Source organism: Streptomyces sp. AK02-01A (genome assembly GCF_033795305.1).
GTDB lineage: Bacteria > Actinomycetota > Actinomycetes > Streptomycetales > Streptomycetaceae > Streptomyces.
In genome coordinates this window covers 1-47,943 of the sequence record NZ_JARBAE010000051.1, presented here as the reverse complement: position 1 = coordinate 47,943, position 47,943 = coordinate 1, and the positions used below count along the sequence as shown (strand labels likewise).

Sequence of the window (47,943 nt, the reverse complement as noted above, 5' to 3'; positions counted from 1 at the left end):
GGCAAGGGTCAGATCTTCGTCAAGGGTGAGGTCATCAAGACCGTGCCGGAGTCGAAGATCGTGGAGACCCTGATCGAAGAGGCGTTGAAGATCGCCGAGGAGATGGAGGACGCAGGGGTGCCCTCGGGGGCTCCCGCCGTCACCGTGAGCTGAACTGGTCTGAGAGGGGGCCCGAGCGTGTCTGTCTTGGAGAACATCCGGGGACCGCGCGATCTCAAGGCGCTGAGCGAAAGCGAACTCGACGAACTGGCCCGGGACATCAGGGAATTCCTGGTCCGGGCGGTGGCCAGAACCGGCGGTCACCTCGGGCCCAATCTGGGGGTGGTGGAGCTGACCGTCGCTCTGCACCGGGTCTTCGACTCGCCCGTCGACCGCATTCTGTGGGACACCGGCCACCAGAGCTACGTCCATAAACTCCTCACCGGCAGGCAGGACTTCTCCAAGCTGCGCGGCAAGGGCGGCCTCTCCGGCTATCCGTCGCGGGAGGAGTCCGAGCACGATGTCATCGAGAACTCGCACGCCTCCACCGTGCTCGGCTGGGCCGACGGACTGGCCAAGGCCCGTGACGTACGGGGAGGCGACAGCCATGTGGTCGCGGTCATCGGCGACGGGGCCCTCACCGGCGGCATGGCCTGGGAGGCGCTCAACAACATCGCGGCGGCGAGGGACCGCCCGCTGATCATCGTCGTCAATGACAACGAACGGTCCTACGGACCGACGATAGGCGGCCTGGCGAACCATCTCGCCACACTCCGTACCACCGACGGTTATGAGAGGTTCCTGGCCTGGGGCAGGGAAGTGCTCCAGCAGACGCCTGTCGTGGGCCGGCCGCTGTACGGGTCGCTGCACGGCGCCAAGAAGGGCTTCAAGGACGCCTTCGCGCCACAGGGCATGTTCGAGGATCTCGGCCTCAAATACGTCGGACCGGTCGACGGGCACGACATCGCCGCCGTGGAATCGGCGCTGGCGAAGGCGAAACGCTTCGGCGGTCCCGTACTGGTGCACTGTCTGACGGAGAAGGGCCGCGGTTACCGGCCGGCGCTGGAACACGAGGCGGACCGCTTCCATACGGTCGGCGTGATGGATCCGCTGACCTGCGAGCCGCTCGTACCGGCCGGCGGCCCGTCCTGGACCACGGTGTTCGGTGACGAGATCGCCGCGATCGGCCAGGAGCGGCCGGATGTCGTGGCGATCACGGCGGCCATGCTGCGTCCTGTCGGGCTGGCCACCTTCGCCGAGCGCTTTCCGGACCGGATCTGGGACGTGGGTATCGCCGAGCAGCACGCGGTGGTCTCCGCGGCCGGGCTCGCCACCGCCGGCCTGCATCCCGTCGTCGCCGTCTACGCCACCTTTCTCAACCGTGCCTTCGACCAGCTTCTGATGGATGTCGCGCTGCACCGGTGCGGAGTCACCTTCGTCCTGGACAGGGCCGGGATCACCGGCGCCGACGGCCCCTCGCACAACGGCATGTGGGACATGTCGGTCCTGCAGTGTGTACCGGGCCTGCGGATCGCGGCGCCGCGCGACGCGGAACAGCTACGGGCCCAGCTCCGCGAGGCCGTCGCCGTGGACGACGCGCCGACCGTGGTGCGCTTTCCCAAGGCGTCCGTCGGCGAGACGCTGCCGGCCGTGGGACGCGCGGGTGGCATGGACATCCTGCGCCGCGCGGAGGACGCCGAGGTGCTGCTGGTGTCGGTCGGTGTGCTCGCCGCTGTCTGCCTCCGGGCGGCCGAGCTGCTCGACGAGCGCGGGATCCGCTGCACCGTGGTCGACCCGCGCTGGGTCAAGCCCGTCGACGAACAGCTCGCGCCGCTCGCGGCCCGGCACCGTCTGGTCGCGGTAGTGGAGGACAACAGCCGTAGCGGCGGCGTGGGTTCGGCCGTCGGACAGGCGCTGCGCGACGCCGGGGTGGACGTACCGCTGCGGACCTACGGCGTCCCCGAGCGGTTTCTGGCCCATGCCAAACGGAGTGAGGTGCTGGCCGACATCGGCCTGACACCGGTGGAGATCGCAGGACGGATCAGTGCCGCCCTGGCACACAAGGAGAGCACGGAATGACCCATCCCAAGAAGCCCTCGGAGCCCAACGAGGTCCTCAACGAGGTCAAGGAGCTCAAGGCGCCGAAGGGTTTCGACCTCGCCCGGCTTCTCTCGGAGCGCGGTGCCGAGCGCTACGAGCTGCACACCAAGTACCTCAACCACCAGCTTCCGCGCATGCTGCACACCATCGGCTTCGACCGGGTCTACGAGCGGGCCGAGGGCGCCTACTTCTGGGACGAGGACGGCAACGACTATCTGGACATGCTCGCGGGCTTCGGTGTGATGGGCCTCGGCCGGCACCACGCCGTCGTACGCAAGGCGCTGCACGATGTGCTCGACGCGTCGCTCGCCGACCTCACCCGCTTCGACTGCCAGCCGCTGCCCGGACTGCTCGCCGAGAAGCTGCTGGCGCACAGCCCGCATCTCGACCGGGTGTTCTTCGGCAACAGCGGTACGGAAGCGGTCGAGACGGCCCTGAAGTTCGCCCGCTACGCGACCGGCAGGCCCAGGATCCTGTACTGCTCGCACGCCTTCCACGGGCTGACCACCGGCTCGCTGTCGGTCAACGGCGAGGACGGGTTCCGGGACGGCTTCGCTCCGCTGCTGCCCGACACGGCGATCGAGCTCGGTGATCTGGACGCGCTGGAGAGGGAGCTGAAACGCGGCGATGTGGCCGCGTTCGTCGTCGAGCCGATCCAGGGCAAGGGGGTGCACGCGGCGCCGCCGGGCTTTCTGCTCGCGGCCCAGGAACTGCTCCACCGGCACAAGGCGCTGCTCATCGCCGACGAGGTGCAGACCGGTCTCGGCCGGACCGGCGACTTCTACGCCTACCAGCACGAGGAAGGAGTGGAGCCGGATCTCGTCTGTGTGGCGAAGGCGCTCTCCGGCGGCTATGTCCCCGTCGGCGCGACCCTCGGCAAGGACTGGATCTTCAAGAAGGTCTACTCGTCGATGGACCGGGTGCTGGTGCATTCGGCGAGCTTCGGCTCCAACGCGCAGGCCATGGCCGCGGGCCTCGCCGTACTGTCGGTGATGGAGGACGAGAAGATCGTCGCCAATGCGCGGACGACCGGAGATCTGCTCAGGTCACGGCTGGCCGCGCTCGTCGACCGCTATGAACTGCTGCACGAGGTGCGAGGCCGGGGCCTGATGATCGGCATCGAGTTCGGCCGGCCGAACTCGATCAAGCTGCGTGGCCGGTGGACGATGCTCCAGGCCGCCCGCAAGGGGCTCTTCGCGCAGATGGTGGTCGTACCGCTGCTCCAGAAGCACCGCATCCTCACTCAGGTCTCCGGCGACCATCTCGAAGTGATCAAGCTGATTCCGCCGCTGACCATCGGAGAGCGAGAGGTCGAGCGCTTTGTCGACGCCTTCACGGCCGTCATGGACGACGCCCATGGCGGCGGCGGACTGATGTGGGACTTCGGGCGGACACTGGTGAAGCAGGCCGTCGCCAACCGGTGATCGGTACGGCGCTCCCGGGTCGGCGCCGAGCCGGTGGAGTTTGCCTCTGAGGTAAGAAATTTGCCCCAGAGGAAATATCCTGGCGCAATAGAGGCATGCGTACACCTCCCGCCGGAGAGCCGGCCGACGAAGCGCCCGGCCGGCTCTCCGACGAGCTGCCCGATGTCGCGCCGCGACTGCGCGAGCTGCGCCGCGACCAACGGCTCACCCTGGAGTCCGCCGCCCGGCGGGCCGGGCTCTCTCCCGCTCATCTCTCCCGGCTGGAGACGGGCCGCCGCCAGCCCTCGCTGCCCATGCTGCTGGCCCTCGCCCGTATCTACGGTACGACCGTCTCCGAGCTGCTCGGCGAAGTGCCGCCGGAGCGCGACCCCATTGTCCGGGCCGGCCGGGCGGAGCCCGTCGAGGCCGACGGCTGGACGTACCACCAGGCGGGCGGCTCGGGCCGGGCCATGCAGCCGCTCCGGGTCCAGGTGCCGTACGGAGCCCAGGGCGATCTCGTGCGTGTGCACCCGGGAGAGGAGTGGCTCTATGTCCTCGAAGGGCGGCTGCGGCTGAGTCTCGGAGACGCCGTGCATGTGCTCGACCCGGGAGACAGCGCGCACTTCGACTCGCTCACTCCGCACCGGATCGCGGCGGCCGGACCCGCCGGGACCGAGCTGCTCTTCGTCCACACCCTGCTGCAGAGCCCCGCCGCCGAGCTGTGCCTCGGCGGCGGGGCGCATCGCGGCTGATCCGTCAGAGAGGTCTGTCACCATGTCAGAGAATCCCGTTCCGGACCCCGCCGGTACGCCGGCCGGCCGGGAAGACCTGCCGGCACGCGCGATGAATCAGGAGAAGAAGTTTCCCAGAGGGCTCGTCATCCGGCTTTTCGCCTATCTGGTGGCCGGTCATCTCTTCGCGGGCTTCCTCTATCTGCTCTTCGAGCTGGGCGCGCGCGGTCAGTAGCGGTCGGCGCCGGCCTGACGGCGGCGCGCCTCAGGAAAGCAGGCGGGCGCGCAGCCGCTCGCGGGTCTCGGGAGTGAGTCCGAGGCCCGCCGACAGATAACGATCGGTGCTGCCCCAGGTCTTCTCGATGGTCTCGAAGGCCGCGGCGAGGTATTCGGACCTGGCGTCGAAGAGCGGGCTGAGCAGCTCCATCACCTCGGCGGACATCGCGGCGGGCGAATTGTCGCTGCGGCGGATCGGATAGCGCCGCCGCGGTTCGTTCGACTTCAGGTAGTCCGCCTCTATCGCCTCGCGCTCGACGCCGACGGCCAGCAGCGACACCGCTATGGAGAGGCCGGCCCGGTCCTTGCCCGCCGCGCAGTGCATGAGGGCCGGGACGCTGTCCTCGGCCAGAGCGTGCAGCACCCGGCTGTGCTCGGCGGTGCGGTCCGTGATGATCGCGCGGTACGAGTCGGTCATCCGAGCCGCGGCCTTGCCGTCCGCGAGGAGCGAGCGGAGCTGGTCGAGATCGCCGTCCCGAACCATCAGCCAGAACTCCGCGCCGTCCGCCGGATCGGTGAGCGGGATGTTCACATTGCGTACACCTGCCAGTTCCACGTCCGCACCGTCGAGCTTGAGGTCGGCGGCATTGCGGAAGTCGAAGACGGTGTGCAGTCCCAGCGACGAGAGGAAGGCGGAGTCGGCCGAGGTGGCGTTGGCGAGATGGCCGCTGCGGAAGAGCCGCCCGTGCCGCACCTGCCGGCCGTCCGTGGTCGGCAGTCCGCCCACGTCGCGGAAGTTGCGTACTCCGGTCAGCTCGGGCTCGGTCGACGGGACCTGCTGCGTCACGGCCTGCTCCTCCGTGTCTGACGTCGGCGCCGCTCGCCGACGATTTCGTCTTCTGACACTACGACATCAGTTCTCAGGACATTCGAGTTCGCCATCTCGGGAGCGAATGCGAACTATTCGGACATCGCACGAAGATACAAATCGCCCAAATGTGCATCTGTCCGGATTGGTATGTTTCGCATAACGTGCCCCGGTCCAGGGGGAGATGGGTTTCGGCTGGTGAGCAGGATCATATCCGTGACGGTCCGTGGCGGCGGCGCGAATCGGAATTGCCGCGACGCACGGAATTCGAAGATCGTAATCCACGCAGGGTGACCGGAAATCCAGGGTGATATCGGAGCGTGTGCCACCGTAGGGAATAAGCGGCTTGTTAATGCCCTCCCGGCTCGCCTACGTTCAGCCTCAATCCAGGCGGACCGCCGAATCCTGCCGCCGCTTGGAATTCGCACTCACCCATCCACGTGTGGCAGGAGCGGGGGACCCAGGTAGTACGCCGTTCCGGATTATCGGACGGCTCGGGGTGAAGTCGCGCAGTACGCGCGGCAGGGCATCTCCAGCCCTAACCCGACAGCTCACCTCGCAGGCGCCGGAGAGGAATTGACCATGCCCGCGAAGGGTAAGCACCGCCGCACCAGGACCAGCCCGTTCAGCCGTGGCCTTCTCGCCGCCGGTACGGGCGGCGCCGCCATCGCTCTTCCGCTCATCGGCGCCACCGGCGCGCACGCCGCCGAGAAGGCCGCGCCCGCCACCGAACCGCACGCCGTCTCCGCTGCCGCGCAGACCATTCAGCAGGCGTCCGCCAAGAAGACCGCCGCCAAGGCTCCGAAGATCTACTCCGTGGTCGCCGGTGACTACCTCTCCAAGATCGCCGCCGAACAGCACGTCCGGGGCGGCTGGCACAAGCTGTACGCCGACAACCGTGAGGCCGTCGGGTCCGACCCGTCGCTCATCCACCCGGGCCTGAAGCTCACCATCGGCGCCACGTCGAAGGGCAACCACTCCAAGCCCGGCGGCAGCCACTCGAAGCCCGGCGGCAATCACTCGAAGCCCGGCGGCAACGCTCCGGCCAAGCCCTCGGAGGATCCCGCTCCCGTCAAGACCGAGACTCCCGCCGCCGACCCGGTGGACGACAACAGCGGCTCCGGCTTCACACTGCCGGTCGACGGCATAGCCATCGGCACGCCGTACCAGGCCAGTGGCAGCAACTGGTCCAGCGGCTACCACACCGGTGTGGACTTCCTGGCTCCCTCGGGCACCGTCGTGAAGGCGGTCGGCGCGGGCACCGTCGTCTCGGCCGGCTGGGGCGGCTCGTACGGCAACCAGGTCGTCATCCAGCACGAGGACGGCCACTACTCCCAGTACGGCCACCTGTCCTCCATCTCCGTCTCCGAGGGCGACAGCGTCAGCGAGGGTCAGCAGATAGGACTCTCCGGCGCCACCGGCAATGTCACAGGACCGCACCTGCACTTCGAGATCCGTACGGGCCCCGACTACGGCTCGGACATCGACCCGCTGGCCTTCCTCCGCGAGCACGGCGTCTCCGTCTGATCCCGAACGCCCCGTACCGAACCGGTATTCCGTCCGAAGGACCGGTGGGTCAACACCTCCGCCCGGCACCGAAAGTGCCGGGCGGAGGCCATTGCGCCTATTCCCGCTTGGACGAAACTTGACCGATGGCATATCTCACCGCCGTCAACGGCTTCTTACGGTCGCGTAGGTCACATCTGCGAGTGAAAGATGACCGGTTGTGGCAGACGATTCGAGATCCAGAAGAAGCGGCGTATTCACGTCGTACGCAGCGATCGGTGACAGCTTCACCGAGGGCGTGGGAGATCTGGGACCCGACGGGCTGTATGTCGGCTGGGCCGACCGGCTCGCGGTCCTGCTGGCCGACCAACTGCCGGTCTCCGGCGAAATAGTGGATACCGTGCACGGCGATTTCCGGTACGCCAATCTCGCGGTACGCGGCCGGCTCCTCGACCAGATCGTCGACGAACAGATCCCACGGGCGAAGGAACTCGCCCCGGACCTGGTGACCTTCTGCGCCGGCGGCAACGACATCATCCGTCCCGGTACCGACCCGGACGATGTCGCCGAGCGCTTCGAGCGGGCCGTGGCCGACCTCACGGGCGCCGTCGGCACGGTCATGGTGACCACCGGATTCGACACCCGCGGGGTCCCTGTCCTGCGCCATCTGCGCGGCAAGATCGCCACGTACACCGCCCATGTGCGGTCCATCGCCGACCGCTACGACTGCCCCGTACTCGATCTCTGGTCCCTCAAGTCCGTCCAGGACCGACGGGCCTGGGACGGCGACCGGCTGCATCTGTCACCCGAGGGACACACCCGCGTCGCGCTGCGCGCCGCGCAGGTGCTGGGCCTCGATGTGCCGGCCGATCCGGACCAGGCATGGCCGCCGCAGCCGCCGCGCGGCACGTTCGAGGTCCGGCGCGACGACATCCACTGGGCGCGCGAATATCTGGTGCCCTGGATCGGACGCCGGCTGCGCGGCGAGTCCTCCGGCGACCATGTGGCGGCCAAGCGGCCCGATCTGCTGCCGCTGAAGCACTGACGGCGAGGCGGCCCTACATCGCCGCCGGGATCCGCTCCAGCACTCCGCCGGCGAACACGTCGTACAACGGCAGCGTCTCCAGGTGCACATAGCCGATATGGCAGTCGCACAGAGCCAGCGGGCAGGCCCGGGGACCGAGGGCCCGCCGGTACGACCCGTCGTAGAGATTGCCCAGCTCGGCACGGACGAAATGGCAGCGCCGCACGGTGCCGTCGCCGTCCACCGAGATCACCGACTCGCCCGTACGGCACGGCAGACCGGCCGAGCGGTGCGGATGGCGGCTGTACGGGAACAGCGGATCGAGGTCCGTCCACCGGGCGGCCTCCTCGTCCGTATAACTGTGGCCCTCGGCCGCGTTGATCCAGAGATAGACGTCCGCCGGCAGCTCGGCGCGCAGCCGGAGCGCGTGCTCAAGATGGCCGGGCAGACCGACGACGCCCACACTGAACCGGACGCTCCGGCGCGCGAGGTCGTGGCACTTTCCGAGGAAGCGGTCGTACGGTGTCTGTCCCGGGTGGTACGTGCACCACAGCGCCAGCGTCCCGGGATCGGCGTCCTCGACCCAGTCGGTGCGACCGCTGAGGTTCGTCTGGATGGCCACCCGGCGGATGTGCGGCAGCCGGGACAGCTCGGCGAGTGTCCCGCGGTACCAGGAGCGGACCAGCCCTTCGCCCCACGGCGTGAACAGGAGCGACAGCCGGTCGCCGGACTGCGCGGACGCCCACGCGGCGAAGCGCTCCAGCGCCGCCCGGTCGGCACGTAGCTGGTCAGTGGTGTCCCGCCGCTTGGCGAACGGGCAGTACGGACAGTCGTAGTCGCAGGACGCGAGCGGACCGCGGTAGAGGATCGTCAGGTCCACAATGGACTCATTTCTGCTCGTACGCGGCCATCGCGGCCCGTACGGCGGGGGAGAAGAGCGCCGGGCCCAGGGCGTCCGAGTGGGCGAGCCCCTCGGAGGAGAGACGCAGCAGGCCGGGCTCCGCGCTCTCGTCGAGCCAGCCGAGCGCCGCGAACAGGTCCAGCTCGGCGGGGAAGTCCTCGGCCGGTCCGCCACCGAACCGCTCGCGATAGCCGGCCACCTCCATGCCGCGCGCCTGGAGGACCGACTGGAGGAGATGGCGGCGCCGCGCCTCGTCCTCGTCGATCCGATGGCCCACCTCCGCCCGGGAGAAGTCCTCCGTCGCCGTGTACCGGTCGATGATGTGCCGTATCTCGTGGGTGCCGACGGCGTAGTCGAAGGAGTAGTGGAGGCGGGAGGTGTACGAGCGGGCTCCGCAGCCGAGACCGATCATGCCGTCGGTCTGGCACGCGTAGTCGTCGGCTCCCTCGGACGCGGAGCCCGGACGGCGGAACATCCGCATGGACACCTGCTCGTAGCCCCGGTCGAGGAGATGGTCGCGGCCCTGCCGGTACAGCCGCAGCCGCTGGGCGTCCCAGGCGGCGTCGCCTCCGGCTCCGAGCCGGCCGAGACCGGTCAGTGGCCGTATGTACAAAGGATAGAGATACAGCTCCTCGGGGCTCCAGGCGAGCGCGGCGTCCAGGGAGTGGCGCCAGCTCTCCTCGGTCTGGCCGTCGATGCCATAGATGAGGTCGATGTTGAGGACCGGGATCCGGGCGTCACGTATCCGGCCGAGCGCCGTCTCGACGTCGGCGCGGCGCTGCGGGCGTACGGCGGCCTTCGCCTCCGCGTCGACGAAGCTCTGCACACCGATGCTGAGGCGGGTGGCGCCGCGGTCGGCGAGGACGGCCAGCCGGTCGGCGGTGGCCGTGGCGGGCGATGTCTCCACGGAGAGCGGCACAGCCCGCAGATCGGCGCCCATCCGTTTCTCCGCGATGTCGCACAGCCGGTCCAGCTCACCGGCGTCGAGGAAGGTGGGCGTGCCGCCGCCGAACGCGGCGGCGGCGAACCGCACGGGACCGGCGCCGCCGTCGCCGGTTCCGGCGAGCGCGTCGCGTACGGCCGTCGCCTGCCGGTCGAGGGCATCGAGATAGCGCGATGTCAGCTCGTCGGGCGCGCCGATCCGGGTGAAGAGATTGCAGAAGCCGCAGCGGACCTCGCAGAACGGTAGGTGCAGATAGAGGGAGAGGGCGTCCGTCGGTTCGCCGGCCCAGGCATCGCGCAGCGCCGGCCGGTCCTTGAGCGGGCGGTAGGCCGTCTTGTGCGGATAGGCGTAGACATAGCTCTCGTACGGACGGAGCGCGTCGGCGCTGTGCGCGCCGGCGGTGTTGGTTGTGTTGGTGGTGTCGGTCATTTGGCGGCCCCGGGCTCCAGGAAGAAATGCGCGTACGGCACGGTCCAGACGGCCTCGTGGCCCAGACGGTGCCCCGTCCAGCCGTCGTCGCCGTAGGCCGTGCCATGGTCGGAACAGACGATCGCGAAGCAGCGGCGGCGGCTGCTCATGGCGGCGAAGAGCCGGTCGATGTGCCGGTCGACATATTCGAGGGCCGCGGCGTGTGTGGCGCGTGAGTCGCCCGCCTCCCGGGTGGCACCGGGCAGATGGAACCAGTTGGGCTGGTGCAGCGCGGACACATTGACGAAGAGGAAAAGCCGCTGCTCACGCGGGAGCTCCGCGACGATCCGCTCCGCCCGGTCGATCTGGGCCTCGAAGGAGGCCGGGGAGGTCACGCCGAACTCCTCCTCCCAGTGGCTTTCCTGGAACATGCCGGGCAGGACGGAGCCGAGCGCGGCCCGCTGGTTGAAGAAGCCGACGCCGCCGAGGCACACCGTGCGATAACCGGCGTCCGCCAGGCCCGAGACCAGATCGGGCGTGTCGAAGACAAAGGTCCGGTCGGCCGTGGTCTCGCTGCCCTCGAAGCGCGCGGCGAAGAGCCGGGGATGCGGGCCGCGCGAGGCCGGCGTGGGCAGGAACCCGGCGAAGATCGCCTGGTGCGAGGCGTAGGTGAAGCTGCCGGGCGCGTGCCGTTTCTCCCAGCGGCCGTCCGGGAGACGGCGGCTGAGCCGCGGCGTCCGGCCCGCGGCGGCGAGTTCCTCGGCGACATCGAAGCGGAGGGTGTCGAGGGTGACAAGGAGCAGATCGTCCCGGCCGACGATGTCGTTCATATCAGGTGACCGCACGATCGGTCCTCCCTCGGGGATGTCCCGCGCGACGCGGTACGGCGGCGAGCTGGGCCGCGTAGGTGTCGAGGCCCTCGGCGCCGCTGCCGGGCAGTCCGGTGAGACCGGGCAGCAGGTCGCCGAACGCGTTGACCTCTCCGACGGCGAATCCCCGCCAGCCGGTGACGGGCAGCAGATCGACGCCCACACAGTGGGTGCCGGGGAAGCGGTCCGCCGCCTGCTCGGCGACGGCCAGTGCGGCGGCCCAGCTTCCGCCGGCGGCCTCGATCGCGGCGCGGGCCTCACCGAGATCTCCTCGGGCCCCGCCGAGATGGAGATTGGTCATGGGCGAGTGGCTGGTCCTGACGACGGCGTGCGTGGCGCGGCCCGCGACGACCACGACTCGCAGATCGGCCGAGCGGCCCCGCTGCACGGCCTTGGGCAGCCAGCGTTCGATGTGCAGTCCGTCGGGAGCGAGGGTGTCGACGATCGCCGCCACCTCACGCTCGCCGGTGTAGCGGCGCACTCGCAGCGAGTTGAAGAGACGGCCCGCCGGGTCACGCTCCACGGAGGTGATGGCGCGCACCCGGCCGGGGCCCGCCGTCTCGACCGCGAGGACCCCGGAAGCCGACGAGCCGTGGGCGAGCTTGACGAACGCGCGGCGCAGCCCGGCTCCGGCCATCAGCGCGCGTACATCGTCCCAGCCGGTCACCGCCGGTGCGTCGGCGCCGGACGTCGGTGACACCGGGACGGGCACTCCGGCCCGGTGCAGGACGCCATGGCACAGCCGCTTGTCGAAGAGCACGGCCAGGTCGTCCGGATCGTCGAGAAGATCCGCTCCGCCGGCCGCCGCCGCGCGCCTGAGCTCCTGGACGGTGGCGGTGAACCGCTCGTACCAGCGGGCGGTGCCCTCGACTCTGGTGGAGTCGTCCGTGCCGCGCAGCAGACGGTCCACTTCGGCGTCCTCGCCCGGTGAGTCGATCCGTACCGTCTCCCCGGCCCTGAACTCGGCCCGGCCGCGCAGCGCGTCGCGCCAGGCCACCACCCGGGCCGCGGGCAGCCCGGCGGCGCGGACGGCGTCCTGGAACAGGGCGACGCGGCGGTTGGCCGGATTCCCGACCACGACGAGGTCCGGGGCGGCGCCGCGCGCGTCCGCCGCAGTGGCGGGAACTCGACTGCTCAGGGTCGGCGGCATCGCGTCACTCCGCCACCGCGGTGTAGCGGTGCTCCGTGCCGTCGCTCCCATGGTCCACGTCACCGCTCTCGGAGAGGTCCAACTCGACGCCGGCCGCGCCGAGCGTGCTGACGAGCCGCTCCCGCATCGCTTCGCCGAGGTAGTTGTGGTGCAGATCCAGCTTCTTGAGGTGGGTGAGCGGCTGGCCGCCGAGCAGGGCCTCGGCGCCCTCGTCGCCGAGGGTGCCCATCGAGAGGTCGAGGGTCTCCAGACCGGCGACGACCGGGGCGCCGGCCAGCGCGGTCGCGATCTCGTCCTGTATCTCGCTGTTGCGCAGCGCCAGATACCGCAGCTTGGGCAGCCGGGACCCGGACAGGATCGGCGCCAGATCGGCCACCTGGGCGTTCGCGCCGTACCACGAGGTGCCGAGCCAGAGGTCGAGGTGTTCGAGCGCCGGCAGGTCACTCGCGCCGACACCTCGCACCACCGCGACATCCAGACCGCCCGCCTCGATGGTGAGCGAGCGGAGCCGGTCATGGCGGACGGCGGGAAACTCCAGATCCTGACCGCCGCGGACGCCGAACGCACGCAGCGCGGGGAAGGCGTCGAGCAGCGGTGTCACCAGACCCTGGTTGATCCAGGAGATCTCGCACTCCATGAAGGTGATGTCACCGAGGAAGAGGGCACGCAGCCCAGGGAGTTCATCGCGCGCCGCGACGAGGGCCTCGATCAGATCCTCGGGGCCCGTCTCGTACGCGTCGCTCCACGAGCCGACGATCAGGGCCCGGACCCGGGAGGTGTCCACGCTCTCGGTGAAGCGGGCGAACTCCTTCTCCCACGCCTCGTAGGAGTCGACGGAGACGCGCCAGGCCACGGAAGCCGCGTCCGGGAGCTCCGTCTTCGCTCCGGCGACGGGGAAGTCGAACGCGGGCAGGCCGTACAGCTCCTGCAAGTGGTCCGAGATGGTCATGGCGAATGCTCCAGACACCGGGTGACATTGATCGGCTGACGGACAGAAGTTCTACCAAGGGCTACTGACAACGCCCGTCGTCGGGGCGGATTGTCAGACCCGGGCCCTAGCGTCTTTCACGGGTCGGCGCACTCGGCGCCGCCGGTGGAGGGGAGAGCCATGTACCGGCAGGGAGACGTGCTCATCGTGCCCGTCGCGGAGGAGACGGTGCCGTCGCATCTCGTGGACGCCGAGACGGCGTCCGGTGAGCCGAGAGACGCGCGGGGCCGGCTTGTCCTGGCGCTCGGCGAGGTCACGGGCCACGCCCACGCGGTGACCGGACCCGGCCGGCTGATCCGTGACCCGGCGGACCAGACCGGACCGATGCTCCTCCATCTCCCGGCCGGCGGACGGGTGGTGCATGAGGAACACGCGGCGATACCGCTGCCCGGCGGCTGGTTCCGGGTGGTGCGCCAGCGCGAATACCTGCCGGGCGCGGTGCGGATCGTCGCGGACTGAGCGGTCGCGCGGGACCGGTCGCGCAGGACCGGTTGTACGGAGAGCGCGGTTGTACGGAAAGCCAGGACAGGCGGGTCAGGGATGACAGGGAACGGGGCTTCAGACATGAGTGACGTGGACACATGGCGGGCCGTCGCGGCGGCGACGGGTGCGGCGGACCGGCCGGCCGCCGAGCGCGGCGTGCGGCTCGCCTACCGGAGCGCGGGCCTGGCGGAGCCGGAGCGGGTCATCTGGGCGGAGTCACCACTGGCCGGCGCGCGGGCCGCGCGGTCGCTCGCCGACGCGGGGCTTTCGGTGCGCGACGAGGTCCGTACATATCCCTGGGCCGAGGAACGGCGCAGGGTGCATGACGCGTTGGGTCCGGCGGGCTGGGCCGAGCACTGGAGCGCCACCGGCGCGCGGCTCTGGGACACCACCCGCACGCTCTCCGAGCGGATACGCACCGGCGTGGTCGAGACGCTCGCCGGGAAGCCGGCCGAGGCGGCCGAGATCCGTACGGTGCTGCTGGACGCCGTGCTCGGGCAGCATGACGCGGCCTGGCTCGCCGCGTTCGACGGCCGCAGCGAGCGGCTCGAAGGACTCGCGGAGGTCGCGCGGCACGCGGGCTGGTGGTGGCCGTACGAGCGCGCCGTCGTGATCTGTGAGCGTCCTGCCGCGCTGCACCGCGACGAAGCCGGCCGGCTCGACCGCGGGGACGGTCCCGCGGTCGCCTATCCGGACGGCTTCGCCCTCTACGCCTGGCGCGGGATGCCGGTTCCGGCGCGATTCCTGGCCGGGCTGGGAGATCTGACGCCCGGTCGGATCCGTGCCGAGGCCAACGCGGAGCTGCGCCGGGTGATGCTGGAGTACTACGGCTACGACCGCTATCTGAGCGAGTCGGGCGCACAGCCCGTGCACCGCGACGAGACCGGCGTTCTGTGGCGGATCGCACTGGAGGGTGACGAGGACGTCGTGATGGTCGAGGTGGTCAATTCGACACCGGAGCCGGACGGTACGCACCGTACCTACTGGCTGCGGGTGCCGCCCACGGCCACGACGGCGAAGGAAGGGGTCGCCTGGACCTTCGGGCTCGAAGCGGAGGTGTATGAGCCGATGCGGCAGACCTGAGCGGCCGGAGCCGTGGCGGTGCGGAGCCCTGGAGGTCCGGAGCCGGCCGCCGTCGATCAGGCCCGGTCCGCCAGCAGGTCGCCGGGGCCGATCAGCGCCGTACCACCCTCGCCCGTACAGGCATAGGCACCTGCCAGCGCGCCGAGCCTGGCGCACTCTTCGAGGTCCCGGCCGGCCAGCCGTCCATACAGAAAACCGCAGACATACGCGTCGCCCGCACCGTTGGAGTCCACCACCGGCGCGGGCGGGACGGTCGCCCGGATCGGGCGTGGCGCCCGGCTTCCCTCACGGGTCATCAGATAGGAGCCGCCGGCGCCCGCCGTCGCGATCACCGCCTCCGCGCGGCCCTCGCGCAGGATCTCCCGCATCACCGAGGCGATCCGCTCGCCGGCTCCGGCCGCGCTGAGAAACACCAGATCGGAGCGGAACGCGAACTCCCTGTGGTAATCGGTGAGTCCGTTCCAGTCATGCAGATCGGTCGAGACCGGGACACCGAGCTCCTCGATGTCGTCGTACAGGAACCGGGTGAAGTTGGTGATCGACAGATGGACATGGCGGGCGCGCTTGAGATGAGGCAGATAGAAGTCGCGCGGCATGCGCAGATCATCCGGATCCCGGGCGTCGTAGAAGGACATCCGGCGGCCCGTCTTCTCGACCAGATTGACCGCGCGCCGGGTGCCGGCCGGTGAGATCAGCGCCTCGAAGTCGACCCCGCCCTTCGCGAGCCGCTCGCGGACCTGTCCGCCGGTCCAGTCGTCGCCGATGTAGTCGAGGAACTTGACCGTGAGACCAAGGGTCCGGCAGCCGAGTGCCACATTGCCGCCGGTGTGCCCGGCCCATTCGCGGATCGGCCCCACGCCGACCGAGTCCGCGAGCGGCACCGGCAGCGAGTCGACCCGGACAACGGTATCCACCCCGCTGCCCCCGACGACCAGCACATCGTGATCGAGCCGGTCGGTCTGCTGCTGGGTCACGGTCTCCCTTTCATCGCTGTCCTGTGTGGCTGATGAGTTCGGTAGGGCCGAGGGCACCGCGCCCCGCCTACCTTCCAGGTCCGTCGAGCGCCGCGGGCCCTTCGGGTCCGTCGAGCTCCGCCGGGTCAAGTCCCAGTTCGCGGGCGAGCGCCTCGTCCGCCCACGTCACCATGGTGGCGCGCGGCAGCGACCCCGCGTACGACGTCATCTGGACGGCCAGCCCGTCCAGCAGCGCGGTGAGTCGCCAGGCCGCCGACTCCGGGTCCGTGCAACGGAATTCGCCCGCCGCCGAGCCCTCCGCGACAACCTCGGTGAGAGCGGCCTTCCACTCCTGGTCGAGCTCGCGGACCACATCCCGGAGCGCGGGTTCACGCAGGGCCGCGGCCCAGCCCTCGATCCACAGCTTCCAGCCCTTCGCCTCGCCGGTCGGCGCGTACCAGCGGACCGCGCCGCGCAGCCGCGTCAGCGCCGGCGCCCGCTGTCCGAGCAGAGTGCGCAGCTTCGCCAGATCGTCCTGCGCGGCATGGGCGAAGGCGGCCGCGACCAGCCTCTCCTTCGTGGAGAAGTGATAGAGCACCAGCGCGTTGCTGACACCGAGCACGGCGGCGACATCCGAGATCCGCAGCGCGGCGACGCCCCGTGCCTCGATCTGGCCGACGGCAGCCCGCAGGAGTTCCTCGCGCCGTTCCGCCACGCTCAGCCGCACTCTCGCCACGCCGTCACCCTATCGAGCGTCCCATCGGCTCCGGCGCCCGGTTCCTCGACGGAGCGCGCGAGGACACAGAGGGAGCGCGCTACGCGTGTGCCGGACTCCGGCCATACTCATGTCCGCGCCCCGCCATTCGAGTGATGCCGCGCAAAAGGCATTGTCTGCCGGCCGCCCGGATGTGTCACTGAGATGTCCGAGCCGGTGGGCCGCCCATCCCTCGCCGAGGACAACCGGCCCGACCGCCGACCGTCCCTGTCCACCAGGACCCGACGGCGTTCAACGACGCCCGACGGAACAGCCACCGGGGCCTCTGGACCGTCGGCCGACGCCGCCGTCCGGCACCGGCTGGTGCGGCGCCTCCATTGGTGCGCCGAGCCCGCCCGCTCCGCTACCTCCTCCGGCCGCGATCTCGCCGCTGTTTCCGGGACAGGCGGTGCGGACGTCCTGCCACAAGTGAATCAGCACCCGTGAGCGCCGCCGCCGCGACCTCATCGGAAGGGCCGCGGCTGCGCCCGGGCCGGCCCCGCCCGGACGATCACGTCCGATGTGACGGCGCCGGCCCGGACACAACCGACTACCGGAGCAGTGCCCGCTCCAGGCGGGCAGTACAGATCAGGAGGACGGCCATGCCCATCAGCCCGAACCAGGGATCCACCGGAGGCGGGACCGCCGTCGCCGTCACGGGCGCCAACTTGACCGGCACCACCGCGGTCCGCTTCGCCTCCAGGCCGGCCACCGGCGTCGTCAACGTGTCGCCCACGCAGGTCGACGCGGTCACTCCGTCCGGCGCCGGCGCCGCTCCGGTCACCGCGACCAATCCCGGAGGAACCGGCGCTGTCGGCACCTTCTACTATCTGCCTCCGGCGACTCTGAGTTCCGTCACGCCTCCCGTGGGTCCGACCGCCGGCGGCGACGCCGTCACACTCCTGGGCAGCGGCCTCTTCACCGCCACGGAGGTCCGCTTCGGCGCCGCGGCCGTCCAGCCGACGGTGGTGTCCGACAGCGAGCTCACCGTGACCGTCCCCGTGGCCGCCGCCGCCGGGACGGTGGCCGTCACCGTCCTCACGGCGGGCGGTGTCGGAGGCGGAGTCACCTATACGTACCTTGATTCGCCCACTGTCACCGATATCGCCCCGGACTCCGGGCCGTTGGACGGCGACCGGTATGTCGTCATCACCGGCACCGCCTTCCTCCACACCACGAGCGTCACCGTCGGTGGCACTCCTGTGATCGCCTACCGGATCGCGTCGGACACCGAGCTGCAGATCGGAGTGCCGCCGGGCGCACCGGGACCGGCCGATGTGGTCGTCACCACTCTCGGCGGTACCGCGACCGCTCCGGGCGCCTACACCTACCGTGCGAACTTCGCGGTCCTGGCGGGCCAGTCGATCACCAACACCGGCCCGTCGGTGATCACCGGCGACCTCGGCATCAGCCCGGGCACCACGATCAGCGGGTTCCCGCCCGGCGTGGTGAACGGCGACACCCATGTCGCGGACGCCGCCGCTCTTCAGGGCCAGACCGAACTGACCACGGAGTACGACAACGCGGCGGCCCTCACTCCGGACGCCGGCATCTCCGGGGACATCGGTGGCCAGACGCTGGCTCCGGGCGTCTACAACGCTCCCACTTCCATCGGTATCACCGGCACGCTCACCCTTGACGCGGCGGGAGACCCCGACGCCGTCTGGGTGTTCCAGATCGGCACGACTCTGTCGACGGCCTCCGCCAGCGAGGTCCTCCTCATCAACGGAGCGTCGTCGTGCAATGTCGTCTGGCAGGTCGCGGACGCCGCCACGCTGGGCACCGACTCCACCTTCGTGGGCAGCATCCTGGCTCTGACGACGATCACCGTGACGACCGGAGCGACTGTCCAGGGCCGGACGATGGCCCGGACCGGCTCCGTGACACTGGACACCAACAGCGTTACCTGGACCTGCTCCTGAAAGGCCCAGGCCAACGAGCCAACGAGCCCACGCTGGCGACGCTCCGACGAGCCGGACGACTGAGCCACCGCCGTCCCGGTGTCCGACGGCGGGTCACGAAGGACGGGCGGCGTACCAGCCGTACCGTCGCGCGATGACCGGCAGCCGGTCGGCGACCATGGCGTGCGCGGCGGCCCGCGGAGTCGTACCGTCGGCCTCGGCGCGCTCCAGCATCGTGTCCATCAGCCGGCGCATCGCGCGCCGGGTGTGGGCGAACGCCTCGTCGGCGTCCGGGCCGATGTCGCCGAAGAGCGTCCACCACCACCACGCGTTCGTACCGGAGTTGACCACGACATCCGGCAGCACCATGACACCGCGCCGCGTCAGCGGTTCCTCGGCCTCGGGCAGCACCGGCATGTTCGCCGCCTCGGCGATCCAACGAGCGGTTATCCGGGCCTGGTTGTCGGCGTCCACGGCATACGAGACAGCGGCGGGCACCAGCACCTCCGCGTCGACGGACAGCCAGGCGTCGCCCGGCAGTTCGCTGTCGCCGGGCCTCAGAGCGGCACGGTCGACGGTGCCGTGCGCGTCACGCGCCGCGAGCAGCGACTCGACATCGAGACCGTCCGGATGGGCGATGGTCCCCTTGATGTCGGCCACCGCGACGATCCTCAGCCCGGCCCGGGACAGAAAACGGGCGGTCGCGCCGCCCATGGTGCCGAGCCCCTGGACGGAGACCCGTGTGCCCTCGTACGCCACCCCGGCCCGGTCGAGCGCCGCGAGCACCGATTCCGCGACTCCGCAGCCGCCGACGAGTTCGTCCAGGCCGATGCCGTCGACCCGTACGGCGAAGGCGGCGGCGAGGCGTTCACGCGCCTCCTTCTCGTCGTCCAGCAGCGGATGGACGGCCTGGACGGTCGAGACAAGACCAGCCTCGGCGGCGGCTCTGTCCACCGTGTCCTGGGTCAGCCCCAGATCCTCGCCGGTGGTCCAGAACCGCTCGATGTACGGCCGCGTGGCGCGCAGGAAACGGACCAGCACACCGTACGCCTCGGGGTCCCGCGGATCGCAGTCGATGCCGCCCTTGGCCCCGCCGAGCGGGATATAACGGACCGTCGGGTCGTCGGCGTCGAAGTGCAGGGCCTCCTTCATGGTCATCCCGCGGGCCAGGCCGGTCACCTCGTCCAGCGTGCAGCCCGGCCGCATGCGCAGACCACCACTGGCGACTCCGCGGACAAGCCGGTCCACCACCAGAAAGCCCTGCCGGCCGGTGACATGGTCGGTCCAGGTGAGCGAGATCAGCGGAGCGCTCATGGTTTCCGGAGCCGGCGAGGCCGGAGCCGGTGGGGTCGGAGACGGTGGGGTCGGAGACGGTGGGGTCGGCGATGTCATCGGACGGTCTCCTCGGGGACGGTGATCACGGTGGGTACGGAGACGGCCAGCGCCCGGGTCAGCGCGTCGGCGAGCGCCGCCGGCGTTTCCGCCCGTTCGCCGCGGCCGCCGTAGGCGCGGGCGAGCGCCGACAGGTCGACGGGAGTGAGATCCACGGCGACCGGAGTGTCGCCCCGCGCCGCCATCTCGTCGCGGATCTCGCCGTAGCCGCCGTTGTCGAACACCACGACGGGCAACGGAAGCCGCAGCCGCACGGCGGTGGCCAGCTCCTGTACGGAGAACTGCAGACCGCCGTCGCCGCTCAGCGCGACCACCTGGCGGCCGGGCGCGGCGGTCTTCGCGCCGACGGCCGCGGGCAGGGCGTAGCCGAGCGTGCCGAAGCCGGTCGGGTGGAGATAGCGGCCCTCGGGACCGACGGGCAGATGAGGGAGGGCGCCGTAGTAGCAGCACTGCGCGCTGTCGGACGTGATGACCGCGTCCGCGTCCAGGACGGACCGTACGGCATGCAGGTACGGCACCCAGCGCGCGTCCCGGCCGGCCGTCTCCGCGCCACGCAGCCCCCGGAGCCGTACGGCGTCGACGCGCGCCGCGCCGGCGCGTTCCGAGGCGCCGTGCTCCGGGACATCGTGCTCCGGGACATCGTGCTCCGGGAGGGAGACAGTGTGGTCGTCTCGCTCGCGGCAGCCGGCGAGCAGGGCCTCCAGAGCGAGGCGGGCGTCTGCCACCAGCGGGATATCGGCCTGGAGGCCCGCGTACATCTGTGCCGGATCGAGGTCGACCCGGATCAGTGTGCCGTTCAGCACGGGCGGCCCGGTTGACCACAGGTCCGATTCGGCGAGCTCGGTACCGACGGCCAGGACCACGTCCCGGTCCGCCAGCCATCTCTGTACGGACGGGCTGTGCAGCGAGACGCCGATCGAGAGCGGATGGGTCTCGGCGACGATGCCCTTGCCGTTGGCCGTGGTGACGACCGGCGCGCTCAGTTCCTCGGCCAGCGCCAGACAGTACGCGGCCGCGCGCCGGGCGCCGCCGCCCAGGACGAGCACGGGACGCCGCGCGGCGCGCAGCGCCTGTACGGCCTGGTCGATCATGGCGGAGTGCGGCGCCCGGGGCACGGACGGCGGGCGGAGCTGTGTCTGGCCCACCGGTTCCGCCGCTTCCAGCAGATCGAGCGGGATCTCGATGTGCGCGGGCCGCGGTCGCTCCGTGTCGAAGAGGACGAAGGCCCGCGCCACCGCGGCGCCGATCTCCTCGACCGACGAGACCCGGTGGCTGAAGGCGGCGACGCCGCGCATCGCCTCGCTCTGGCCACGCATCTCATGCAGCAGCCCGGTCGGCAGGCGCGGATGGCGCAGCGGCATCCCGGGAGAGACGACCAGCAGCGGCACACTGTCCGAGTGTGCCTGGCCGACGGCGGCGGCGATGTTCAGCAGAGCCGGGCCGGTCGTGGTGATCGCGACCCCGGCGCGGCCGCTGACCCGCGCGTACGCGTCGGCCGCGTACCCGGCTCCCTGCTCGTGGCGTGGCGTCACATGCGCGATCCCATAGCGGTCGAGATGCCGGTAGATCTCCAGATTGTGGGTCCCGGGGATGCCGAAGGCCGTCCGTGTCCCATGGACGGCGAGCGCGCGCACCAGCGCCTTGCCGCCGGTCATCGCGGCCGCGGGCCCGTACGACGGCGCGGCCGTCGGGGCGGGCTCGCCGAGTGGCTCGGACATGGGACCTCCAGGGAAGGGACAACACCGGACCGATGCGTATATGTCCGCGCGACCGTCTTACTGAACCACGAGTCAGTATCGGAAGCGTGATCGCCGTTGTCAAAGAGTTCTCCGCGGACCGGGCGCGTATCCGGGAATCCGGTGGGAAGAGGCGATGTTGCCACCGGCGTACTCGGTGCGGGTCGCCCTTGTTCGGGCGCGGCCCGCACCGACGTGGGTCCTTGGTCATAATAAGGACGACATCGAACCTCCAGGAGGTGCTGTGACAGGCGCTGGTTCCCCCCTTTCCTTGCGCTCCCGGCTGCGCTCGCTGCGAACCGCGGCCTTCGGGGCCGACTCGGCCGGGGAGAGGCTGGAGCGGATCCATCGCTCGCCGAACTTCGTGGACGGGGTGTTCCAGAACCCCGTGAGCGCCAGGACAAGACCCTCCGGCTCCGGTCTGGAGTTCGCGAAGGTCTACTTCCAGAAGGAAGCGCGGGCGCGGCGGGTCCCGGCCGGTCCGATTCCCGTGCACGCCACCACCCTCGCGGAGCTGGCCACACCTCCCGCTTCGGGTCTGCGGCTCACCTGGATGGGGCATTCGAGCGTCCTCGCCGAGATCGACGGCCACCGTGTGCTCTTCGACCCGGTGTGGGGCGAGCGCTGTTCACCCTTCGCCTTCGTCGGCCCGAAGCGGCTGCATCCCGCGCCCGTACCGCTCGCGTCGCTCGGCCCCGTCGATGTCGTCGTGATCTCCCACGACCACTACGACCACCTCGATCTGCCCACGATCAGGGCCCTCGCAGCCACGGACACCGTCTTCGCCGTGCCGCTCGGTGTCGGCGCGCATCTGGAGCGCTGGGGCGTGCCCGAGTCCCGGCTCCGCGAACTCGACTGGAACGAGTCCACCGAGGTCGCGGGCCTGCGGCTGACCGCCACTCCCGCGCGGCACTTCTGCGGCCGGGGCCTGCGCAACCAGCAGCACACGCTCTGGGCGTCCTGGGCGGTCGCCGGCCCCGAACACCGGATCTACCACAGCGGCGACACCGGCTACTTTCCCGGCTTCCGGGACATCGGCGCCGAACACGGCCCGTTCGACGCCACCATGATCCAGATCGGTGCCTACAGCGACTACTGGCCCGACATCCATATGACACCGGCCGAAGGCATGCGCGCGCATCTTGATCTCCAGGGCGGCCGGCCGTCGGGCGTGATGCTGCCGATCCACTGGGGCACGTTCAACCTCGCCCCGCATCCGTGGGCCGAGCCCGGCGAGGGTACGGTCTCGGCCGCCGCCGAGGCGGGCGCCGGGATCGCGCTGCCGCGTCCCGGCCAGCCCTTCGAACCCACCGGAGACGATGTTCCCGTCGCTCCTTGGTGGCGCGCCGTGGCCGCCACGCCGCCCGGCGGCTGGCCGCAGGCCCCCGCGCCGGCGGTCCTGGAGACCACCGCCGGGACGGACGCCGGCCGGGGAAAGACGGAGGAGACGGCTGAGACCGCCTCTTCCGCGTAACGCCGCCTCGGCGGACGGGACGGGTCGCCCGTCCCGTCCGCGTGCTCCAGCGCCGCGACCGGCGATGTCCGTCCGTCTGCGGCGTGTTGCGAAAGGAGCGTCCTCCGGGCCGACGGCGCTCCTTTACGGGACAGCCCCAAGGGCTGTCCTGTGATCCCTGGTGGATCCGCGCGCGGCGTCGGATGCGGTGGATCGCAAGGCGGAGGTGCGCTCGCACACTGCGTGTATCCGGGCGTTCCGACAACGCGGCGAGGCGCCGTAGCTGTCGTCGCGCGCCCGCCTGGGATCACGGGACAGCCCTTAGCATGAGCGGGTAATCATGCTGCCTCAGGGGACTGGAGACGCGCGTGACGCATGTGGGGACGGAACTGGCCAGCCAGCCGGAATGCTGGCGCCGGGCGGCGGGACTGGCCAAGGAGGTACGGCACGAACTGCCCGAGCCCGGTGAGCGTACGGCCGTCATCGGCTGCGGCACCTCTTTCTTCATGGCCCGCGCCTACGCCCGGCTCCGGGAAGGCGCCGGCCTTGGTGAGACCGACGCCTTCGCCGCCTCCGAGTTCCCTGCCGGGCGTCAGTACGACCGGGTGGTGGCGCTGACCCGGTCCGGCACGACCACCGAGGTCCTGCGCCTGCTCGCGGACCTCCGGGACACGACCCGTACGACCGCGATCACCGCGGACCCGGCCACTCCGGTGAGTTCGGCCGCCGACGGTCTGATCGTCCTGGACTTCGCCGACGAACGCTCCGTCGTCCAGACGCGGTTCGCCACCACGGCCCTCACGCTGCTGCGCGCTCATCTCGGACTGCACTCCGATGCCGTGGTCACGGACGCGGAGACGGCCCTCGCGGATCCGCTGCCCGCCGGTGTCACCGAATGCGGCCAGTTCACCTTTCTCGGCCGGGGCTGGAGCGTCGGCCTCGCGGAGGAGGCCGCGCTCAAGATGCGGGAGGCGTCGCTGTCCTGGACAGAGGCGTATCCGGCGATGGAGTACCGCCACGGTCCGATCAGCATCACGACCGAGGGCAGGGCGACTTGGGCGCTCGGGCCCGCGCCGGAGGGACTTGGAGAGCAGGTCCGGGCGACCGGCGGGCTGTGGGTGGAAGGAGAGCTGGACCCACTGGCCGAACTGGTCCGGATCCAGCGGCTCGCGCTCGCTCTGGCGGACAAGCGAGGCCTCGACCCGGACCGCCCGCGCCATCTCAGCCGTTCCGTGATACTCACGCCGTAGGCGCGGTAATCCCGCCGCCCCGTGCTACAGCGCCGGGCCGGACTTTCGCTGTTCGGCGCCGGTCGCCTCGGTGTCCCCGGCGGCCGCCTCCTGGGCTTCCGGCGGCTCCACCCGGTCGCCGAAGGTCCGGACGGAGTCGATCTCGCCGACCTCGAACGGCGGATCCGGCAGGCCCGGTCCGCCGGGCGCCGGCCCCGGGCCTGCTATCCCGTACCGGACTTCGCCAACCCGTCCGGACTGCGCGTCCCGCTCACGGTGCGACGCGAACTGCTCGACCGCCGCACCACTTCTACGACGGCGGCACGCCGCTGCGCTGTCTGCGGCTGTCCCGCAGCGCGCTCACTCCGGACGAGATCGACGAGGGCCTCGATCGCTTCGCCGCGTTCGTCCTCGCCTGCGCGGACGGCGGGCCAGGCTCCGGCTGAGGCGCCGTCAGAAGGTACCGGGAGCAGTCGTCTCCGGTGGATACGGCCACGTGGAGGCCGTATCCACCGGTGCGGTTCCGGCCGTTGTCCGAAGCACCGGTCTCCCGGTGGCGAGGACCCGGCGCGAACGCGGTATTTCGCGCTGGCGTGCGACGCCTCATACCAGAGCGGGACGCTCGGCGGGCAAGTTCATCAACTGCCCACCACACCGGAACATCCGGCAACTACTGTGTGTGCTCAGTGAATAACGGAGGGCTCATGCGGCACGCCGCTCCCCGCCGTCGCACCACAGCTTGAACAGACCATGCCGATTCCTGGGGCCCACGTACCGAGGACAAAAATGTCTCAACTTCGCGTACCCGTCGCGCGGCCGGAGCGCCGTGAGGGCGGGCGGCACGGCCGGCCGGGCGCCCGCTCGCTGCCATCCACGGGCAGGGCGAACACACCGGTGCCGCCGGACGCCCGTATACGCCCTCGACTGCTGCGTACCGCCGTGCTGCCGACCACGGTCGCCGCACTGAGCGGCGCCGTCGCCGTCGTACTCCTGCTCCGCTCCGCGTCGGCGGAACCGACCAGCGAGGTCTGGGCCGCACTCGTCGGGACGGCGCTGCTCGCCTTCGCCGCCGTCGCCGCGGCGGCGCTGGGAGCGGAACGCACCGCGAAATCCGTCCTCGACCGCTGCGCCGAGCTGCGCCGCGCCAGCGCGCGCGGACAGGACGACCTGCGCGCCGCCGTCGAGCGGATCGGACGCGGCGAACGGGTGTCCGGGCGCGGTGGTCCGCCTCCGCCGACGGTCCCGGGAGGAGACGAATTCGATCTGCTGGCCGAGGAGTTGGGCCGCTCGCGCGCGGCCGCGATCGGCGCCGTGGTGCAGGCGTCCCGGCTGTCCACCAGCGTCGGCAACGAACAGAAGGTGGAGGTCTTCGTCAATCTGGCCCGCCGGCTCCAGTCCCTGGTCCACCGCGAGATCCAGCTCCTCGACGATCTGGAGAACGAGGTCGAGGACCCAGAACTGCTGAAAGGTCTCTTTCACGTCGACCATCTCGCGACCCGAATCCGCAGACACGCCGAGAATCTCGCGGTGCTCGGCGGAGCGGTCTCCCGTCGCCAGTGGAGCAAGCCGGTCACCACGACCGAGGTCCTGCGCGCCGCCATCGCCGAAGTGGAGCAGTACCCGCGGATCAAACTCGTACCGCCCATCGACGGCTCCGTGCGCGGCCACGCCGTCGCCGATGTCATCCATCTGCTGGCCGAACTGGTCGAGAACGCGACGCTGTTCTCCTCCCCGCACACCCAAGTGCTGCTACGGGCCCAGCGGGTGACGGCCGGTCTCGCCATCGAGGTGGAGGACCGCGGCCTCGGGATGCCGCTCGACGAGCAGCAGCGGATGAACGAACTGCTCATCGATCCGGACCAGGTCAATGTCGCGCGTCTGCTGCAGGACGGGCGGATCGGACTCTTCGTGGTGTCGGCGCTGGCCCGCAGGCACGGTATCGCGGTGCGTCTGCAGTCCAACATCTACGGCGGAGTCCAAGCCGTACTGATCCTGCCGCAGGCGCTGCTGGGCTCGGACCGGGCGGAACTCGACAGCTCGCAGTCGTCCGCCGCCGTGCCCGTACCGCGGCCGCACCAGCGGATCCCGTCTCAGCCTCAGCCGTACGAGACACCGCCGCGGCCGTACCCGGCGCACGGCGACTCCGTTCCACTGCCCGTCCGTGACGAGCACTCCGACCGCCGGGCGCCCGCGGGCGCGCTGCCGGGCGCCGGCCACGGCGAGCGGCGGCACTCCGCGGCCGGCCAGGGCCACACCACGCAAGCCTCGGCCGACCCGTCCGACGGCACGATCGGCGGCGCCGCGAACCGGCCCCAACTGCCCAGGCGCCGGGGCCAGGAGCATCTGGTCCCGCAGCTTCGGGACCTGCCGGGCGCGCCTTCAACGGGCGAGCCCGCGCTCCACGACCCCGGTCTGATGGCCGCCTTCCGCCGGGGCATCGGCCTCGCGGAGTCCCAGCCCGTCCCGCTGCCCGCTGCACAGCCCGATCCGAGGCCCGCCGAGACGGGTCTCTCATCGGCCGGCCCGTCGAAGGACCGGCCCGCGGACCCGTTGCCGGAGCCGCGGCGCGACGACATCCCCCTCAAGGAGTAGATGCACCATGGTGAGCGATGTGCCGACCGGCCATGTCCCGGACCTCGACTGGCTGTTGAGCGGTCTGGTCCAGCGTGTCCCGTACACCCGCAGCGCGGTGCTGCTCTCCTCCGACGGCCTGGTGAGGTCCATGCACGGCATGGACTGCGACAGCGCCGACCACATGGCGGCCCTCGCCTGCGGCCTGTACTCCCTGGGCCGCAGCGCCGGGCTGCGCTTCGGAGAGGGCGGCGAGGTCCGTCAGGTCGTGGTGGAACTCGACGCCACGCTGCTCTTTGTCTCCACCGCCGGCTCAGGAACCTGTCTCGCCGTGCTGGCGGGCCGGGAGGCGGACGCCGGCGTCCTCGGCTACGAGATGGCGATGCTGGTCAAGAGCGTACGGCCCTATCTGGTCACGCCGGTCAGACACGTGGCCGGCTCCGTGCCGAGTCCCACGGGCCGCTGACCGTGCCGGTCCCGACGGACGGGCCGTGGCTCGATGAGGCGGCCGGCCGGCTCATCCGCCCGTACACCGTGAGCGGAGGCAGGACCAGGCCGACAACGGACCTCGATCTGCTGACGCTGGTGATGTCCACGGGAGACGTGCCCCGGACGCATCTCGACCCGGAGCACAGCCAGGCCCTCGGCCTCTGCCAGGGGCCGACCTCGGTCGCGGAGATCGCGGCGCATCTCGGACTCCCGGCGACGGTCACCAAAGTCCTGCTGTCCGACCTGGTGGACTGCGGGGCGGTCACCGCAAGGCCGCCCGACAGCTTCGACCATCCCACCGACCGTTTCCTGCTGGAGGCAGTGCTCGATGGCCTACGACGACAGCTCTGAGTCCTTCCCCACCGCACTCAAGATCCTGGTCGCGGGCGGTTTCGGGGTCGGCAAGACGACCTTCGTGGGAGCGGTCAGCGAGATCGCGCCACTGAGTACCGAGGAGCTGCTCACACAGGTCAGTGCGGCGACCGACGATCTGACGGGCGTCGAGGCCAAGACGTCGACAACGGTCGCCATGGACTTCGGCCGGATAACACTCGACGAACAGCATGTGCTCTATCTCTTCGGCACGCCCGGTCAGGAGCGGTTCTGGTTCATGTGGGACGAGCTGTCCAGAGGAGCGCTCGGCGCGATCGTGCTCGCCGACACCCGTCGGCTGGACTACTCCTTCTCGGCGGTGGATTTCTTCGAGCGGCGCGGTATCGGATTCGTCGTCGCCGTCAATGAGTTCGAGGGCTCCTACCGCTATGAGCCGGAGGAGGTGCGGGCCGCGATAGACCTTGAGCCGGGAGTGCCGATCGTGCTCTGCGACGCGCGTATCGCCAGTTCCGGAATCCAGACCCTGGTCACACTTGTCCAGCATCTGCTCACCTCGGCGCCGCCTCCGGCCTCCGAGCACGCCGAATGAACCGGAAAACCCGGAGCGACGGAGCGCGCGCATGAAGTACGACCCCATCGGCCGTCTGCTGCTCACGCCCGTCGACGAGGAGGCACCGGCCCGGGTCCTGCGGCTGCGCCAACTCGGTCTCGGCGAGCGTGCCGAGCCCGCCTTCGACGCCTTTGCCCAGCAGCTCGCGCGGCTCACCGGCGCTCCGTACGCGATGGTCAACTTCATTGACGAGAACCGGCAGTTCTCCGCCGGGCTCCACACTCCGCCGGGCGCGGGCGACGAGCGGTCCATGGACCGAGACCACGGCTACTGCCCGCATGTGGTCGTACGGCGCAAGGCGCTGGTCCTGGAGGACGTCCGGGACTTCCCGCGGTTCGCCGGGAACGCCCTGGTCGACGAGATCGGTATCCGCTCGTATCTCGGCGCGCCGCTCATCGACCGCACCGGCATGGCACTCGGCACGGTGTGCGTGGCCGACACCGAGCCGCGTCGCTGGGGCCGGCCGGGACTCGACACCATCAAGTCGTTCGCCGCGGAGCTGATGTCGCAGATCTACCGGAGGGAGGACGGTCTGCTCTGAGCGGGAGCCGCTCGCCGGCCGGTGAGGGCGCGGGACGGCGGATGTCCGGCGTGAACTTCGGAACGACCTATTGACCGTACGGACGGCCAGTCATTAGCGTGGCGATCACCCTGCCAGAAAGCGCTTTCTGAAAGTGCCTGTCGGAGAGCAGCGCTCTTGAAACTGCCCGGATTCCCGAGGAGTTCACTGTGAGCCAGAGCGTCATGCCGGCCCCGGCCGGAGAAGCGGCGGGTGTCGCCGAGCGGAACAGGCCGGGAGCGGGGGAGTGGCTCGCGCGCGCCGTCCACGGCGGCTGGCGGCCCGTCGTCCTGCTGGTCGCCTGTTTCGGCGTCTGGTGGATCATCGCCGCCACCGAGCTGGTGGAGCCGTATCTCGTCCCTTCGCCCGGTGCGACACTCGATGTGCTCACGGGCAAGGCGGGCTATCTCTGGCAGCACACCTGGGTGACGACCTATGAGACGCTGCTCGGCCTGGTGATCGCCGTCGCGGTGGGTGTGCTGGCGGCGGTGGTGATGGTCTACTCGTCGACCGTCGAGAAGACGCTCTATCCCGTTCTGCTGTTCGCGCAGGTCGTTCCCAAAATCGCCGTCGCGCCGCTGTTCGTGGTCTGGCTGGGCTTCGGTATCGCGCCGAAGATCCTGATCGCCGTGCTCATCGCCTTCTTTCCGGTGGTGATTTCGATGGTCACCGGACTGAAGGCGGTCGACCCGGAGATGCTCCAGCTCTCCGCGACGATGGGCGCGAAACCCTGGGGGACCTTTGCCAAGATCCGCTTCCCGGCCTCGCTGCCTCATCTCTTCTCCGGTCTCAAGGTCGCCGTGACACTCGCGGTGACCGGCGCGGTCGTCGGCGAGTTCGTCGGCGCGGACGAAGGTCTCGGCTATGTGATCCTCCAGGCGAACGGCAATCTCGACACTCCGATGCTCTTCGCGGGACTGCTCGTCATGTCGCTGATCGGCGTTGTCCTCTTCGTCCTTGTCGAACTGGCCGAGAAGCTGCTGCTGCCCTGGCACGCCGGCCGCCGGGACACCGGCGTCATCACCTCGTACTGACCGACTCGATCCCGCTCAGGGAAGGGCCAGCCATGCATGCGCGCAGATTCCTCCCCGGCCTCGTACCGCTGCTCCTGGTCGCCACGGCCTGCGGTGAGGACGGCTCCGGGACGACCACCAGCGACTCCGGCAAGAAGCTCGACAGAGTGACGCTGACCCTCAACTGGTATCCGTACGGCGAACACGCGCCCTTCTACTACGGCAAGCAGCAGAAGATCTTCGAGAAGCACGGCATCGATCTGACGATCCGGGCGGGCCAGGGCTCGCAGAAGACCGTGCAGGCGACCGCCGCGGGCCGGACCGACTTCGGCTGGGCCGACACGCCCGCCGTGCTCAGCGGCGTGGACCAGGGTGTCCAGGTGAAGAGCCTCGGTGTCTTTCTGCAGACCACACCGTCCTCCGTGCAGTTCTTCACCGACCAGAAGGTCAGCACGCCCGCTGATCTCAAGGGCAAGACCATCGCCGGCACGGCCGGTGACGCACTCACCAAGACCTTTCCGATCTTCCTTCAGAAGAACAATCTCAAGGAGTCGGACGTCAGGATCCAGAACACCGATCCCGCCGGCAAGATCGCCGCGGTGATCTCCGGGAAGACGGACGCGCTGCTCGGCTACGCCAGTGACCAGGGTCCGACCATGCAGGACAAGGCCAAGAGGCAGGTGTCGTATCTGCGCTTCTCGGAGCACGGCCTCAACTTCTACTCCAACGGCCTGGTGACGGGACAGAAGATCCTCTCCAGCAGGGGCGAGCTCGCCCGGCGTATGGCGCGGGCCGTCAGTGAGTCCTGGACGGCGGCCGAGAAGGCACCGGAACCGGCGGTGGCCGCCATGGCGGGCGCATCGGAGCAACTCCCGCCCAGGAATGTCCTGTCGGAGCAGTTCAAGACGACACTCACACTGCTGCACACCGACGCGACGCGAGGCAGGCCGCCGGGTGTCAACACCGAGGGCGACTGGCAGCGGACCATCGATGTGTTCGCCGAGGCCGGGCTGGTGAAGAGCCCGAAGCCGGTCTCCGAGTACTGGGACAGCGGCACGGCACTGAAGGGATGACGATGGCCAGGGACGCGACGCTCCGGGAGCCCGCCATGACCGACAAAGGCACCGGCGCACCGAAGTCAGGGCCGGCCGGTGGACAGGGCGCGACGGCGGCGGTCGGGCTGACGGATGTGGCCGTCCGGTTCCGTACGAGGAAACGCGATGTCACGGCCCTGCGCGAGGTCTCGCTCGATGTGGCGCCGGGTGAGTTCGTCGCCATCGTCGGCCCCTCGGGCTGCGGCAAGTCGACCTTGCTGAAGCTGGTCGCCGGACTCCTCGAACCGTCCTCGGGGACCGTCCGGCTGCACGGTGAACAGATCGACGGGCCCCGGCCCGACATCGGATATGTCTTCCAGCGGGCGGCGCTGCTGGAATGGCGTACCGCCCGGCGCAATATCCTTCTCCAGGCGGAGATGCGCCGGATGCCGCCGGGAACGGCCCGCGCTCGGGCGGACGCGCTGATCGCGATGACCGGACTCACCGGCTTCGAGGACGCGTATCCGCATGAGCTGTCCGGCGGCATGCAGCAGCGTGTCGCGCTCTGCCGGGCGCTGCTGCACGAGCCGCCGGTCCTGCTGATGGACGAGCCGTTCGGCGCGCTCGACGCGCTCACCCGCGAACAGATGAACATGGAGCTGAACCGCATCTGGCGGGAGACCGGCACCACCGTGCTGCTGGTGACCCACTCCATCTCCGAGGCGGTGTATCTGGCCGACCGGGTGGTGGTGATGAGCCAACGGCCCGGCACCATCACCGAGATCATCGATGTCGGACTGCCGGCCGAGCGGGACTATACGGCGACGCTCGGCCGGTCCGAGTTCCGCGAGGCCGCCGCTCATGTCCGGGGACTGCTGGGCGCGGCCTCCGCGCAGGACTGACGGCCGCTCACGCGGCCGCACCGCCGGTCCCGGCCACCGTCGTACGGTGGCCGGGACCGGCCGTTCAGTACCGCAGCCGGGACAGATACCGGTAGCTGTTCAGCGCGGTGGCAAACGGATCGGCCGGTGTGTCGTGCTCCACCAGCCACTGCCGTACGCCGCCGGCGCGCGCCGTGTCGAACATCGCCGGAAAGTCGAGGACACCCGAGCCGACATCCTCGAAGCCTCCGTCCGGCGCCATGTCCTTCACATGCAGCACGGGGAATCTGCGGCGGTGCTCCACGAACAGCCGCCGGGGATCGTCACCGCCCTTCGCCGCCCAGTACACATCCAGCTCGAAGCCGACCAGCTCGGGATCGGTCTCCTTGAGCAGGATGCCGTACAGACTCTCGCCGCCGACCACATCGTGGTCGCCGTCATGATTGTGGAAGAGCACCTTGAGCCCGGACTTCCGGGCGAGCCGCCCCGCCTTGTTGAACTGCCGCGCCGCTTCCCGGTATCCGGCCGGTGAGTGCATCTCGGCCGGCAGACTCGGTACCACGACCCACTTCCCGCCCAGTGTGCGGACGTCCTCGATCGCCTGTGGCAGACCGCTGCCGGCGACCGTGGTGTACGCGACATGTTCGAGCACCGCTTTGAGCCGGGTCTCGTCCAGCATGCGCCGGATGCCGGCCGCGCTCTGGCCGTGCCTGCCACTGACACCGACCGTCGCGTAACCGATCTCCGCGAGGCGTTCCAGCGTTCCCTTGAAGTCGACCGCGAGCGGAGTGCGCATGGTGTAGAGGTGCATACCGATCCCGGACGGCGGGACGCGCCGCGGGCGGCGCCCGGCGTCCGCCACCGGGCCCGTCCGCGCCGACGCCGCCGTTGTACTCACGCCCAGCGCGGCCAGACCCACGGCCGTGCCGAGGAACGCTCGTCGAGTGCCGTTCATCTTCACTCTCCTCTCAGCGCGCATTGATCCGGACCGTGCCCGTCGTGGTGTCGCCGCGGTCGTCGGTGACGGTCAGCCTGGCCGTGTACACGCCCGGCCTGGCGTAGGTGTGAGCCGTGTCCGGGCCCGCCGTGTCCGCGGGCCCGCTGTTGTCACCGAAGTCCCAGTGGTACGAGACGGTCGCGCGCCCGGGCAGTGGTTTGACCGTGCCGCCGAACTCCACGGCCAGTGGCGCGTCACCCTTGGCGGGCGCGGCCTTGAGCGAGACCTTCGCCGCCGGTTTCTTCTCGACGCCGGGACCGTCGAAGTGCAGCCAGTCCACGGCGAAGAGATCCGGCTTCTCCGCCGACCAGGCCGGGTTGGTGAACACCGCGTACAGCTTCACCGAGCCACCGGGGCTCTTGAGCGAGACGCCCGGCGAGACGACATTGCCCCAGCCACCGGTGGTGGGGATGGTCACTCTGCCCAGCAGCGGTCCGGTCGGAGAGCCGTTCCGGAACTCGATGTCTCCGCCGATCCCGCCCGAGGCCGCGCCGACCGAGACGGACGAAATGCCCTTGAGATGCACGGGGTCGAACGAGATCCAGTCGCCGTTCTCGATCTCCGTGAGCCGCTTGCCGCCGGACGCGTCGGCGCGGTCGGCGATCACCACACCGCCCTGCGCACCGCCGGTGGCGCTGTGGTGCTCCGCCTCACGGAATGTGGTCCGCAGTGTCAGCGACGACGAACCGGTCAGGGCCGGCACGCCCTCGGCGCCCTTGTCCTCGTACCGCGCGGTGATGCCGTAGTAGAGATTCTGGCCGGGGCCATGGCTGTCTCCGGCGTCGGTGACGATCTCACCGGAGCAGCCGGTGTAGTTGTCCAGCGGATGCAGATGGCTGTCATGGCCGAGCTGGGACTGTACGACCACCCGGGAGCAGTCGATGGTCCCGCCGGCGCCGGTCTTCCCGTCCTCGCGGTCCTTCACCTTCACGGTGAACGGGATGGTGTCGCCGAAGCTGAACATCCCGCCGTCCGGCGGCTGCTGGACCGTGACCACCGGTCTGGTGTTGCCGACGGTGATCTCCTGGACGGAGAGCGCGGTCAGCCCGCCGGGACCGGTGACCGTCAGCCTGGCCGTGAACCGGCCCTTGTCCCGGTAGACATGGGACGGATCCGGCTGTGTGGAGTCGGTGGTGCCGTCGCCGTCGAAGTCCCAGGCGTAGGTCACCGGCCTGCCGTCGGGCAGCCCGGATCCTTCGCTGGAGAACTTCACGGTCAGCGGGGCGGCGCCGCTGTCCGGGCTCGCCGTCGCCTTGGCGTCGGGCAGCCGGCCGTCGGCGACATAGTCGATGCGGTAGATGCCCGCGCCCTCGTTGCTGCCGCCCCGGCCGGTGCCGCTGCCGAGGCCGAAGTCGATGACGTACAGCGCTCCGTCGGGACCGAAATCGGCGTCGAAGGGCTGGTTCCACTCCATGTCGCCGAACACACCGTTGATGGAGTGGAGATCACCCGCACGCACCGGGTCGAAGCGCGGGTCGGTGAATGTCTGGTCCTGCTGCTGGAACGCGAAGGTCTTGAAGTACGTCCTGGTCAGCTCGTAGGTGAGCCACTTCCCTTCGAAGTACTCGGGGAATTTGGACGGATAGGTGTTCTCCGGGTCGTAGTCGTAGACGGGACCGCTCATCGGTCCGGCGCCGCCGGTGCCCAGCTCCGGGAATTCGGCCGAGGCGGAGTACTGGTACCAGACGGTCGCGGGCTTGGCCGGGGGGAGTTCGCGCAGACCGGTGTTGTTCGGCGAGTCATTGACCAGCGCCGCGCAGTCGAACACCGCTCCCGAGGTCCCGGTGGCGAAGTCGTAGTCGTTGAAGGGAGTGTTGTTCCCGGTGCAGTACGGCCAGCCGAAGTTGCCCGCCTCGGTGATCCGGGTGTATTCGACCGTGCCCTCGGGACCTCGGCCCGGCACCGCCTCCCGGGCGTCGGGTCCGTAGTCGGCCACCATCAGCGCTCCGCTCAGCGGATCGGTGGTGATCCGGAACGGATTGCGCATCCCCATCGCGTAGACCTCGGGACGGGTCTTCTCCGTATCCGGTGCGAAGAGATTGCCCGCCGGGACCGTGTAGGTGCCGTCGTCCTGCGGGGTGATCCGCAGGATCTTTCCGCGCAGATCGTTGGTATTGCCCGCGGTGGTCTGGGCGTCCCAGGCGCGGCGGCCCTCGCGCTCGTCGATCGGGGCGAAGCCGTCGGAGGCGAAGGGATCGGTGTTGTCGCCGGTCGCGACGTACAGATCACCGTTCTTGTCGAAGGTGATCGAACCGGCCATGTGCGAATTGGCCCGGCCCTCTCCGCGCAGGGTCGGGACGGTCAGCAGCCGCTTCTCGGAGGCCGGGTCGACGGTGTCGCCGGTGACGGTGAAGCGGGACAGATTGAGGCGTTTCTCGGTCTTGTCGGAGTGCAGCAGATAGAGCCAGTTGTTCTCCGCGAAGTCCGGGTCGAGTGTCAGTCCGAGCAGGCCGTCGGACTGGCTTGTCATCTCCGGCGTGTAGGCGAAGTCCAGCGCGGTCGAGACGTCGAGCGTCTCCTGGTCGATCACCTTCAGCTTGCCGGTGCGCTCCGCGAAGAACACCCGGCGGTCCGGAGCGACGGCCAGCTCGAAGGGGTCGGCGAGATCGCTGGTGGCCAGCGGAGTGCGCTGGAAAGCGGTGGTCCTGGTGGCGCTGCAGTCGCCGGGTTTGTTGCCCGCCGCCCACTGGATGCCGCCGAGCAGATGACTGCGGAACGCCTCCTCCTGGAAGGCGGCCGCGTCGTGCCCGCCGGCGGTGAACCAGGAGCGTCCGCCGTCGTAGTTCTGGCACCAGGACCACGGATGGTCGACGCCCTCGTCCAGACCGTCGATGCCGTCGTTCACCTTGATCTGGGCGAGTGTGTGCACCTTGCCGGTCGGGTTGACGCGCCAGTTGTACCACTCCTCCGTGCGCTCCCAGAGCTGAGGAAGGCCCTGGGTGGAGGGATGCGTCTGGTCGAGCACCTTCACCCGGCCCGTCTGGACGGCCGGGTGCTTGTCGAAGATCGCGCCGACCAGTCCCTCGTACCAGTCCCAGTCGCGCTCGCTGGCGGAGGCCGAGTGCAGACCGACCCAGCCACCGCCGCCGCGGATGAAGGTCTGGAGCGCGGAGCGCTGTTCGGCGTCGAGCAGATCACCGCTCTCCGGAGTGGAGTTGGTGTTGTTGAAGACGACCGCCTGGAAGCGGGCGAGATTCTCCTCGGTGAAGGCCGTGGCGTCGGTGGTGGCCTCGACCTCGAAGCCGTTCTCGCTGCCGAGCCGTTCGACGGCCTCGACACCGGCCGGGATCGAGTCGTGCGCGAAGTTGGTGACCTTGGAGAAGACCAGGACACGGAAGGGCGCCGCGTCGGCGCGCGGCGGTGAGGCCATCCCGAGCCCCAGCACGAGAGCCAGTAATGAGGTGATGACGAGGAACGGCGAAAGGGTTCTTCGCGGCGGACGGCCGTACGGGCGGTTGTGCGGGCGGCGACTGTGCGCCGGGCGGCCGTATGTCGGCGGGCGGCCCGGCGGGCCGCCGTGTGCGGGGCGATGACTCATGGGCGCTCCCGGTGTCGGTTGAGCCGGCTGCGGGTTTAGAAAGCGCTTTCTGAAGTATGTCGCACAGCGTAGGTTCCCGTGTTCGGGGGGTCAATGGGCCGGAAGCGAGCTCTGCGACGGGAGAGCCGGCGCCGGGTGCTGTCCCGGCCCGCTCCTGCGACGCGCTCCTTCAACGCGAGCGACCCGCCCGGGAAGTGCGCCCCGGACGGGTCGGTCTCGGCAGGCGGCCCGGCGGCCGCGCGGCTGTCTGTCAGGCCGCGTCCAGCTCCGCCAGCTCGGCGGCGTCGAGCACGAGGTCCACCGCGCCGACCGAGTCGCGGATGGTCTCCGGGCGGCTGGAGCCCGGGATCGGCACCACCGAAGGCGACTTCGCCAGCAGCCAGGCCAGGCAGACGCGCTGCGGGGTCACTCCGTGCGCCTCGGCGATCCGGGCGTACGGAGCGAAGGAGGATCCCAGGTCACCGGCGGCCTTGATGCCGCCGAACGGGCTCCACGGCAGGAACGCGATACCCAGCTCCGTGCACAGCTCCAGCTCCGGCTCGCTGGACCGGAAGGCCGGCGAGAACTGGTTCTGTACGGAGACGAGCCGGCCGCCGAGGATCTCATTGGCCAGCCGGATCCGCTCCGGGGTCGCGTTGGAGATACCGGCCTGCTGGATCTTGCCCTCGTCGAGCAGATCGCGGATGGCGCCGATGGACTCCTCGTACGGCACCTTCGGGTCGGGCCGGTGGAACTGGTACAGCCCGATGGCCTCCACTCCGAGCCGGCTCAGCGACGCCTCGCAGGCGGCCTTGAGGTGCTCGGGAGAGCCGTCCAGCGTCCAGGAGCCGTCGCCCGGACGGAGATGGCCGCCCTTGGTGGCGACCAGGACATCCGAACCACGGTCGTGGGACGCCAGCGCCTTGGCGATCAGGGACTCGTTGTGGCCGACCTCGTCGGCGTGCCAGTGATAGGCGTCCGCCGTGTCGATCAGTGTCACCCCGGCATCCAGAGCCGCGTGGATGGTGGCGACGGAACGGGCTTCGTCGGGCCGTCCCTCGATCGACATCGGCATACCGCCCAGACCGATCGCGCTGACTTCGACGGTCCCGATGCGGCGAGTCTTCATGGTGTGGTGCGCCCTTCCTGCTGTGGTGCCCGGCCGGTGCCGACAGGGCACTGTCCAGCTTTGTCCCTGGTCCGCTGGGCGTCCAATAGAAGAAAGCGAACGCATTGAGCGACTACGCTTCTTAATCATGGAACTCCGGCATCTTGAGTACTTTGTCGCGGTCGCCGAGGAGCGTCACTTCACGCGGGCGGCGCAGCGACTGATGGTCTCGCAGTCGGGACTCTCGGCGTCCATCCGCGCTCTGGAGCACGAATTGGGCGCACCGCTCTTCGTCCGCAGCACCCGCAGGGTCGAGCTGACCAGCGCGGGCAGCGCACTGCTCACCGAGGCGTGCCGCGCGCTGGCGAGCGTACGGGCCGCCAAGGAGGCGGTCGCGGCGGTCCAGGGGCTGCTGCGCGGCACCTTGTCGGTCGGCACCGAGCAGTGCGTCACCGGCGTACATGTCCCCGGTCTGCTCGCACGGTTCAGGGCCGAGCATCCCGAGGTCGAGGTGCGGCTGCGGCAGGCCGGATCGGCGTCACTCGTCGACGATGTGGCGGCCGGGCGGCTCGATCTGGCGTTTGTCGCCGTGTCCGGCACCGTGCCCGAAGGCGTCCGGCTGATACCGCTCGCGCGGGAGCCGATGGTGCTGCTCTGCCATCCCGGGCACCCGCTGGCCGGGGCGGCCAAGGCCGAGTGGGCCGAGCTGGGCGGGGAGGTCTTTGTCGACTTTCACCAGGACTGGGGAGCCCGTGGCCTCACCGACCGGGCCTTCGAGGCCGCCCGGACGGAACGTCGGGTCGCCCTGGAGGTCAACGATGTGCACAGCCTCATCGAGCTGGTGGGCCACGGGCTCGGTATCGCGGTGGTGCCCCGTCCGATCGCCCGCAAGAAACAGGCCGCCGACCTGGTGACCGTGCCGCTCGCCGGTGCGGAAGACCATCTGTGGGAGGTCTCGGCCGCACTGCCGGAGGACCAGCGCACCGGTCCGGCCGCCCGCCGGCTGCTCTCGTATCTGCCGGACACCGGACGAGGGACCGCGCCGGCTACCGCCGCTCCAGCACACCCCTGACAAACGCCGCCTGCCCGGCGTGCTGGAGATCGTCGGAGATCACGCTGACCAGCCGGACGGCAAGGGTGACCGGAGGACTCCACGAGGCGTCGACGACCCGTTCGAGATCCGCGACCTTCAGCGTCCCGAGATACTCGGCCGTCCGGTCGTGGACGGCGTCGTGGTACCCGGTGAGAAGCCCGGCCGGGATCCCGGCGAGAGCGGACACGTCCTTGGCGGAGTGGCCGTAGCCGGTCGCGCGGCATGAGAACGGCAGCTCGAACCGCTTCGACCAGTCCTGCGAGAACCACACCTGCTCGGTCCCGGCCGCGTCGGCGATGTGGTCGTCCTGGATCCGGGTGAGATGCCAGACGAGCCAGGCGATCGAGTTCGCTCCGTCGTCCAGGCGGACGGCCAGCTCATCGGGGGTGAGGCCGTCGACCGCCTCGTGGACGACCTCACGGATACGGCCGAAGGCGTCGATGAGCAGGTCATCGCTCGCGCTCATGGCGGGCTCCCTTCCAGTTTCGGCACCACTGATGTCCGTACGGGCGGCTCCCGGGCGCGCCTCGGCGTACCACGGCGGGACACACCCGGGAGGCGACCGCACATCCAGTCCAGGTTCCCCCGTGCGGCCCGGCGATGCTCTCCGATCAGCGCGCCAGGAACACGGAGATCCGCTCGCGCAGCGACTCCGGGTCGAGCTTCTGCGCGGCCAGATGCTCCTCGATCCGCCCGTACCGGCGCAGCTCCCGCCGCGCCACACCGAGGCCCAGCACCCGGTGCGGGATCTCGGCCAGGGCGTCGTTCGCGGCGGCCGTGGACGTACCGGCGAGATACGGCTCGACGATCACGACATCCGCCGTGGCTCCGTCCGCGACGGCCCGGCGTACCGACGCGGCGTCGAAGGGCCGCACGGTCGTCGCGTAGAGCACCGTCGTGTCCAGGTCTTCCGTCGCCGACAGCACGCTGTCCAGCATCGGCCCGACGGCGATCACCACTCCGGCCCGTCCCTGGCGTACGGAGAGAAAGCCGGACCCGGTCACCGGACGTGGCCGCTCGTTGCTCTGCAGCGACAGCCGCAGATAGTCCCGGCCGTCTCCGGCGGCGGAGTGCCGCAGCAGCGCCTCGGCCTCGTCGGGATGTCCCGGGACATGCACGGACCAGCCGTCGAGCGTGTCCATCAGCGCTACATCGCCCGGCGACATATGGGTGAGCCCGGCCGCGGGCCAGTCGTACGACGCCCCGGCACTCACCAGCACTCCGCCGACGCCCTGGTGGCCGAAGTCCAGCTTCACCTGCTCGAACGGCCGCTCCACCAGAAAGCTCGCGAAGGTGTGCACGATCGGGCGCAGACCGGTGAGCGCGATGCCGCCGCCGACGCCGACCAGAAGCTGCTCGCGAATCCCGACATTGACGACCCGGTCCGGATGACGCTGTCCGGCCCGCTCGAAGCCGTCGCCGCTGATCTCGGCAAGCACGACCGCGATCCGCGGGTCCTCGTCCAGCAGCTCCGCCGTGGTGGAGATGAAGCGGTCACGCATGGTGTCCATGAGAGTGTCCCTCCTGAAGATGTCGCCGGCGATGTCCGTGGTCAGGACTGATTCCGTGGTCAGGACTTGGGCTCGACACGTGCCACCACGGCGCGTGGCCGTCCCGCGTGCGGCGCGGTGAAGGCCGCGTACATCGCGGTGTGATCCCGGCCGTCGACGGTCTCGGCCGACCAGCCGGCCGCCTCGAACCGCGAGGCGATACCGCCGGGCCAGCCATGGGTCGCGGACGCGTTGTCGATCACCAGCGTGTGGAGCTGTTCGAGTCCGGCCGGGCCCGCGAAGGCGATCGCCTCGTGATTGCTGCCCTCGTCGAGTTCGGCATCGCCGATCAGCACCCACACGCGCGGTTCGACCAGTCCCTGTGCCCGCAGGCCGAGCACACTTCCCACGGCGAGCGGCAGCCCGTGTCCGAGCGAGCCGCTGCTGATCTCCACGCCTGGCAGCAGCGTGCGGTCGGGGTGATGGCCGAGAGGGGAGTCGTACGAGCCGAAGGCCGGCAGCAGGTCCTCGGCGAAGAAGCCCTTGGCGGCGAGGACGGCGTAGTACGCCATCGGTCCGTGTCCCTTCGAGAGCAGAAAGCGGTCACGCGCCGGGGCCTCGGCGGTCTCGGGCGACACCCGCAGCACCCGGTCGTAGAGCACCCAGAGCGCGTCCAGGGTGGAGGTCGCGGCGGGTCCGTGCTTCTCGTCACCTGTCATCAGGGCCATCAGACGGTTCAGGTCGCGGTGGCCCGGTGCGGCGGTCGCAGCAGTCTTCGTCATGGGAACCACGGTGCAACTTCAACCGGGCTTGAGGTCAAGCGCCGTCCTGAGCCCGGAAAGCGGTTCGTGACCACCGGTCCGAGTGCGGTATTGTTCTCATGCACGTTGGGCCAAGGGAAACCGCAGGTCAGATGGGCATCGGGACGTGGCGCAGCTTGGTAGCGCACTTGACTGGGGGTCAAGGGGTCGCAGGTTCAAATCCTGTCGTCCCGACGGTATAGAAGCAGGTCAGAGGGGTCCTTCGGGGCCCCTCTTGATCGTTTCCAGAGGCGCCGTCTCACAATTTCTCACAAACGCTGTTGATCAAGGTCAGCCGAGCAGTTCGGCCAGCTTCTCCGAACCCGCCTTCAACGACTGCGGGTCGGGGTGGACGTAGGTCCGCTTCGTGAACCCGAGGTCCGAGTGACCCGCCCACGCGGAGACCTCCGTGTCCGGCACCCCGTTGTTCGCCATCCACGACAGGCAGGCGTGCCGCGCGTCGTACAACCGCACCTTCCGTACGCCCGTGGTGGCCATCAGCTTGTGCGCCTCGCGCCGGAGCTTGTCCGTCTTCCACGGCTGTCCCAGATCGTCCACGAGCACGTACCCGCTGTCCGTGTACGCCTCCCCGGCGGCCAGCTTCTCCGCTGCCTGCTGCGCCCGGAACGCCTTCAGCGCCCGCAGGACGGGCTTCGGCAGGGGCAAGGTGCGCTTCCCCGCGTCGGTCTTGGCGCCCTTCTCCACCACCTTGTTCCGCTGCCCGCGCTCGGCCGTGCGGTCGTAGACGATCGTCCGCGTGTTCGTGCCGACTGCGATCGTCCCGGCCGTCAGGTCCACGTCCTGGCTCCAGCGGGCGCCGCACACCTCCGCCGGACGCTCCGCGATCAGGGCGAGCAGCATGGGTGCGTACGAGCGGTGGCCCTGGATGCCCTCCAGGAACCTCTTCACCTCTTCCTGATTCCACGGCTTGTGTACGGCGGTGGCCTTCTTCGCCTTCTCCTTCGCCTGCTTTGAGATGGTCACGTGCTCCGCCACGTTGCGGACCACCACCCCGCGCCGCACCGCGAGGTTCAGCGCCGCACGGAACCGCCCGAGGGTGAGCCGCACCGACCGTATGCCGAGGCCCGTCCCGGGCTTCCCGCCACGCTGGCGCCCCTCGGTCACCATCCAGTCGATGAACGCTTCCACGTCCTCTTCGCTCAACTCCTGAACGGGCTTGTGCCCGAGGTACTTCCGCACGGGCCGTAGGGCGTTGTCGTAGTTGCTGGCGGTGGCCTCTACGGCGCGAGTACGCCGACGGGTACCCCTCGGTGCGGGAACTGAAAACCCGGTACGCGATCGGGCAGGCCCGTGCTCAGCGCATCCGGGATGGCCTGGCAGCGGCAGTCTGAACGCGAGGAAGCCGCAGCCCGGTCAGAGCTGCGGCTTTCTGCCGTTTACACGCGAGCCGGCGTGCTGCCAAGCTGCCCAGCTACTGCGCTTGGTCCGCGTCCGTCTGGAGTGCCTTGCGCCCCGTCGCCACGAACTCCTTCATCGCTGTGCGGGCTTCGGCCATGAAGTCGCCGCTGATCTGAACAGGGCGACCGTCATCGTCAACCAGCCCGGAAAGGTCCGCGCTGTAAGCGGTCGTATGCAGGTCCGAGAGTGCGTTGATCACCTTGTTTGCCGCGTCACTCACTGCTTGCGGCCCCTCCAGGTCCACTTCGGCAAGCAGATGCATCAAGGCCGGGAAGTGCTCGTCAAGCGCGAGACAGAGAGGTCCGAGGTCGATCCCTCCTGTGTCCTCATCTACGAGATCCAGTACGGCCGTAACCGCTCCTCGGCAGGCAGTCAGGAAGTCGCTGTAGACCTTCCGCCTCGGCTCACGAAGCGCCAGTTTCGCGTTGCTCCTGATCTGGACCTTCGTCTGTCGGTAGGTGAGAAACGCGCCCAACGACGCTACGGCGCCGGTGATCCCGGCGCCAAGCACCGCTGCAAGTCCTGAGTCCATGCGTGCATGATGTTCGATCGCCGCAACGCCCCGGGCCCCGGGTCCGGGAGCGAGGCGTTAGGACAGTGGGAGATCCACGAGCATCACGGCGTACACCGGGGAGTCCGGGAATGGCTGGTCCTCCCCGACCCTCCGATACCCCCAGGACTCGTACAGGGCCTCCACCTTCGGGTGCGTCACGTCCACCAGCAGCACAGCGAGATCTTCGTTCCTGGCGTCCATCAGCGCTCTGTGAAGGCGCTCGGCCGCGCCCGTCTTCCGCCACTGCTCGCGCACCATCAGCTCCGAGAAGTGGAACGTGCGGCCCTTATCCGGCACCGGGTCCAAGTGCTCCCGCCACCACTCGCGACCCTCCGCGCCGGGGGCGCCATACGCGAAGCCCACCACGTCGGCGCCGTCGTACGCGATCACGCACGAGAAGCCGGGGTTCCCGCCCCAGTGGTCCACGAACCAGGGGAACTTCTGCCGGAAGTCGTCGTCCGCCATCCGGTCGGCGTGTACGTCCGCGTGCACGTCGATCAACGTCTGTCGGATCTCCGACAGGTCGTCGTGGCTGTAGTGGCGCAGCTCCAAGGCGGAGGTCATCGGGCCTGGCTCCATTCTGATCGGTAGCGGTCTTCCCACTCTCGCGCAGTGCCGGAGTCCGGCGCCAGAGTGATCAGGTCACGGTGGAAGTCCCCGAGGAACGAGCGCATCCGGCCCGGCAGGGGGTCACCAGCCATCAGCGCGAACACCTTCGCCGCCGTGCCGCACGCCTGGTCGATGTCCCGTTGGTGAAGCTGCGTCAGGGCGAGCTGAAGGGTGGCGAGCGCGCGGTTCCGGCGGAACTGCTTCGGGATGGCGGCCAGGGCGCGGTGTGAGGCTGCCTCCGCGCCCGCTGCGTCCCCGATGTCGTCCCGGACGATGGCGGTGATGGCCAGTAGCTCCGCAGGCCCGTAGAACGCCACCCATGACGGTCGGAACTCCTCCAGGGACGCCTTCGCCAGAGCGTCTTCCGCGTGCCCCAGCGACCGCAGGGCGCCCCGGCGGTCCCCGACCACCGAATGCCCGATGGCCGTCCGTGCGTGCGCCAGGGAGGCGAACAGGGGATCGCGGCGTGTGACGGCGGTCGCCTGCGCGGCCTGGCCCGCGTCCACGGCTTGTGAGAACTCGCCGCGATGGACAGCGAGCATGGCGTGTGAGTTCCACACGCGCAGTTCCGCCACCGGGTCCTTCCCCATGCCCGCCAAGTACAGGGCGCGGTTCAGGTGGCTCTGTGCGCGGTCGCTCTGGCGGGCGTCCACGGCCGACCACGCCGCCGACGCGGTGTAGTTCGCGGCCAAGCTGAAGAGGCGCTGCCGGATGCGTTGGGAGGCCGCGCGCTTCTGGAGGTCCAGGGCCTCCGCAGCACCCGCGAGCGCGGCCCGCTCCAGGGCCTCATGCCCGCCTCTGGAGGCGTCCAGGGCCGTCAGGGCGTCCAGGCCGCTGCGGAGGCGGATCACGTCGGTGGTGCCGACAGCGTGCGGCCTGGCGGCGATCAGGGGCACGACGGCGGCCGTCGTCCCGGTGGCTGCGGTGAGGAAGTTCCTGCGGTGCACAGGGTCCTCCGTCCTGGTAGGGCTAGGTCTGCCCGCTGGGGGTGTGAAGCCGAGTTCCCCGGCAGTACAGCCGAATACTGCCTCCAGGGCTTCGCGCTGCCGAGAGTGGGGCCAGCGGGTCTTCCCGGTCAGCCAGTGGCGCACCGTGCGATCACTGACCGTGCCCTCCCTGCCGACGGACCGGAGGTAATCGTTCACCGACTCCGCCAACTCGGCCTGGGTCAGCCCTGCTTCTTTGAGCGCGTCCGCCAGGTGCCTGTTCTCCTCCACGTCTTCAAGGTAGCGAGGTAGCAGGGTCGCGGCGCCGGAGCGGCGCCGAAATTTCCGGTTGCCCGCGATGCACGGCGGCCTGACATTTCCTCACGGGCAGTCACAAGGCGTCGTTGACTGAGTGACAGGCCGCCACCGGAAAGGACAGCCCGGTGGCAGGTCAGAGAGGCCCGCCCCTGGCCCCCGTCGGGGGCGGGCTGTGCCTCCCGCTCACCTACGAGGGGTCCTGATGACCGTGACCACCACCTCCAGGCCGACCGGGCACCCCGGCTACAGCGAGACCCTGCCGCGCGAGCCGGAGAGCGCCGCGACCGCCCGGCGCCTGGTGCGCACCGCCTGCGCGGCCTGGGAGCTGGAGGAGCTGACCGAGGACGGCGCGCTGATCGTCTCCGAGCTGGTGTCCAATGCCGTCCAGCACGCGCGGCGGGAGTCGATCCGGGTCGTCATCGACCGCCCGGGAGCGGCGTGCGTGCGCATCGGCGTCGTGGACTTCTCGAAGGTGCCTCCGGAGCCCAAGGAAGCGGATGACGAGGACGAAGGCGGTCGCGGTCTCGCGCTCGTGAATGAGCTGGCTGATCACTGGGGAACCGATCCGCTGCCGTGGGGCAAGCGGGTGTGGGCAGAGCTGCACGGGAAGGAACACGGATGAGCGGCGAACGAACGCCTTGGGTGGGCGATCTGATCCACGACGAGGACGCCGACCGGCGCGGAATCGTCACGGACGTACAAGGCGGCGCCGTGTGGGTGCTGCGGCCGGAACTCGGTCCGGGCCGGTGGTGGACCTCGGAGCACCCCGAGCGGCTGACTCTGCTGGAATCGCGGCAGCGCTGAGACACGACGAAGCCCCGGCCGGTGAACTCCACCGAGCCGGGGCTTCGCCTCTCACGTCCGTCTCACACAGATCTCACGGACTGCACGGACTGACACGGAAATTGTGGCGCTGACCTGGACGTTTCCGTACTCCCTGGATCTCACAGACCCCTGTGGACGGTGTTTCGTTCACTGGGGGTCAAGGGGTCGCAGGTTCAAATCCTGTCGTCCCGACCAGCGTTTTCGCAGGTCGCAGGCGGTATCGGAGAAATCCGGTGCCGCCTTTCCGTGTTTCTTGGGGACCGGTTGGGGACCAGCCGGTCTGGCGGGGTCCTGGGGTGGGCTGGACGGCGAGGGTGATGGTGCGCGGACGGGGTTGAGGTGTGCGGTGAGGGTGTTGCCGGCGTTGGTGATCTGGGTCATGTCGGGGTGGAGGTAGCGCTGGGTGGTGAGCGGGGAGCCGTGTCCGGCGATCTTGCGGAGGACGTGGGCGGGGACGCCGGCGAACCAGGTGAGGCCGGTGTGGCGGAGATCGTGGCGGCGCAGGTGTTCGTGGCCGAGTGAGGTGATCACGCCCCAGCCATTACAAGAAAGGCACCAAGCCCAGACGCGTCACGGGATGAGCGACAAGTGCAGTGTTCCTGGATCAGGTGCTGAGCAGTGAGGCGTGGATGCGGGCGATGGCCCGCAGCACCTCGTCGCGATTCTTGGCCTGCTGCATCCATGCGGGCAGGCGGGCCACCACGGTCATCCTTCGGCCGTGGCCGTGCCAGGGAATCCCCTCACGCAGCGGCGCCCGTACGAATCGTCTGATCAGGTCGAGATGTTCCAGGTTGTAGGCCCATACCCACCCGTGCCGGGTCTCGGTCTGCAGCCACAGACGGACGCCGAAGTACGGGTCTGTGGCCGGCTCGTACCGGTCCCGGTGCAAGGCCACACATCCACGGCTCCATTCCTTCGCCGTCCCGCAATTCCGGCAGACGAGACGCCTTGGCAAGAAGAGACCCCGGTCGTGCACTCCGGCCGGATCTGGCGCTGTCCCAACGTGCGCGGCATTCTCGCAGGTGGGACAGTGCACCAGGACAGACGCGAGGAAGTCGTACTTCGTACTGCGCGGGTCCCGGAACCGATGGTGTGTGACGGTCGGACTCATCGGACCAGTATGCGAGCCAAGCACCAAAGGCTCCTACGGGTTAAATCTCAAGCTCAGGAGTTCAAGAACTGCTGGAACTGCATGTCGAAGTCGCGAGGGTCCTTGCTCAGCGACGACTTGACCATCGCGGTGAACTCGTCGACGACAACCTCGAACGCATCGGCCTCAAGACCGTCAAGGGTGATACGGGCGACATCGGCCGGGTCCATTTTGGGCACGTCGTAGCCCTTCATCATGTCGGTGTCCGCTGCTCCGAGGTGCACCGAGGTGACGCTCGTGCCCTGCCCGGCCAGTTCCTGACGGAGCGCCTTACTCATGCTCCACACGGCGGCCTTCGAGACCGCGTAGGCGCTGCTGCCGGGGAAGACGAACCAGGACGCCGACGAAGCGATGTTCACTATCGCTCCCCCGCCGTTCGCCGCGAGGACCGGCGCGAAGGCGCGAGCCATGGACAACGTGCCCCAGAAGTTTATGTCCAGTGCGGTGCGGACGGCGTCCAGATCGCCGAGCAGGTCGCTGCCTCCGATCCCGGCGTTGTTGACAAGCAGGTTCACGTCGCCCGCTGCGCGGGCTGCCGCCACGACGGCGTCCGGGTCGGAGATGTCCAGGGCGAGAACCTCGACACCGTCGAGGTCGACGGACTCGGGTCGGCGGGCTGTCGCGTAGACCTTCGCACCCCGCTCGACGAGCTGGGCGGCGAGATGACGGCCGATGCCGCGGTTGGCTCCGGTGACGAGCGCAGTGGCTCCGTTGATGTCCATGACGCGTACGCTAAAACCTCACGCCAACGTGAGGATCAAGTCCAAACTTCCCCGGAGGTGCCATGCGTATCGGCAAGGTGGCCGAAGGCGCTGGGGTCAGCGTCCGTGCATTGCGGTACTACGAAGAGCAGGGGCTCGTCGTCGCCGACCGCAGCCCCAGTGGCCACCGGCAGTATCCCGAGTCCGCTGTTGAGCGGGTGAAGTTCATCCAGCTCCTCTACACGGCCGGGCTCGGCAGCAAAGCGATCCTGCAGGTCCTGCCCTTCCTGGACACCCTCGTCGCGACCCCACGGATGACACAGCGACTCAAAGACGAACGCGACCGTATCCGGACTCAGATCGACGACCTGGCCAGGGCACACGACCGGCTCAATGAGCTGATCGTCCTGGCCACTGAGTCTGCGATCTCTCCAGCTACCTGCTCGGCGAGCGTGGATGCCACGTAATCGACCGGACCTCCTAGGTGTTCTGTCCACGGAGGTTGGTGACAGCAATCACGGCTGGGTGATCTTGAACGAGTGAGGGCCTTCCGGGTTCGGTCTGGATTGCGACATCTACCCGAACGATCAGAAGGCCCTCATGCCCCACCGTAATGCACCCCTGGCCGAGACCGGTCGTCTGCGCCTGGCCCGTTGCGTGGTCGAGGACCGGTGGCCCCTGCGGCGGGCGGCCGAACGCTTCCAGGTTTCGCCGACCACGGCCCAGCGCTGGGCCGCCCGCTATCGCGAGCTGGGCGAGGCGGGCATGGCCGACCATTCCTCGCGCCCCCACCACAGCCCCCGCCGGACCCCGACCCGCACCGAACGCAGAATCATCAAGGTCCGCGTCCTGCGCCGCTGGGGCCCCGCCCGCATCG

At 69.7% G+C, this 47,943-nt stretch carries 47 protein-coding genes, 1 tRNA gene, 1 pseudogene and 1 riboswitch; of the genes and pseudogenes, 26 read left to right on the top strand and 23 right to left on the bottom strand.

The genetic code is table 11. The features are described 5' to 3' along the window. The 5 genes and pseudogenes from PV679_RS31500 to PV679_RS31480 form a co-directional block, all read left to right on the top strand. Positions 1-153, top strand: a pseudogene (locus tag PV679_RS31500) (4-hydroxy-3-methylbut-2-en-1-yl diphosphate synthase); the annotation flags it as partial. Between the two features lie 24 nt (positions 154-177). Next, on the top strand, positions 178-2,058 hold the full coding sequence (gene dxs / locus PV679_RS31495; protein ID WP_319684108.1) for a 1-deoxy-D-xylulose-5-phosphate synthase: 1,881 nt from the start codon (positions 178-180) through the stop codon (positions 2,056-2,058). After that, on the top strand, positions 2,055-3,503 hold the full coding sequence (locus tag PV679_RS31490; RefSeq protein WP_319684107.1) for an aspartate aminotransferase family protein: 1,449 nt from the start codon (positions 2,055-2,057) through the stop codon (positions 3,501-3,503). Before dxs ends, PV679_RS31490 begins: the two co-directional genes overlap by 4 nt. A 95-nt stretch (positions 3,504-3,598) precedes the next feature. Beyond that, the gene (locus PV679_RS31485; RefSeq protein WP_319684105.1) at positions 3,599-4,234 is read left to right on the top strand and encodes an XRE family transcriptional regulator; all 636 of its coding nucleotides are present in this window, start codon (positions 3,599-3,601) and stop codon (positions 4,232-4,234) included. Between the two features lie 22 nt (positions 4,235-4,256). Continuing rightward, positions 4,257-4,448, top strand: coding sequence for a DUF6126 family protein (locus PV679_RS31480; protein WP_319684104.1), 192 nt, complete (start codon positions 4,257-4,259; stop codon positions 4,446-4,448). Positions 4,449-4,478: 30 nt separating this feature from the next. Here the strand turns inward: PV679_RS31480 and PV679_RS31475 are convergent, their stop codons facing one another. Continuing rightward, complete coding sequence (locus PV679_RS31475; RefSeq protein WP_319684103.1) at positions 4,479-5,276, bottom strand: tyrosine-protein phosphatase; 798 nt, start codon at positions 5,274-5,276, stop codon at positions 4,479-4,481. 440 nt (positions 5,277-5,716) lie between these two features. Then, positions 5,717-5,877, top strand: a riboswitch (cyclic di-AMP (ydaO/yuaA leader). 2 nt (positions 5,878-5,879) lie between these two features. Between PV679_RS31475 and PV679_RS31470 the strand changes: the two genes are divergently transcribed. Further along, entirely contained in the window at positions 5,880-6,824 is a 945-nt protein-coding gene (locus tag PV679_RS31470) for a LysM peptidoglycan-binding domain-containing M23 family metallopeptidase (protein WP_319684102.1), read from the top strand. Between the two features lie 199 nt (positions 6,825-7,023). Further along, positions 7,024-7,848, top strand: a complete 825-nt coding sequence (locus tag PV679_RS31465) for an SGNH/GDSL hydrolase family protein (protein WP_319684101.1) — start codon at positions 7,024-7,026, stop codon at positions 7,846-7,848. A 13-nt stretch (positions 7,849-7,861) separates the two neighbouring features. Here the strand turns inward: PV679_RS31465 and PV679_RS31460 are convergent, their stop codons facing one another. The 5 genes from PV679_RS31460 to PV679_RS31440 are packed head-to-tail and all read right to left on the bottom strand — an operon-like array spanning position 7,862 to position 13,047. Then, positions 7,862-8,707: an STM4011 family radical SAM protein gene (locus tag PV679_RS31460; RefSeq protein WP_319684100.1), complete on the bottom strand. Its 846-nt coding sequence runs from the start codon at positions 8,705-8,707 to the stop codon at positions 7,862-7,864. 7 nt (positions 8,708-8,714) lie between these two features. After that, complete coding sequence (locus PV679_RS31455; RefSeq protein ID WP_319684099.1) at positions 8,715-10,100, bottom strand: STM4012 family radical SAM protein; 1,386 nt, start codon at positions 10,098-10,100, stop codon at positions 8,715-8,717. Then, positions 10,097-10,909, bottom strand: a complete 813-nt coding sequence (locus PV679_RS31450) for an STM4013/SEN3800 family hydrolase (RefSeq protein WP_319684114.1) — start codon at positions 10,907-10,909, stop codon at positions 10,097-10,099. Before PV679_RS31450 ends, PV679_RS31455 begins: the two co-directional genes overlap by 4 nt. A 1-nt stretch (position 10,910) precedes the next feature. Next, entirely contained in the window at positions 10,911-12,098 is a 1,188-nt protein-coding gene (locus tag PV679_RS31445; protein WP_319684097.1) for an STM4014 family protein, read from the bottom strand. Positions 12,099-12,102: 4 nt separating this feature from the next. Further along, positions 12,103-13,047 carry an STM4015 family protein gene (locus PV679_RS31440; protein ID WP_319684095.1) on the bottom strand — a complete coding sequence of 315 codons (945 nt, stop codon included), beginning with the start codon at positions 13,045-13,047 and terminating at the stop codon, positions 12,103-12,105. Positions 13,048-13,206: 159 nt separating this feature from the next. On the opposite strand from PV679_RS31440, the gene PV679_RS31435 reads away from it, so the two are divergent. Together PV679_RS31435 and PV679_RS31430 are read left to right on the top strand one after the other, a co-directional pair. Further along, on the top strand, positions 13,207-13,545 hold the full coding sequence (locus PV679_RS31435; protein ID WP_319684094.1) for a hypothetical protein: 339 nt from the start codon (positions 13,207-13,209) through the stop codon (positions 13,543-13,545). Positions 13,546-13,650: 105 nt separating this feature from the next. Continuing rightward, positions 13,651-14,652: a DUF6745 domain-containing protein gene (locus PV679_RS31430; protein WP_319684092.1), complete on the top strand. Its 1,002-nt coding sequence runs from the start codon at positions 13,651-13,653 to the stop codon at positions 14,650-14,652. 56 nt (positions 14,653-14,708) lie between these two features. Here the strand turns inward: PV679_RS31430 and PV679_RS31425 are convergent, their stop codons facing one another. After that, a complete protein-coding gene (locus tag PV679_RS31425) occupies positions 14,709-15,626 on the bottom strand; it encodes a carbohydrate kinase family protein (protein WP_319684091.1) in 918 nt (305 codons plus the stop codon). Positions 15,627-15,693: 67 nt separating this feature from the next. Further along, positions 15,694-16,341, bottom strand: a complete 648-nt coding sequence (locus PV679_RS31420; RefSeq protein ID WP_319684090.1) for a TetR/AcrR family transcriptional regulator — start codon at positions 16,339-16,341, stop codon at positions 15,694-15,696. A 620-nt stretch (positions 16,342-16,961) separates the two neighbouring features. On the opposite strand from PV679_RS31420, the gene PV679_RS31415 reads away from it, so the two are divergent. Then, positions 16,962-18,281: an ice-binding family protein gene (locus tag PV679_RS31415; RefSeq protein WP_319684088.1), complete on the top strand. Its 1,320-nt coding sequence runs from the start codon at positions 16,962-16,964 to the stop codon at positions 18,279-18,281. A 93-nt stretch (positions 18,282-18,374) separates the two neighbouring features. On the opposite strand, the gene PV679_RS31410 is transcribed toward PV679_RS31415, so the two are convergent. Further along, a complete protein-coding gene (locus PV679_RS31410) occupies positions 18,375-19,574 on the bottom strand; it encodes a glutamate dehydrogenase (protein ID WP_319684086.1) in 1,200 nt (399 codons plus the stop codon). A gap of 74 nt (positions 19,575-19,648) precedes the next feature. Beyond that, complete coding sequence (locus PV679_RS31405) at positions 19,649-21,370, bottom strand: 5-guanidino-2-oxopentanoate decarboxylase (protein WP_319684085.1); 1,722 nt, start codon at positions 21,368-21,370, stop codon at positions 19,649-19,651. Positions 21,371-21,632: 262 nt separating this feature from the next. Here PV679_RS31405 and PV679_RS31400 point away from each other — a divergent pair, with 262 nt between their 5' ends. The 10 genes from PV679_RS31400 to PV679_RS31355 all read left to right on the top strand — a co-directional run bounded on the left by PV679_RS31400 (position 21,633) and on the right by PV679_RS31355 (position 31,581). After that, complete coding sequence (locus PV679_RS31400) at positions 21,633-22,862, top strand: MBL fold metallo-hydrolase (RefSeq protein ID WP_319684083.1); 1,230 nt, start codon at positions 21,633-21,635, stop codon at positions 22,860-22,862. A gap of 347 nt (positions 22,863-23,209) precedes the next feature. Beyond that, positions 23,210-24,091, top strand: coding sequence for a sugar isomerase (locus PV679_RS31395; RefSeq protein WP_319684081.1), 882 nt, complete (start codon positions 23,210-23,212; stop codon positions 24,089-24,091). Positions 24,092-24,856: 765 nt separating this feature from the next. Next, positions 24,857-26,662 (top strand): ATP-binding protein, encoded by a 1,806-nt coding sequence (locus PV679_RS31390; RefSeq protein ID WP_319684080.1) that lies wholly within the window; start codon positions 24,857-24,859, stop codon positions 26,660-26,662. A 7-nt stretch (positions 26,663-26,669) separates the two neighbouring features. Next, a complete protein-coding gene (locus tag PV679_RS31385) occupies positions 26,670-27,107 on the top strand; it encodes a roadblock/LC7 domain-containing protein (protein ID WP_319684078.1) in 438 nt (145 codons plus the stop codon). A 2-nt stretch (positions 27,108-27,109) separates the two neighbouring features. Continuing rightward, a complete protein-coding gene (locus PV679_RS31380; protein WP_319684076.1) occupies positions 27,110-27,481 on the top strand; it encodes a DUF742 domain-containing protein in 372 nt (123 codons plus the stop codon). Beyond that, positions 27,459-28,052 carry a GTP-binding protein gene (locus PV679_RS31375; RefSeq protein WP_319684074.1) on the top strand — a complete coding sequence of 198 codons (594 nt, stop codon included), beginning with the start codon at positions 27,459-27,461 and terminating at the stop codon, positions 28,050-28,052. Before PV679_RS31380 ends, PV679_RS31375 begins: the two co-directional genes overlap by 23 nt. A gap of 31 nt (positions 28,053-28,083) precedes the next feature. Next, a complete protein-coding gene (locus PV679_RS31370; protein ID WP_319684072.1) occupies positions 28,084-28,614 on the top strand; it encodes a GAF domain-containing protein in 531 nt (176 codons plus the stop codon). 203 nt (positions 28,615-28,817) lie between these two features. Then, positions 28,818-29,666, top strand: coding sequence for an ABC transporter permease (locus PV679_RS31365; RefSeq protein WP_319684113.1), 849 nt, complete (start codon positions 28,818-28,820; stop codon positions 29,664-29,666). A gap of 32 nt (positions 29,667-29,698) precedes the next feature. Then, complete coding sequence (locus PV679_RS31360) at positions 29,699-30,718, top strand: ABC transporter substrate-binding protein (RefSeq protein WP_319684071.1); 1,020 nt, start codon at positions 29,699-29,701, stop codon at positions 30,716-30,718. Positions 30,719-30,753: 35 nt separating this feature from the next. Next, positions 30,754-31,581: an ABC transporter ATP-binding protein gene (locus PV679_RS31355; RefSeq protein ID WP_319684069.1), complete on the top strand. Its 828-nt coding sequence runs from the start codon at positions 30,754-30,756 to the stop codon at positions 31,579-31,581. 64 nt (positions 31,582-31,645) lie between these two features. On the opposite strand, the gene PV679_RS31350 is transcribed toward PV679_RS31355, so the two are convergent. From PV679_RS31350 to PV679_RS31340, 3 genes are all read right to left on the bottom strand, one after another. Continuing rightward, positions 31,646-32,371 carry a sugar phosphate isomerase/epimerase gene (locus tag PV679_RS31350; protein ID WP_319684112.1) on the bottom strand — a complete coding sequence of 242 codons (726 nt, stop codon included), beginning with the start codon at positions 32,369-32,371 and terminating at the stop codon, positions 31,646-31,648. A 157-nt stretch (positions 32,372-32,528) separates the two neighbouring features. Beyond that, positions 32,529-35,927 (bottom strand): ThuA domain-containing protein, encoded by a 3,399-nt coding sequence (locus PV679_RS31345; RefSeq protein WP_319684110.1) that lies wholly within the window; start codon positions 35,925-35,927, stop codon positions 32,529-32,531. A 418-nt stretch (positions 35,928-36,345) separates the two neighbouring features. Next, the gene (locus PV679_RS31340; protein WP_319684068.1) at positions 36,346-37,203 is read right to left on the bottom strand and encodes an aldo/keto reductase; all 858 of its coding nucleotides are present in this window, start codon (positions 37,201-37,203) and stop codon (positions 36,346-36,348) included. Between the two features lie 127 nt (positions 37,204-37,330). Between PV679_RS31340 and PV679_RS31335 the strand changes: the two genes are divergently transcribed. Beyond that, positions 37,331-38,254 carry a LysR family transcriptional regulator gene (locus tag PV679_RS31335; RefSeq protein WP_319684066.1) on the top strand — a complete coding sequence of 308 codons (924 nt, stop codon included), beginning with the start codon at positions 37,331-37,333 and terminating at the stop codon, positions 38,252-38,254. On the opposite strand, the gene PV679_RS31330 is transcribed toward PV679_RS31335, so the two are convergent. From PV679_RS31330 to PV679_RS31320, 3 genes are all read right to left on the bottom strand, one after another. After that, positions 38,229-38,741, bottom strand: a complete 513-nt coding sequence (locus tag PV679_RS31330) for a mycothiol transferase (protein ID WP_319684064.1) — start codon at positions 38,739-38,741, stop codon at positions 38,229-38,231. The genes PV679_RS31335 and PV679_RS31330 overlap by 26 nt on opposite strands. Positions 38,742-38,886: 145 nt before the next feature. Continuing rightward, on the bottom strand, positions 38,887-39,786 hold the full coding sequence (locus PV679_RS31325) for a transketolase (protein ID WP_319684062.1): 900 nt from the start codon (positions 39,784-39,786) through the stop codon (positions 38,887-38,889). Between the two features lie 59 nt (positions 39,787-39,845). Next, on the bottom strand, positions 39,846-40,547 hold the full coding sequence (locus tag PV679_RS31320) for a transketolase (protein WP_319684061.1): 702 nt from the start codon (positions 40,545-40,547) through the stop codon (positions 39,846-39,848). Positions 40,548-40,686: 139 nt separating this feature from the next. On the opposite strand from PV679_RS31320, the gene PV679_RS31315 reads away from it, so the two are divergent. Next, positions 40,687-40,760, top strand: a tRNA-Pro gene (locus PV679_RS31315). A gap of 96 nt (positions 40,761-40,856) precedes the next feature. On the opposite strand, the gene PV679_RS31310 is transcribed toward PV679_RS31315, so the two are convergent. The 4 genes from PV679_RS31310 to PV679_RS31295 all read right to left on the bottom strand — a co-directional run bounded on the left by PV679_RS31310 (position 40,857) and on the right by PV679_RS31295 (position 44,363). Then, positions 40,857-41,906, bottom strand: coding sequence for a tyrosine-type recombinase/integrase (locus tag PV679_RS31310; protein ID WP_319684109.1), 1,050 nt, complete (start codon positions 41,904-41,906; stop codon positions 40,857-40,859). Positions 41,907-41,997: 91 nt separating this feature from the next. Next, entirely contained in the window at positions 41,998-42,516 is a 519-nt protein-coding gene (locus PV679_RS31305; RefSeq protein WP_319684059.1) for a hypothetical protein, read from the bottom strand. A gap of 57 nt (positions 42,517-42,573) precedes the next feature. Further along, on the bottom strand, positions 42,574-43,101 hold the full coding sequence (locus tag PV679_RS31300; RefSeq protein WP_319684058.1) for a GNAT family N-acetyltransferase: 528 nt from the start codon (positions 43,099-43,101) through the stop codon (positions 42,574-42,576). Continuing rightward, positions 43,098-44,363: a helix-turn-helix transcriptional regulator gene (locus PV679_RS31295; RefSeq protein WP_319684056.1), complete on the bottom strand. Its 1,266-nt coding sequence runs from the start codon at positions 44,361-44,363 to the stop codon at positions 43,098-43,100. Before PV679_RS31295 ends, PV679_RS31300 begins: the two co-directional genes overlap by 4 nt. A gap of 229 nt (positions 44,364-44,592) precedes the next feature. On the opposite strand from PV679_RS31295, the gene PV679_RS31290 reads away from it, so the two are divergent. Continuing rightward, the gene (locus PV679_RS31290; RefSeq protein ID WP_319684055.1) at positions 44,593-45,012 is read left to right on the top strand and encodes an ATP-binding protein; all 420 of its coding nucleotides are present in this window, start codon (positions 44,593-44,595) and stop codon (positions 45,010-45,012) included. Further along, positions 45,009-45,194: a hypothetical protein gene (locus PV679_RS31285; RefSeq protein WP_319684053.1), complete on the top strand. Its 186-nt coding sequence runs from the start codon at positions 45,009-45,011 to the stop codon at positions 45,192-45,194. The genes PV679_RS31290 and PV679_RS31285 overlap by 4 nt, the downstream gene beginning before the upstream one ends. Positions 45,195-45,362: 168 nt before the next feature. On the opposite strand, the gene PV679_RS36265 is transcribed toward PV679_RS31285, so the two are convergent. The 3 genes from PV679_RS36265 to PV679_RS31275 all read right to left on the bottom strand — a co-directional run bounded on the left by PV679_RS36265 (position 45,363) and on the right by PV679_RS31275 (position 47,087). Further along, positions 45,363-45,746, bottom strand: coding sequence for a tyrosine-type recombinase/integrase (locus tag PV679_RS36265; protein WP_416069841.1), 384 nt, complete (start codon positions 45,744-45,746; stop codon positions 45,363-45,365). A gap of 73 nt (positions 45,747-45,819) precedes the next feature. Further along, a complete protein-coding gene (locus PV679_RS31280; protein WP_319684051.1) occupies positions 45,820-46,326 on the bottom strand; it encodes a hypothetical protein in 507 nt (168 codons plus the stop codon). Positions 46,327-46,379: 53 nt separating this feature from the next. Then, complete coding sequence (locus PV679_RS31275; RefSeq protein WP_319684049.1) at positions 46,380-47,087, bottom strand: SDR family oxidoreductase; 708 nt, start codon at positions 47,085-47,087, stop codon at positions 46,380-46,382. A 62-nt stretch (positions 47,088-47,149) separates the two neighbouring features. On the opposite strand from PV679_RS31275, the gene PV679_RS31270 reads away from it, so the two are divergent. Next, positions 47,150-47,533 carry a MerR family transcriptional regulator gene (locus tag PV679_RS31270; RefSeq protein ID WP_319684047.1) on the top strand — a complete coding sequence of 128 codons (384 nt, stop codon included), beginning with the start codon at positions 47,150-47,152 and terminating at the stop codon, positions 47,531-47,533. 133 nt (positions 47,534-47,666) lie between these two features. Next, positions 47,667-47,943 (top strand): leucine zipper domain-containing protein (locus tag PV679_RS31265; protein ID WP_319684046.1); only part of this gene is annotated, 277 nt, incomplete at its 3' end.

Bases quoted from the DNA above. Each gene is read 5' to 3' on its own strand.
- PV679_RS31490 (WP_319684107.1), top strand. From the start codon at position 2,055: ATGACCCATCCCAAGAAGCCCTCGGAGCCCAACGAGGTCCTCAACGAG.
- PV679_RS31485 (WP_319684105.1), top strand. From the start codon at position 3,599: ATGCGTACACCTCCCGCCGGAGAGCCGGCCGACGAAGCGCCCGGCCGG.
- PV679_RS31480 (WP_319684104.1), top strand. From the start codon at position 4,257: ATGTCAGAGAATCCCGTTCCGGACCCCGCCGGTACGCCGGCCGGCCGG.
- PV679_RS31470 (WP_319684102.1), top strand. From the start codon at position 5,880: ATGCCCGCGAAGGGTAAGCACCGCCGCACCAGGACCAGCCCGTTCAGC.
- PV679_RS31455 (WP_319684099.1), bottom strand. From the start codon at position 10,100: ATGACCGACACCACCAACACAACCAACACCGCCGGCGCGCACAGCGCC.
- PV679_RS31450 (WP_319684114.1), bottom strand. From the start codon at position 10,909: ATGAACGACATCGTCGGCCGGGACGATCTGCTCCTTGTCACCCTCGAC.
- PV679_RS31445 (WP_319684097.1), bottom strand. From the start codon at position 12,098: ATGCCGCCGACCCTGAGCAGTCGAGTTCCCGCCACTGCGGCGGACGCG.
- PV679_RS31440 (WP_319684095.1), bottom strand. From the start codon at position 13,047: ATGACCATCTCGGACCACTTGCAGGAGCTGTACGGCCTGCCCGCGTTC.
- PV679_RS31435 (WP_319684094.1), top strand. From the start codon at position 13,207: ATGTACCGGCAGGGAGACGTGCTCATCGTGCCCGTCGCGGAGGAGACG.
- PV679_RS31430 (WP_319684092.1), top strand. From the start codon at position 13,651: ATGAGTGACGTGGACACATGGCGGGCCGTCGCGGCGGCGACGGGTGCG.
- PV679_RS31415 (WP_319684088.1), top strand. From the start codon at position 16,962: ATGCCCATCAGCCCGAACCAGGGATCCACCGGAGGCGGGACCGCCGTC.
- PV679_RS31410 (WP_319684086.1), bottom strand. From the start codon at position 19,574: ATGAGCGCTCCGCTGATCTCGCTCACCTGGACCGACCATGTCACCGGC.
- PV679_RS31405 (WP_319684085.1), bottom strand. From the start codon at position 21,370: ATGTCCGAGCCACTCGGCGAGCCCGCCCCGACGGCCGCGCCGTCGTAC.
- PV679_RS31390 (WP_319684080.1), top strand. From the start codon at position 24,857: ATGTCTCAACTTCGCGTACCCGTCGCGCGGCCGGAGCGCCGTGAGGGC.
- PV679_RS31385 (WP_319684078.1), top strand. From the start codon at position 26,670: ATGGTGAGCGATGTGCCGACCGGCCATGTCCCGGACCTCGACTGGCTG.
- PV679_RS31375 (WP_319684074.1), top strand. From the start codon at position 27,459: ATGGCCTACGACGACAGCTCTGAGTCCTTCCCCACCGCACTCAAGATC.
- PV679_RS31370 (WP_319684072.1), top strand. From the start codon at position 28,084: ATGAAGTACGACCCCATCGGCCGTCTGCTGCTCACGCCCGTCGACGAG.
- PV679_RS31365 (WP_319684113.1), top strand. From the start codon at position 28,818: ATGCCGGCCCCGGCCGGAGAAGCGGCGGGTGTCGCCGAGCGGAACAGG.
- PV679_RS31360 (WP_319684071.1), top strand. From the start codon at position 29,699: ATGCATGCGCGCAGATTCCTCCCCGGCCTCGTACCGCTGCTCCTGGTC.
- PV679_RS31355 (WP_319684069.1), top strand. From the start codon at position 30,754: ATGACCGACAAAGGCACCGGCGCACCGAAGTCAGGGCCGGCCGGTGGA.
- PV679_RS31350 (WP_319684112.1), bottom strand. From the start codon at position 32,371: ATGCACCTCTACACCATGCGCACTCCGCTCGCGGTCGACTTCAAGGGA.
- PV679_RS31345 (WP_319684110.1), bottom strand. From the start codon at position 35,927: ATGGCCTCACCGCCGCGCGCCGACGCGGCGCCCTTCCGTGTCCTGGTC.
- PV679_RS31340 (WP_319684068.1), bottom strand. From the start codon at position 37,203: ATGAAGACTCGCCGCATCGGGACCGTCGAAGTCAGCGCGATCGGTCTG.
- PV679_RS31335 (WP_319684066.1), top strand. From the start codon at position 37,331: ATGGAACTCCGGCATCTTGAGTACTTTGTCGCGGTCGCCGAGGAGCGT.
- PV679_RS31330 (WP_319684064.1), bottom strand. From the start codon at position 38,741: ATGAGCGCGAGCGATGACCTGCTCATCGACGCCTTCGGCCGTATCCGT.
- PV679_RS31325 (WP_319684062.1), bottom strand. From the start codon at position 39,786: ATGGACACCATGCGTGACCGCTTCATCTCCACCACGGCGGAGCTGCTG.
- PV679_RS31320 (WP_319684061.1), bottom strand. From the start codon at position 40,547: ATGACGAAGACTGCTGCGACCGCCGCACCGGGCCACCGCGACCTGAAC.
- PV679_RS31305 (WP_319684059.1), bottom strand. From the start codon at position 42,516: ATGGACTCAGGACTTGCAGCGGTGCTTGGCGCCGGGATCACCGGCGCC.
- PV679_RS31300 (WP_319684058.1), bottom strand. From the start codon at position 43,101: ATGACCTCCGCCTTGGAGCTGCGCCACTACAGCCACGACGACCTGTCG.
- PV679_RS31290 (WP_319684055.1), top strand. From the start codon at position 44,593: ATGACCGTGACCACCACCTCCAGGCCGACCGGGCACCCCGGCTACAGC.
- PV679_RS31285 (WP_319684053.1), top strand. From the start codon at position 45,009: ATGAGCGGCGAACGAACGCCTTGGGTGGGCGATCTGATCCACGACGAG.
- PV679_RS31280 (WP_319684051.1), bottom strand. From the start codon at position 46,326: ATGAGTCCGACCGTCACACACCATCGGTTCCGGGACCCGCGCAGTACG.
- PV679_RS31275 (WP_319684049.1), bottom strand. From the start codon at position 47,087: ATGGACATCAACGGAGCCACTGCGCTCGTCACCGGAGCCAACCGCGGC.
- PV679_RS31270 (WP_319684047.1), top strand. From the start codon at position 47,150: ATGCGTATCGGCAAGGTGGCCGAAGGCGCTGGGGTCAGCGTCCGTGCA.